49 protein-coding genes are annotated in these 55,929 nt (G+C 68.9%); 22 read left to right on the top strand and 27 right to left on the bottom strand.

The annotated features are described in order from the left end of the window. Nucleotides 1-346, top strand: a 346-nt coding sequence (locus tag LQD00_RS02670) for a transposase (RefSeq protein ID WP_232715558.1), incomplete at its 5' end; no start/stop codon positions are given. A 384-nt stretch (nt 347-730) separates the two neighbouring features. Here LQD00_RS02670 and LQD00_RS02675 read toward each other — a convergent pair. Further along, a complete protein-coding gene (locus LQD00_RS02675; protein ID WP_232715559.1) occupies nt 731-1,894 on the bottom strand; it encodes an acyl-CoA dehydrogenase family protein in 1,164 nt (387 codons plus the stop codon). A gap of 72 nt (nt 1,895-1,966) precedes the next feature. Between LQD00_RS02675 and LQD00_RS02680 the strand changes: the two genes are divergently transcribed. Then, on the top strand, nt 1,967-2,539 hold the full coding sequence (locus tag LQD00_RS02680; protein ID WP_232715560.1) for a TetR/AcrR family transcriptional regulator: 573 nt from the start codon (nt 1,967-1,969) through the stop codon (nt 2,537-2,539). A gap of 3 nt (nt 2,540-2,542) precedes the next feature. On the opposite strand, the gene coaA is transcribed toward LQD00_RS02680, so the two are convergent. Then, nucleotides 2,543-3,484 (bottom strand): type I pantothenate kinase, encoded by a 942-nt coding sequence (gene coaA, locus LQD00_RS02685; RefSeq protein WP_006866043.1) that lies wholly within the window; start codon nt 3,482-3,484, stop codon nt 2,543-2,545. A gap of 126 nt (nt 3,485-3,610) precedes the next feature. Here coaA and LQD00_RS02690 point away from each other — a divergent pair, with 126 nt between their 5' ends. From LQD00_RS02690 to LQD00_RS02710, 5 genes are all read left to right on the top strand, one after another. Then, complete coding sequence (locus LQD00_RS02690; protein ID WP_232715561.1) at nt 3,611-4,831, top strand: DUF2268 domain-containing protein; 1,221 nt, start codon at nt 3,611-3,613, stop codon at nt 4,829-4,831. Nucleotides 4,832-4,864: 33 nt separating this feature from the next. Then, nucleotides 4,865-6,172, top strand: coding sequence for a serine hydroxymethyltransferase (gene glyA, locus LQD00_RS02695; RefSeq protein WP_035750511.1), 1,308 nt, complete (start codon nt 4,865-4,867; stop codon nt 6,170-6,172). Between the two features lie 68 nt (nt 6,173-6,240). Further along, nucleotides 6,241-7,113, top strand: a complete 873-nt coding sequence (locus tag LQD00_RS02700) for an acyl-ACP desaturase (protein ID WP_232715562.1) — start codon at nt 6,241-6,243, stop codon at nt 7,111-7,113. Between the two features lie 344 nt (nt 7,114-7,457). Then, the gene (locus LQD00_RS02705) at nt 7,458-8,765 is read left to right on the top strand and encodes a PhoH family protein (protein WP_005195763.1); all 1,308 of its coding nucleotides are present in this window, start codon (nt 7,458-7,460) and stop codon (nt 8,763-8,765) included. 616 nt (nt 8,766-9,381) lie between these two features. Further along, on the top strand, nt 9,382-10,344 hold the full coding sequence (locus LQD00_RS02710) for a L,D-transpeptidase family protein (RefSeq protein WP_232715563.1): 963 nt from the start codon (nt 9,382-9,384) through the stop codon (nt 10,342-10,344). On the opposite strand, the gene LQD00_RS02715 is transcribed toward LQD00_RS02710, so the two are convergent. From LQD00_RS02715 to LQD00_RS02725, 3 genes are all read right to left on the bottom strand, one after another. Continuing rightward, nucleotides 10,331-10,537, bottom strand: coding sequence for a hypothetical protein (locus LQD00_RS02715; RefSeq protein ID WP_232715564.1), 207 nt, complete (start codon nt 10,535-10,537; stop codon nt 10,331-10,333). The genes LQD00_RS02710 and LQD00_RS02715 overlap by 14 nt on opposite strands. Before the next feature lie 144 nt (nt 10,538-10,681). After that, the gene (locus LQD00_RS02720; protein ID WP_232715565.1) at nt 10,682-11,557 is read right to left on the bottom strand and encodes a universal stress protein; all 876 of its coding nucleotides are present in this window, start codon (nt 11,555-11,557) and stop codon (nt 10,682-10,684) included. A gap of 184 nt (nt 11,558-11,741) precedes the next feature. After that, on the bottom strand, nt 11,742-12,389 hold the full coding sequence (locus tag LQD00_RS02725) for a response regulator (protein ID WP_006357724.1): 648 nt from the start codon (nt 12,387-12,389) through the stop codon (nt 11,742-11,744). A gap of 246 nt (nt 12,390-12,635) precedes the next feature. Between LQD00_RS02725 and LQD00_RS02730 the strand changes: the two genes are divergently transcribed. Beyond that, nucleotides 12,636-14,363 carry a sensor histidine kinase gene (locus tag LQD00_RS02730; RefSeq protein ID WP_232715566.1) on the top strand — a complete coding sequence of 576 codons (1,728 nt, stop codon included), beginning with the start codon at nt 12,636-12,638 and terminating at the stop codon, nt 14,361-14,363. Nucleotides 14,364-14,724: 361 nt separating this feature from the next. Here LQD00_RS02730 and LQD00_RS02735 read toward each other — a convergent pair whose 3' ends face one another. From LQD00_RS02735 to glpX, 4 genes are all read right to left on the bottom strand, one after another. Further along, nucleotides 14,725-15,420: a PIG-L deacetylase family protein gene (locus tag LQD00_RS02735; protein ID WP_232715567.1), complete on the bottom strand. Its 696-nt coding sequence runs from the start codon at nt 15,418-15,420 to the stop codon at nt 14,725-14,727. A 13-nt stretch (nt 15,421-15,433) separates the two neighbouring features. Continuing rightward, on the bottom strand, nt 15,434-16,846 hold the full coding sequence (locus LQD00_RS02740) for a class II fumarate hydratase (protein WP_232715568.1): 1,413 nt from the start codon (nt 16,844-16,846) through the stop codon (nt 15,434-15,436). 7 nt (nt 16,847-16,853) lie between these two features. Further along, the gene (locus tag LQD00_RS02745; protein ID WP_232715569.1) at nt 16,854-18,551 is read right to left on the bottom strand and encodes a fumarate hydratase; all 1,698 of its coding nucleotides are present in this window, start codon (nt 18,549-18,551) and stop codon (nt 16,854-16,856) included. A gap of 108 nt (nt 18,552-18,659) precedes the next feature. Further along, on the bottom strand, nt 18,660-19,655 hold the full coding sequence (glpX, locus tag LQD00_RS02750; protein WP_232715570.1) for a class II fructose-bisphosphatase: 996 nt from the start codon (nt 19,653-19,655) through the stop codon (nt 18,660-18,662). A gap of 144 nt (nt 19,656-19,799) precedes the next feature. On the opposite strand from glpX, the gene LQD00_RS02755 reads away from it, so the two are divergent. Further along, on the top strand, nt 19,800-20,375 hold the full coding sequence (locus LQD00_RS02755; protein ID WP_232715571.1) for a DUF4245 domain-containing protein: 576 nt from the start codon (nt 19,800-19,802) through the stop codon (nt 20,373-20,375). A 27-nt stretch (nt 20,376-20,402) separates the two neighbouring features. On the opposite strand, the gene LQD00_RS02760 is transcribed toward LQD00_RS02755, so the two are convergent. The 3 genes from LQD00_RS02760 to LQD00_RS02770 are packed head-to-tail and all read right to left on the bottom strand — an operon-like array spanning nt 20,403 to nt 22,719. Further along, on the bottom strand, nt 20,403-20,657 hold the full coding sequence (locus LQD00_RS02760; protein WP_006866030.1) for an exodeoxyribonuclease VII small subunit: 255 nt from the start codon (nt 20,655-20,657) through the stop codon (nt 20,403-20,405). Beyond that, entirely contained in the window at nt 20,654-21,919 is a 1,266-nt protein-coding gene (gene xseA / locus LQD00_RS02765; protein ID WP_006866029.1) for an exodeoxyribonuclease VII large subunit, read from the bottom strand. The genes LQD00_RS02760 and xseA overlap by 4 nt, the downstream gene beginning before the upstream one ends. After that, complete coding sequence (locus LQD00_RS02770) at nt 21,916-22,719, bottom strand: lipid droplet-associated protein (RefSeq protein WP_232715572.1); 804 nt, start codon at nt 22,717-22,719, stop codon at nt 21,916-21,918. Before LQD00_RS02770 ends, xseA begins: the two co-directional genes overlap by 4 nt. 53 nt (nt 22,720-22,772) lie before the next feature. Here LQD00_RS02770 and LQD00_RS02775 point away from each other — a divergent pair, with 53 nt between their 5' ends. Continuing rightward, nucleotides 22,773-23,726, top strand: a complete 954-nt coding sequence (locus tag LQD00_RS02775; RefSeq protein WP_143932748.1) for a 4-hydroxy-3-methylbut-2-enyl diphosphate reductase — start codon at nt 22,773-22,775, stop codon at nt 23,724-23,726. A gap of 15 nt (nt 23,727-23,741) precedes the next feature. On the opposite strand, the gene mycP is transcribed toward LQD00_RS02775, so the two are convergent. Both mycP and eccD read right to left on the bottom strand, forming a co-directional pair. After that, entirely contained in the window at nt 23,742-25,139 is a 1,398-nt protein-coding gene (gene mycP, locus LQD00_RS02780) for a type VII secretion-associated serine protease mycosin (protein WP_232715573.1), read from the bottom strand. Then, nucleotides 25,139-26,692: a type VII secretion integral membrane protein EccD gene (gene eccD, locus LQD00_RS02785; RefSeq protein ID WP_232715574.1), complete on the bottom strand. Its 1,554-nt coding sequence runs from the start codon at nt 26,690-26,692 to the stop codon at nt 25,139-25,141. Before eccD ends, mycP begins: the two co-directional genes overlap by 1 nt. Before the next feature lie 100 nt (nt 26,693-26,792). Here eccD and eccCa point away from each other — a divergent pair, with 100 nt between their 5' ends. The 6 genes from eccCa to LQD00_RS02815 all read left to right on the top strand — a co-directional run bounded on the left by eccCa (nt 26,793) and on the right by LQD00_RS02815 (nt 35,430). After that, a complete protein-coding gene (gene eccCa, locus LQD00_RS02790) occupies nt 26,793-30,887 on the top strand; it encodes a type VII secretion protein EccCa (RefSeq protein WP_232715575.1) in 4,095 nt (1,364 codons plus the stop codon). Nucleotides 30,888-30,920: 33 nt separating this feature from the next. Further along, nucleotides 30,921-32,216, top strand: a complete 1,296-nt coding sequence (locus tag LQD00_RS02795; protein WP_232715576.1) for a type VII secretion-associated protein — start codon at nt 30,921-30,923, stop codon at nt 32,214-32,216. Nucleotides 32,217-32,394: 178 nt separating this feature from the next. Next, nucleotides 32,395-32,838: a 50S ribosomal protein L13 gene (gene rplM / locus LQD00_RS02800; protein ID WP_005195808.1), complete on the top strand. Its 444-nt coding sequence runs from the start codon at nt 32,395-32,397 to the stop codon at nt 32,836-32,838. After that, the gene (gene rpsI, locus LQD00_RS02805; protein ID WP_232715577.1) at nt 32,835-33,365 is read left to right on the top strand and encodes a 30S ribosomal protein S9; all 531 of its coding nucleotides are present in this window, start codon (nt 32,835-32,837) and stop codon (nt 33,363-33,365) included. Before rplM ends, rpsI begins: the two co-directional genes overlap by 4 nt. A 2-nt stretch (nt 33,366-33,367) precedes the next feature. Further along, nucleotides 33,368-34,711: a phosphoglucosamine mutase gene (gene glmM / locus LQD00_RS02810; protein ID WP_232715578.1), complete on the top strand. Its 1,344-nt coding sequence runs from the start codon at nt 33,368-33,370 to the stop codon at nt 34,709-34,711. Then, complete coding sequence (locus tag LQD00_RS02815) at nt 34,708-35,430, top strand: HAD family hydrolase (RefSeq protein ID WP_232715579.1); 723 nt, start codon at nt 34,708-34,710, stop codon at nt 35,428-35,430. The genes glmM and LQD00_RS02815 overlap by 4 nt, the downstream gene beginning before the upstream one ends. Nucleotides 35,431-35,437: 7 nt before the next feature. Here LQD00_RS02815 and LQD00_RS02820 read toward each other — a convergent pair whose 3' ends face one another. From LQD00_RS02820 to LQD00_RS02880, 13 genes are all read right to left on the bottom strand, one after another. Next, complete coding sequence (locus tag LQD00_RS02820; protein ID WP_232715580.1) at nt 35,438-36,190, bottom strand: SDR family NAD(P)-dependent oxidoreductase; 753 nt, start codon at nt 36,188-36,190, stop codon at nt 35,438-35,440. Nucleotides 36,191-36,230: 40 nt separating this feature from the next. Next, nucleotides 36,231-37,517 (bottom strand): acyl-CoA dehydrogenase family protein, encoded by a 1,287-nt coding sequence (locus LQD00_RS02825; protein WP_232715581.1) that lies wholly within the window; start codon nt 37,515-37,517, stop codon nt 36,231-36,233. Nucleotides 37,518-37,588: 71 nt separating this feature from the next. After that, a complete protein-coding gene (locus LQD00_RS02830; protein ID WP_406566942.1) occupies nt 37,589-38,677 on the bottom strand; it encodes a phosphotransferase family protein in 1,089 nt (362 codons plus the stop codon). A gap of 86 nt (nt 38,678-38,763) precedes the next feature. Beyond that, nucleotides 38,764-40,620 carry a GAF domain-containing protein gene (locus LQD00_RS02835; RefSeq protein WP_232715582.1) on the bottom strand — a complete coding sequence of 619 codons (1,857 nt, stop codon included), beginning with the start codon at nt 40,618-40,620 and terminating at the stop codon, nt 38,764-38,766. 64 nt (nt 40,621-40,684) lie between these two features. Then, nucleotides 40,685-42,025: a bifunctional 3,4-dihydroxy-2-butanone-4-phosphate synthase/GTP cyclohydrolase II gene (locus LQD00_RS02840; RefSeq protein ID WP_232715583.1), complete on the bottom strand. Its 1,341-nt coding sequence runs from the start codon at nt 42,023-42,025 to the stop codon at nt 40,685-40,687. Next, nucleotides 42,022-42,522, bottom strand: a complete 501-nt coding sequence (locus LQD00_RS02845; RefSeq protein WP_232715584.1) for a flavin reductase family protein — start codon at nt 42,520-42,522, stop codon at nt 42,022-42,024. The genes LQD00_RS02840 and LQD00_RS02845 overlap by 4 nt, the downstream gene beginning before the upstream one ends. Before the next feature lie 83 nt (nt 42,523-42,605). After that, entirely contained in the window at nt 42,606-43,697 is a 1,092-nt protein-coding gene (locus LQD00_RS02850) for an LLM class flavin-dependent oxidoreductase (protein WP_232715585.1), read from the bottom strand. Nucleotides 43,698-43,769: 72 nt separating this feature from the next. Next, a complete protein-coding gene (locus LQD00_RS02855; protein ID WP_006866013.1) occupies nt 43,770-44,192 on the bottom strand; it encodes a nuclear transport factor 2 family protein in 423 nt (140 codons plus the stop codon). A 149-nt stretch (nt 44,193-44,341) separates the two neighbouring features. Next, a complete protein-coding gene (locus tag LQD00_RS02860; RefSeq protein WP_232715586.1) occupies nt 44,342-45,073 on the bottom strand; it encodes an SDR family oxidoreductase in 732 nt (243 codons plus the stop codon). After that, a complete protein-coding gene (locus LQD00_RS02865; RefSeq protein ID WP_232715587.1) occupies nt 45,070-45,870 on the bottom strand; it encodes an alpha/beta fold hydrolase in 801 nt (266 codons plus the stop codon). The genes LQD00_RS02860 and LQD00_RS02865 overlap by 4 nt, the downstream gene beginning before the upstream one ends. Continuing rightward, nucleotides 45,851-47,026: an LLM class flavin-dependent oxidoreductase gene (locus LQD00_RS02870; protein WP_232715588.1), complete on the bottom strand. Its 1,176-nt coding sequence runs from the start codon at nt 47,024-47,026 to the stop codon at nt 45,851-45,853. The genes LQD00_RS02865 and LQD00_RS02870 overlap by 20 nt, the downstream gene beginning before the upstream one ends. Nucleotides 47,027-47,036: 10 nt before the next feature. Next, nucleotides 47,037-48,683, bottom strand: coding sequence for a long-chain fatty acid--CoA ligase (locus LQD00_RS02875; RefSeq protein WP_232715589.1), 1,647 nt, complete (start codon nt 48,681-48,683; stop codon nt 47,037-47,039). Then, nucleotides 48,680-49,714, bottom strand: coding sequence for an LLM class flavin-dependent oxidoreductase (locus LQD00_RS02880; RefSeq protein ID WP_232715590.1), 1,035 nt, complete (start codon nt 49,712-49,714; stop codon nt 48,680-48,682). The genes LQD00_RS02875 and LQD00_RS02880 overlap by 4 nt, the downstream gene beginning before the upstream one ends. 260 nt (nt 49,715-49,974) lie before the next feature. Here LQD00_RS02880 and LQD00_RS02885 point away from each other — a divergent pair, with 260 nt between their 5' ends. The 6 genes from LQD00_RS02885 to LQD00_RS02910 all read left to right on the top strand — a co-directional run. Next, entirely contained in the window at nt 49,975-50,337 is a 363-nt protein-coding gene (locus tag LQD00_RS02885; RefSeq protein WP_232715597.1) for a hypothetical protein, read from the top strand. Further along, nucleotides 50,334-51,374: a hypothetical protein gene (locus LQD00_RS02890; RefSeq protein ID WP_232715591.1), complete on the top strand. Its 1,041-nt coding sequence runs from the start codon at nt 50,334-50,336 to the stop codon at nt 51,372-51,374. The genes LQD00_RS02885 and LQD00_RS02890 overlap by 4 nt, the downstream gene beginning before the upstream one ends. Then, nucleotides 51,371-51,631, top strand: a complete 261-nt coding sequence (locus LQD00_RS02895; protein ID WP_232715592.1) for a hypothetical protein — start codon at nt 51,371-51,373, stop codon at nt 51,629-51,631. The genes LQD00_RS02890 and LQD00_RS02895 overlap by 4 nt, the downstream gene beginning before the upstream one ends. Nucleotides 51,632-51,641: 10 nt before the next feature. Then, entirely contained in the window at nt 51,642-52,631 is a 990-nt protein-coding gene (locus tag LQD00_RS02900; RefSeq protein ID WP_232715593.1) for a dienelactone hydrolase family protein, read from the top strand. A gap of 75 nt (nt 52,632-52,706) precedes the next feature. Next, nucleotides 52,707-54,569 (top strand): glutamine--fructose-6-phosphate transaminase (isomerizing), encoded by a 1,863-nt coding sequence (gene glmS, locus LQD00_RS02905; protein ID WP_232715594.1) that lies wholly within the window; start codon nt 52,707-52,709, stop codon nt 54,567-54,569. A gap of 10 nt (nt 54,570-54,579) precedes the next feature. Further along, the coding region (locus tag LQD00_RS02910) for an NAD(P)H-hydrate dehydratase (RefSeq protein WP_232715595.1) at nt 54,580-55,929 on the top strand (1,350 nt) is incomplete at its 3' end.

A 55,929-nucleotide genomic window follows, 5' to 3' on the forward strand; every position in this document is an offset into this window, starting at 1 on the left:
CCGCTTTGATTCCGCACGGGCAGTGGTCAAACACGCCGGCCTGTGCCCGCGTGAGAACTCCTCGGGCAGCTACCAGGGCACAACCACCATCAGCGGACGCGGGCGGCCCCGCCTACGAACCGCCGCCTGGCGCGCGGCGTTCGGCGCGCTGCGACACAACCCGGTCTACGCCGCCCGCTACCAACACCTGACCACCCGCACCCACAACCGACTGCAACCCAACCAGGCCTACGTAGCTATCGCCGCTGCTTTGCTACGCCAGCTGCACGTGGTGATCACCACCGCCACTCCCTGGGACCCGACCCTGGCCGGCGCACCCCAGCCCGCGGAGGTGAGCGCCGCCTGAACCCAGACCCCACCGACCGGGACAAGCTCGCCGCACCTAGGGCACAACCCGCGCCTGAGCCTGAGCAGTCCCACCCGGCGCGACCCGAGCTCGGATGAAGGCTGTTGGGTAGCAACCCGTTTGACCGCTAGGTAGAGCCCGCGCCAGGCACGACCCCGGCCGCCCAACCACCACCAGCACCCGCACCCGGACCGCCCACCCAGGCCGCCCGGCAACACCCACACGCCCACACCCCACCACAGGACCCATTGACACAAACCCTCATAGGCTGCTCAGGCAGCAAGGCCGGCTGTCGCTTGCGCTCCTCACACCTCGGGCATCGGGCCTGGGTGCGTCGCGCTCTGTCGGATCAGCCGGCAGAGGGGTGCCACGGGCATAGCCGCGCTACACCATGGCGAACGGGGAGATCTCCATGCCGATCTCGAGAGATCCGGCGATTTCCCTGATCTCGTCGTAGTCGAAGACCACGTGGCCGGACAGGACGTCGATGTCGCGGCGCGCACGCTGCACCGGATGGTCGAGGAAGTGCACACTGGCGCCCGACGCCTCGAGCAGCGTGCCGATCACGGCTCTCGACTCGTTCACGATGCGGGCCGCGGCAAGACGTGCCTGGGCCCGCGTACGGACGTCGACCGTCGCGCCGCCAGCCAGGCTCCCCTCGATGGTCGCCGTGGTCTCCGCGAGCAGACCGCGGAGAGCCTGGAGTCGTATTCGGGCGTCGCCCAATCGAATCCGCGCCGCGGGCTTGTCCTTCTGTTTGACCATCTGGTACGCCAGGACGCGTTCGGAGAGCCGTGCCGCGTACAGGTCGGCGACCCGCTCGGCCGTGCCCAGGGCGGGCATGGCGGCCAGCAGGGCAAGGGCGGGGACCATCGGCCAGCGATACGAGTGGTTGTCGTGCAACGCCGCGCCAGGTGTCCTGCCCGCGTAGAGATCTCGAACCCGGACCGTGCGGTGGGCCGGTACGAAGGCGTCCTCGATGACGACATCGTTGGATCCGGTCGCCCGCATGCCGTCGGTGTGCCAGACGTCCTCCACCCGCGCGTCGTCGATCGGCAGGAGCGCCAGGATGGCGTCGGGGCGATCGCCGGTGACGACGGCGCCCACCATCACCCAGTTGGCGGCCATGATGCCGGTCGCCCAGGACCAGCGACCGGACACGGCGAAACCGCCCTCGCGCGGCTCCGCGGTCCCGGTCGGTGCCAGGGGTGCCGGTGCGAGGTACGGACGATCCGCGAACGCTTCTTCCTGCGCCGCCTCGCTGAACAGTGCGGTGATCCAGCCGTGCAGGGTGTAGAAACCCAGCGTCCAGGCGCTCGACGTGCAGCCATGGGCCAGGCGTCGGACATGGTCGAGGATCTCGGGGAAGGGTGCTTCGAGTCCGCCGAACCTGCTGGGGATCAACAGATCCAGAAGACCTGAGTCGGTCGCGTCGCGGATGGTCTCGGCCGGCAGTTGCCGTAGTTCTTCTGCCCGGCCGGCGCGCTCGGCCAGGGCGGCGATGAATTCGTCGGTGATCTGCACCGTTCCGGATGTCGGGGTGTCCACGGATCGGAACGTAACATACAAAAAGGTATGGGATACCCGCTTCGAGCCGGAAAGCGCAGTTAGGGTGAGCGAATGGGGCGAGCGCAGCAGCGAGGTGGCGGCCATCTGTCGGCCGACGACTGGATCGAGCTCGGGTACGCGATCCTGGCCGAGGAGGGGTTCAAGCAGATCAAGATCGACACAGTCTGCAAGCGCATGGGCGTCACCAAGGGCAGTTTCTACTGGCACTTCACCGACATCGCGGCCTACCGCGCGGCGCTGGTCGCACGGTGGGGCGAGTGGAGCGACGAGGAGCACCAGAACTTCGCGGCGCTGGCCGACCTACCCCCACGCGATCGTCTGCTGGGTCTGATCGCCCAGCTCACGAGTCCGCGTCACTGGATGATCGAACGGGCGATGCGGGAATGGGCGCGCTCGGATCCGGATGCCGAGGCGAGCATCCGCACCTCGGATCGTCGTGCGCGAGAAGCGGTGCGCCGGTGTCTCCTCGACCACGGGCTGGATCCGGGGACCGCGTCCGTGCGGGCCAACTGGATCTTCGCGATGGGCATCGGGGCGCTGCACCTGTCCTACTCCGAGGAGGATCGGGCGGCGGCGGGCCGCCACAGCGCGGAACTGGTGGATCTGATGCTCACACCGGCGTGATGTTCAGAGCTTGCGCAGGCGCACCCGGTTGATGGCGTGGTCGACGTCCTTGCGGAGCACCAGCGAGGCGCGCGGGCGGGTGGGCAGGATGTTCTCGATGAGGTTCGGCCGGTTGATCGAGGTCCACAGGTCCCGGGCCGCAGCCGTGGCCTGTTCGTCGGTGAGCGAGGCGTACGCGTGGAAGTGGGAGTCCGGGTTGGCGAACGACGTGGTCCGCATCTGCAGGAAGCGCGAGATGTACCACTCCTCGATGTCCTCGATCTTGGCGTCGACGTAGATCGAGAAGTCGAAGAGATCCGACACCATCAGCGTCGGCCCGGTCTGCAAGACGTTCAAGCCCTCGAGGATGAGGATGTCGGGTTGCCGCACGTAGTGATAGACGTTCGGCACGATGTCGTAGGCGAGGTGTGAATAGACCGGCGCCGCGACCTCACGCGCACCCGACTTCACCTCGGTCACGAAGCGCAGCAGCGCGCGCCGGTCATACGATTCGGGAAAACCCTTGCGGTGCAAGATCCCCCGACGCTGCATCTCTGCTGTCGGCAGCAGGAATCCGTCGGTGGTGATCAGGTCGACCTTCGGGTGCGATTCCCACCGGGCGAGCAACGCCGCGAGCACGCGCGCCGTCGTCGACTTACCGACGGCCACACTGCCCGCGATGCCGATGACGAACGGGACCTGCCGATTGATCTGACGCTCGCCGAGGAAGGTCGAGGTGGCCGCGAACAGTCGTTGGCGCGCAGCGACTTGCAGATGGATCAGACGCGACAGGGGCAGGTAGACGTCGGCGACCTCCTCGAGGTCGATCTGCTCACCGAGGCCCACGAGCTCGGAGAGCTCGGACTCGTTCAGCACGAGGGGCATGGACTCACGCAGTTCACGCCACTGCCGGCGGTCGAGCTCCAGGTACAGACTGGGGTCCCGATCACTGGCATTGCGAGCCATCAGCGCAGCTCCGGGGTAGTGGTGAGCGCGGCTGCCCGGGTCATCATGCGTAACAGCTTAGGGCCCATCGCTCGCCGCGACGCGGTGGGTCCACGCGGCGCCTCCGCTCGCGGTAACGTGCCCGGTATGCCGGCCGACCACGCGACCCCCGACCTCGTCACCGACTACCTGCGGTTGGGGCTGGCGTTCGATCGGCTCGAAGAAGGATTCGTCGACGCGTTCACAGGCGACCCGGCACTGCGTGCCGAGATCGCAAACGGGCCCGCGCCCGATCCGGCGCAGCTGGCCGCACAGGCCCGGGCGTTGCGCGCCGACCTCCCCGGAGATCTGCCCGCCGACCGCGCGGAGTTCATCGGCTCCCATCTGCGGGCGCTCGAGTGCTCGGCCCGCAAATTCGCCGGCGACGAGATCTCCTTCGTCGACGAGGTCAGCGCCTACTTCGACGTCGACATCGCCCTCGCCGACGCCGACCGCTACCGGCAGGCCCACACCGACCTCGCGGAGGCGCTCGGCATCGCCGACGCCACCAGCGACGAACTGCGCGACGCGTACTCCGCACATCGTCGGGCCGACGAGATCCCCGCCGACAAGGTCGACGAGTGCGTTCGGGCGTTCAGCGGTGCCCTCCGCGAACGCGTCCGGGCGCAGTACCCGTTGCCGGACAACGAGATCGTCGACTTCGAGGTCGTCACCGACAAACCGTGGTCGGGGTTCAACTACTACCTCGGCGACTACCGGTCACGGGTCGCGATCAACGCCGACCTCACGCAGTACATGTCGTCGCTCCCGCACCTGATCGCCCACGAGGCCTACCCCGGCCACCACACCGAGCACTGCCGCAAGGAACAACTGCTCGTCGGCGCCGGCCAGCACGAGCAGTCGATCTTCCTCGTCAACACCCCGCAGTGCCTGATGGCCGAGGGGCTCGCCGACCACGCCCTGACCGCGATCATGGGCAAGGAGTGGGGCGTCTGGGCGCAGGAGGTCTACGCCGACCTCGGCCTGCGCTTCGACGCCGACCGGGCGATGCGCATCGGACGCGCGACCTCCGGACTGTTGACCGTCCGCCAGGACGCGGCCCTGATGCTGCACGACCAGCACGCCGATGCCGACACCGTCGCCGACTTCCTCCAGACCTGGTTGCTCGCGCCGCCCGAGCGTGCCCGGCAGATGCTGCGCTTCCTCACCTCACCGCTGTGGCGGGCCTACATCAGCACCTACGTCGAGGGTTACCAACTGCTCGAGAGGTGGCTCGATGCCGCCGACGACCGCGCCGCGGCCTTCGGACGGCTGCTCGACGAACCGCTCATCCCGGCGAGCCTGCGCCGTGAGCTGGTAGCGGGTTAGGGGATCGCGGCGCAGGTCCCTAGACTTGTCGCCATGACCGCGAACTCGTCATCCGTGAACTCGATGTCCCTGGCGGAGCTCGACCCCGACGTCGCCGCCGCCATGAACGGCGAACTCAGCCGTCAGCGGGACACTCTCGAGATGATCGCCTCGGAGAACTTCGTGCCGCGTGCGGTCCTGCAGGCGCAGGGCAGCGTGCTCACCAACAAGTACGCCGAGGGTTACCCGGGACGTCGTTACTACGGCGGCTGCGAATACGTCGACGTGGTCGAGGACATCGCCCGCAACCGCGCCAAGGAACTGTTCGGCGCCGACTTCGCCAACGTCCAGCCGCATTCGGGCGCGCAGGCCAACGCGGCCGTGCTGCAGGCCCTGATGGAGCCGGGGGAGACCATGCTCGGTCTCGACCTCGCCCACGGCGGTCACCTCACGCACGGCATGCGCCTCAACTTCTCCGGCAAGCTCTACGAGAACGCCTTCTACGGCGTGAGCAAGGAAGACTTCCGGATCGACATGGACGAGGTGCGCAAGATCGCCCTCGACGTGAAGCCCAAGGTCATCGTCGCCGGCTGGTCGGCTTACCCGCGCACGCTCGACTTCGAGGCGTTCCGCTCCATCGCCGACGAGGTGGGCGCCCACCTGTGGGTCGACATGGCGCACTTCGCCGGACTCGTCGCCGCCGGCCTGCACCCGTCGCCGGTGCCGCACGCCGATGTCGTCAGCTCGACCGTGCACAAGACCCTCGGCGGACCCCGCTCCGGCATCATCCTGGCCAAGCAGGAATGGGCCAAGAAGCTCAACTCGGCCGTGTTCCCCGGCCAGCAGGGCGGACCGCTCATGCACGCGATCGCCGGCAAGGCCGTCGCACTGAAGATCGCCGGCACCGAGGAGTTCGCCGAGCGTCAGCGCCGCACCCTGTCGGGCGCGAGCATCCTCGCCGAACGCCTCAACGGTGAGGATGTCGCCAAGGCCGGCGTCTCGGTCCTGACCGGCGGCACCGACGTCCACCTCGTGCTCGTCGACCTGCGCAACAGCGACCTCGACGGCCAGCAGGCCGAGGATCTGCTCCACCAGGTCGGGATCACGGTCAACCGCAACGCGGTGCCGTTCGACCCGCGCCCGCCGATGGTCACCTCGGGTCTGCGCATCGGCACCCCCGCGCTGGCCACCCGTGGCTTCGGCGACGAGGAGTTCACCGAGGTCGCCGACATCATCGCGACGGCGCTCGCCGCGGGCTCGTCGGCCGACGTCTCGGCCCTGCGCGGCCGGGTGTCCAAGCTCGCCCTCGACTTCCCGCTCTACGAGGGGCTCGAGGAGTGGGGACTGATGAGCCGCATCTGAGCCGCGGCCGGCCGCTCGGATGTGACCTGAATTGCCCCGCGCCGAGCGGCGTCCGTATCCTTGCAGCGATGAACGCACTCACTGAAGACGACCTGATCATCGCGCTCGAGAAGGCTCTTCCCGAGATCGCGGAAGACCACCAGTCGGCCGCCACTCCGTGGAACCCGCACGACTGGGTGCCGTGGGACGAGGGACGCAACTTCGCCTTCCTCGGCGGCGCCGACTTCGACCCGTCGCAGGCGACGCTGTCCGACGAGGCGCGTGCCGGTCTGCTGGCGCTGCTCCTCACCAAGGACAACCTGCCGTCGTACCACCGTGTGCTCGCGAAGCACTTCCCGGCCTTCTCCGAGTGGCGTCAGCTCATCGGTGTATGGACCGCGGAGGACAACCGGCACTCGATCGTCCTGCGCGACTACCTCGTCGTGCGTCGCGCGATCGATCCGGTGGACGCCGAGAACCGTCGACTCGTCCACGTCACCAAGGGCTACCGGCAGACCCCCGAGCAGGTCGACCAGCTCGGCCCGCTCGACGTGCTCGCGCTGATGGCCGTCCACGAGAACCAGTGCGTCAGCTTCATCAAGCGACTCGGTGCGATCGCCGCCGACGACGTCCTGGAACAGATCCTGACCAAGATCGCCGCCGACGACCAGCAGCAGGCGAACACCTTCGGTGCGTTCCTCAATGCCGGCATCATCGCCGACCAGGACGCCACGGTCATCGCGATCGACTCGGCCCTGGCGCTGGGCCGGGCCGAGGCCATCGGCCACGACATCGACGACTTCGATGCCGAGCGGGCTCTCCTGGCCGATTACGAGAACTCCGACACCTGGCGCGAGATCGCCGCGACCCTCGCCGACGCGGTCAAGCTCGACTCCATCGAGGGTCTGGGCGAAGAGGCCGAGGCCGCGCGTCAGCGCATCCTCTCCCGCGCCCGCGGTTAGAACACCGCCACCCCGTAAGACGCGCGCACGGCGCCATCAGGACGACGAACATCCTGGTGGCGCCGTTTGCGTCCCTGGGTCAGACGATACTGCGGTTAACGCGAAATTCACGCCGACACACCTGATTCCGGCGCGCCGCCCGCGGAGTCTGCGCGTACGTTGACGGTACGGATCGCGGGGAAGCGGTTCGTCCGGGAGGTTCGATTCGTGTATTGCAACAGCAGCGCGAGAGGGCCGGCCCCGGTCCTCGTCCACCTCGGCTGACGCCGAGGGCAACGGACTTCGACCGGCCGGTCACCTGAGAACTGGTTTGTGCGGGCGCCGCATGAACGTAGGAGCCCGACGTGACCACACGCACCTACGTCCTCGACACTTCCGTGCTGCTGTCCGACCCCTGGGCGGTCATGCGCTTCGCGGAGCACTCAGTGGTGTTGCCACTGGTGGTCATCAGCGAACTCGAGGGCAAACGTCACCATCACGAGCTCGGCTGGTTCGCGCGTGAGGCGTTGCGCATGCTCGACGACCTGCGGCTCGCGCACGGTCGGCTCGACCTTCCGATCGAGATCGGTGAGGAGGGCGGCACCCTCCAGGTGGAGCTCAACCACACCGATCCGTCCGTCCTGCCGGCCGGTTTCCGCACCGACAGCAACGATTCCCGGATTCTGGCCTGTGCGCTGAACCTGCGTGCCGAGGGCAAGGACGTGACCCTGGTGTCCAAGGACACCCCGCTGCGTGTGAAGGCCGGTGCGGTCGGTTTGGCCGCCGACGAGTACCACGCGCAGGACGTGGTGGTGTCCGGGTGGTCGGGGATGACCGAGCTCGATGTCGAGACGTCGATGATCGACGCACTGTTCGCCGACGGTGTCATCGACCTGGACGAGGCCAGGGAGCTGCCGTGTCACACCGGCATCCGCCTGCTCAGTCCGTCGTCGAGCGCCCTCGGTCGCGTCAACGCGGAGAAGCGCGTGCAGCTGGTGCGGGGGGACCGCGAGGCCTTCGGCCTGCACGGGCGTTCCGCGGAACAGCGGGTCGCTCTCGACCTGCTGCTCGACGACAGCGTCGGCATCGTCTCGCTGGGCGGCAAGGCGGGCACCGGTAAGTCGGCGCTGGCTCTGTGTGCGGGTCTCGAGGCGGTTCTGGAACGCCGGACCCAGCGCAAGGTCGTCGTGTTCCGGCCGCTGTACGCGGTCGGGGGTCAGCAGCTCGGCTACCTCCCCGGGGGCGAGGCCGAGAAGATGGGCCCGTGGGCACAAGCGGTGTTCGACACCCTCGAGGGGCTCGCCTCGCCGGAGGTCATCGAGGAGGTGCTGAGCCGCGGGATGCTCGAGGTGTTGCCGCTGACGCACATCCGTGGCCGGTCGCTGCACGACTCGTTCGTGATCGTCGACGAGGCGCAGTCGCTGGAACGCAACGTCCTGCTGACGGTGCTGTCGCGCCTCGGTTCGGGATCTCGTGTGGTGCTCACCCACGACGTCGCACAGCGCGACAACCTCCGCGTCGGCCGGCACGACGGTGTCGCCGCGGTCATCGAGAAGTTGAAGGGGCATCCGCTCTTCGCACACATCACGCTCACCCGCAGTGAGCGGTCGCCGATCGCGGCGTTGGTGACGGAGATGCTGGAGGAGTTCGGGCCTTCCGCGCCGGGAGCGTAGTGAGCGGGCGGGGTGTGACCGCGCCGGGAGCGTAACGGGCGGGCGTTTGGAGGGGAAGGCCGCGACGATTCGCTGAGGGGAGCGAACCGTCGCGGCCTTCCGTCACTGGGGCCCGCCGAGATTGTCGCTGTCGCAACGATTCCCGCGATGGTGGGCCCGACTCGGGGGAGGGGTCAGGCCGCGCTGCCGCCGAGGTCGCTGAGTGCGTTGAGGAGCTCGACGAATGCGGTGAGGGCTTCGATGTTCTCCAGGGAACCCAATTTCTCTCCTTTGTCGGTGAATTTCCGTCCGGCGAGGTCGCTGTGCGATCAACGCCGTTGCCGACGCTAACGATTATATTTAGTTCCCGCAAAGAAAAGGCCGACGAATTCTGCATGGCCTCGACGGGATGACTTCTTTCCGGCGCTTTGTCCTGCACGTCGAATAATGGATCATTTCCGATTTTCCATCGGCAATCGACCGCCGAGTCGACACCCGGTGGTTGATCCGGCGATCGAGGGCGGCCGAATCCGCCGGGGTGCTTGATCCGATCCTCACTGCACCGTGACCATCACGTGACTCATGGGGTCTTGCGCGCTGTCACACTGTTGTGGTGCTGAAGTTACTGATGAGGCGAATGAGACTGCTGGGACTATTGGTGATTGCGGTGTTGGCCGCGTGCGCCGGTGGTGCGGGTCAGGCTCTCGCCGATCCGGAAACGACGACACCGATCACGCCGACGACACCGACCACGCCGGGCGGCCCGTCGCTGCCGGGAATGGGCGAGGGCCTCGGTATCCCGATGCTCGACGAGGTGCTCAACCAACTGTCCGGCGGCAGCGGTTCCGACGAGGCGCCCGGTGGCCTCGAGGGGTCCGGGGGCCCGACCAGCCAGATGATCGTCGTGACCGCCCCCAAGGCGTCGGACACGACCGCCACACTCACCGCCTTCGAGAAGGGAGCCGACGGCAGCTGGAAGCCGGTCCCCGGCCTCGGCCCGGCCAAGGCATACCTCGGCTCCCTGGGGATGGGCGAACCGCAGGACAACGTGCCGCGTACCCCGGAGGGGACGTTCCCGCTCGACCAGGCCTTCGGTCGTCAGGAGAATCCGGGCACCAAGATGCCCTACCTCAAGGTCGACACCCAGGACTGGTGGGATTCCGATCCCAAGTCGCCGACCTACAACACCCACGTACGTCAGCCCCAGAGTCCCGGTGGTGACAGTGAGAACCTGTACAACTCGGGTCCGGTCTACGACTACGCCGTCAACATCGCGCACAACCCGGAGCGCACCCCCGGCAAGGCGACGGCGATGTTCCTGCATGTGACCAACGACCAGCCGACGCTGGGCTGCGTCGCCGTCGAGCGTGAACTGATGAAGAAGATCCTCGTCTGGCTCGACCCCGCGAAGAGCCCGAAGATCACGATCGGCGTGAACAAGGGTGCGCCGACCGGCGAGGCGCCCGGAGCAACCCCTCAGACAACTCCGGGTGCCACGCCGTCGACTCCCGACGTGCCGGCCTCCGACATGCTGACCGGCCTGCTCTCGCAACTGGTCGGTGCGATTCCCGCCCTGTTCGGGCAGTTCACGGGTCGCTGATCTCGGAGCGTGCGTGCCGGCAGGCGGGGCAGAAGGTCTCCTCCACCCCGACGTGCCAGCCGTTGACCCTGGCCCAGCGATCCCGTTCGGGTTCGGCCAGTGGTCGTCGTGGGACGAAGCTGCGTCCGCAGCTGTCGCAGTACCGGTCGGCCGAACCCTCGGTTTCGGCGAACAACGGGGAAATGACTGTCATGGGTGGACCTCTGGTGCTGGCTGTGTCGAGTCGGTCCTGTCGGTTCGTCGACGGACTCGGACGATCGACCACCTCAGTTTCACCGGATGTGATGTAGGTCTCATAGGGCCGAATGGCACATGGTTCGGCGGATCGGGGCGCAGGTCAGCGGTCGTGGGGTACGACCATCACCGGGCCACGGGCCGACCGCAGGACCGAGAGGCTCGTCGAACCCAGTCGCATGGCCGCGAAACCGCCGCGACCGCGCGCACCCACGACTAGCAATTGCGCGGCCTGAGCGTGGTCGAGCAGGGCGCGGGCGGGTCGGTCTCTGGTCACGGCGTGGCGGACGGTGACGCGCGGGTACCGGCGTCGCACCTCGTCGAGTTCGGCCTCGAGCCAGGCGTCGGCGCGGCTGCGATGGCTCGGCCACTCGGACATCGTGCACGGCACGGCCATGTCGGCGACATCGGTGTCGCACCAGGCGTGGACGACCGTGACCGGGACGCCGCGTAGGTCGGCCGCTGCGAACGCGGCGTCGACGGCGGCTCGCCCGCCCGGGGAGCCGTCGGTGCCGACCACGATCCCCGCCTGGGACCAGTGGGACGTGGAGTCGCGGACGACCGTCAGCGGACACCTGCAGTGCTCGGCGAGTGCGGTGGTGACCGTCCCGAGCGCGACGCGATGACCGGCCATGTGCCCCCGGTTGCCGACGACGAGGAGACGGGCTCGATCGGATGCCTCGAGCAGGGCGGTGACCGGCGGTGAGTCGACGACCTGGGTCGTGATCTTCAGCGGGTCGGGCGAGTCGCCCGAGTCCTCGGCCGCGCGGCGGGCCTCGGCGAGGGCGCGTTCGCATCGGGCGCGCAGGGGTTCGAGGACGCGTGGATCGTCCGCCGCGAGATTCGCCGAGGCGATCAGCTCGAGCTCCGACCGGTGGAGAGCGGCGTCGCGCGCGGCCCAGCGGGCGGCGGCGCGGGCGGTGGCGGACCCGTCGACGCCGACGACGACAGGTCCGTTGGTGAATCCGGATGCGGTCACACGGCAGTCCCCCTGGAGGTCCACACACCGCGTGCCGGGGTGCCCGGCATCGCTTGTGTATCCAGTACATGCCCCCGGTGAGGGTCGAGTCACCGGGTAAAGAGTCCCGTTGGATGGGGACCAATGACACGTGTCGTGCTCTAACCCGCAGGATATGGTACGCGAATCGCTCGCGAGCCTCGACTCAGTGCGCGTGACCCCGTCGCGCCGCTTTGGTGGCGTACACCGCCGCCTGCGTACGGCGCTCCATGCCGAGTTTGCCCAGCAGCCGGGACACGTAGTTCTTCACGGTCTTCTCCGCGAGATGCATCCGGGCGGCGATCTGCCGATTGGTCAGGCCCTCGCCGAGGAGGGCGAGCAGGGTGCTCTCCTGCTCGCTCAATCCGTCGCCGGGCTTTTCCTCTTTCTCGCGTTGGGTGCGCAACCGGTCCATCAGGGCTGCGGCCGCGCGGTTGTCGAGCAACGACCGTCCGGCGCCGACATCGGTGATGGCGCGGGCGAGTTCCATGCCGGTGATGTCCTTGATGACGTACCCGCTGGCGCCGGCGAGGATCGCGTCCATCATGGCCTCGTCGTCGGTCATCGAGGTCAGGATCAGGCAGCGCAACCCGTCGACTCGGCTGAGCAAGTCGCGGCACAGTTCGATCCCGTTGCCGTCGGGTAGGCGGACGTCGAGGACCGCGACGTCCGGTTGCACGGTCGGTATGCGGGCGAGGGCCTGCGCGCAGGTCGCGGCCTCGCCGACGACCCGGACGTTGTCATCGTGGTCCAGGAGTTCGACGAGACCCCGCCGGACGATCTCGTGGTCATCGACGAGGAAAACCGAGAACATCGGCCACACCTCCCTCCGGCGCAGGTGCCGTGAGACGAATTGTAGGTCGACCCCCGACGTGTTTCACCCAGATTGCCCGGACTGGCGGATTTCCACCTATACCCGAAATGTCCGATTCAACGGGGAAAACGAGGTCACGGAAATCCGAATTGCTTTGCGGGGAGGATGATTCGAGGGCTTTCAGACTATCTGGCGAGAATTGGTCAACCCAATACTTAACGAAGCGGAGGGTATATCATTCGAAATATGGTCCGCGAATCCCGGGAACGCGGTGTGGGGTCTTTTGAGGTGCAGAATGAGTTGTCGCAGATGCGATTACGTGAGCTCCTCGATGAGGTCCGCGACCGGATAACGCAGATCGCCGATGTTCGTGACCGCATCGACGGTCTGCTCGAGGCCATGCTGATGGTCAGTTCCGATCTCGATCTGGAAACCACGCTCGAGGCCATCGTGTCTGCGGGCACACGATTGGTCGACGCCGAGTACGGGGCGGTCGGCGTCCTCGGCAGCGGACACGACCTGTCGGCCTTTCTGGCGCAGGGCATCGGCGAGGACGTCCGCGCCGAGATAGGGCACCTGCCGACAGGCCGCGGCGTGCTGGGGCAGCTCATCGACGCCCCCCGGGTGTTACGGCTCACCGACCTGTCCGAGCATCCCGCGTCGGTGGGATTCCCGCCGAACCACCCGCCGATGACGAGCTTCCTGGGCGCCCCGATCCGGGTGCGCGACGAGATCTTCGGAAACCTGTACCTCACGGAGAAGAAGAACGGTGCCCTGTTCACCGAGGACGACGAACTCGTCATCCAGGCACTGGCGTCGGCGGCAGGTATCGCGATCGAGAACGCCCGGCTGTACGAACAGGCGCAGACCCAGCTCGCCTGGATCGAGGCGAATCGCGACGTGATCGCGGAGCTGTTGACCGGGGCCGATCAGCAGGACGTCCTCGAATCGATCGCCCGCAAGGTCCTCACGCTGGCCGACGCCGACCTGGTCTGCATCGCTGAACCCCACGACCACGAGGTGCCGCCGGAATCGGTCGACGAACTCGTCGTCACGGTCGCCGAAGGGGTCGACGCCGAGTTCTTCCGCGGACGATCCGTGCCCATCAAGGGGTCGACCTCGGGTGACGCCTTCGTCCGACGGAGGCCGGTGCTCCGCGAGCAGCTCGAATACGACATCTCCGGGGATTCGTCCAGTCGCGGCGGCCCGGTGATGGTGGCGCCGCTGCGGACGGCGGAATCGACCCGCGGCGTGCTGATCGCGGTGCGGTCCAAGGGTCGCGACGGGTTCGCGGAGGACCTGCTGAGCTTGAGCGCGAACTTCGCCGACCAGGGGGCCCTGGCGCTGCAATTGGCCGGCGCGACCATCCAGGCTCACGAGTTGCGGGTCCTGGAGGACCGAGAACGGATCGCACGCGATCTGCACGACCATGTGATCCAGCGGATCTTCGCCGAGGGACTCACCCTGCAGGCGACGCTGCAACGCACCCAGTCACCCGAGATCAGGGCGCGGCTGACCCGGTCCATCAACAACCTGCAGGACATCGTGCAGGACGTGCGGACGACGATCTTCGACCTGCAGGCAGACGATACCGAGACGACCCGACTCCGCCAGAGGGTGCAGGAGGCGATCGACGAGCAGGTCGACGACCTGCCTCTCCAGACCCATGTGCGGATGGCGGGCCCGCTGTCGATCGTCTCGCCGCGCCTCTCCGACCAGGTGGTCGCGGTGGTGCGCGAGGCCCTGAGCAACGCGGTCCGATACGCGGACGCGACGACGGTGACGGTGGCGATCTCGGTCGGCGATGAGCTGGCCGTGGAGGTCACCGACGACGGCATCGGTCTCCCCGAGGACGTGACGCCCAGCGGGCTGAAGAACCTACGAGACCGCGCGGAACGTCTGGGCGGGACCTTCGCGTTGAGCACGCCCGCCTCGGGCCGGGGACTGTCCGTGCGGTGGTCGGTGCCGCTCTAGCGGGACGCCGCGTCGAGATGGGACAGGTTCACCGACCGGTGTCGGGTTCGGCCGGCAGTCGCCAGGCCGAGGTCTGCTCGGTCACCCATGCCACGGCCTGCACTCCCGACAGGAGGCCGAAAAGCACGATGAGCCAGATGGACAGCCCGATGAGGGCGCAGACCGCGAAGGCTGCGAGGAATACGACGAGTACACCGGTGAGCGTGATGACCGGTCACCTCCCGACTTTCTCGGAGGGACTCTCCCGGGTGGTGCGAGAGACTGACCCCCACACCTTCTCGTGTCGAGAGCGTGTCCGGGAGGGGCCGAAGGTCACAAATCGACGGGGCCAACGTCGGGACCTCTCCGGTGTCGCGGCCGGTCAGCGAGTCCGTTTGAGCTCGAACCCGGCGACCCGCACGCCGTCGGCGCCGTCTCGAGGTGCGGTCGCCCGGTCGATCTGGGCGCGGGCCTGATCGAGGACGGGCGTGTCCGGGTCGAGGACCGACAGGTAGCGATCGTGCGCGGCGAGGGAGCGGACGGCCACCTCGAACTGTGCGTCGACGTCGACCGCGTGAGTGGCGGCGGGCCCGTTCTCGAACAGCCATGCCGGAACCTCGCCGGAACCCGACCGGGACAAGGCGTCATAGGCCTCGAGTACTGCGGCGGCGAACTCCATGTGGTCGCGTTGGTTCGGCTGGCCCGGCGCCCACTCAGGCCCGCCGTAGAGCGACAGGATGACCTGTGGCGCAATGCGTTCGACGGTTTCGGTGATCTTCGCGCGCAGTTCGGGGGTGTTGCGGATGTCGCTGTCTGGGAAGCCCCAGAACTCCACCTCGTCGACGCCGACGATCTTCGCCGAGGCGCGCTGTTCGGCCTCTCGGAGGGGACCGCACTCGGCCGGGGTCATGCCCTCGATCCCGCGTTCGCCGCTGGAGGCGAGCGCGTAGACGACACGCCTGCCCTCGCCGGTCCACCGCGCGACCGCGGCGGCCATGCCGTACTCCGGGTCGTCGGGATGGGCGACGAGGACGAGTGCTGTCTGCCAGTCCGTGGGGAAGGGCTCCAGTGAGGTCATGACCAGACGGTACTCAGCGTTCGCGGTCGAGGTTGGCCATCTTGAGCACATCGAGACGCGCGTCGAGCTCGTCCTCACTGAGCTTGTCGCCCACGAGGCCGCGATCGATGACCGTCTGCCGGATCGTCTTGCCCTCCTTGAGGGCCTGCTTGGCGACGGAGGCGGCCTCTTCATAACCGATCGCGCTGTTGAGCGGCGTGACGATCGACGGGGAGCTCTCGGCGAGGGTCCGCAGACGGTCGACGTTGGCCTGCAGGCCGGAGATGCAGCGGTCGGCGAACAGACGGGACACGTTGGCCAGCAACTTGAGTGACTCGAGCACGTTGCGGGCCATCATCGGGATGTAGACGTTGAGCTCGAAGGCGCCGTTGCCGCCGCCCCACGTGACCGCCGCATCGTTGCCGACGACCTGCGCGGCGACCTGCGTGACCGCTTCGGGCAGAACGGGATTGACCTTGCCCGGCATGATCGAGCTGCCCGGCTGGAGGTCGGGGAGCAGGATCTCGCCCAGGCCGGTCAGCGGTCCCGAACCCATCCACCGGACGTCGTTGGCGATCTTGGTGAGCGACACCGCGATCGTCTTCAGCTGCCCGGACAGTTCGACGAGGCCGTCGCGTGCGGCCTGCGCCTCGAAGTTGTCCTTGGCGAGGGAGAGTTCGTCGACGCCGGTGCGGCGCACCAGTTCGGCGACCACCTTGGTGCCGAACCCGTCGGGGGCGTTGAGCCCGGTGCCCACCGCGGTGCCGCCGATCGGCAGCTCGCCGACCCGCGGCAGGGTCGCGGTGACCCGCTCGATGCCCGCCTCGACCTGCCGTGCATACCCCGCGAATTCCTGGCCGAGGGTCACCGGCACCGCGTCCATCAGGTGCGTACGGCCGCTCTTGACGACCTCACGCCACTCGGTTGCCTTGTCCGCCAAGGCTTCCCGGAGATGGTCGAGAGCCGGGACCAGATCGGTGACGACTGCCTCCGTCGCCGCGACATGGGTGGCGGTGGGGAAGGTGTCGTTCGACGACTGCGACATGTTGACGTGGTCGTTGGGATGCACGTCGATGCCGTTGGCCTTGGCGATCGAGGCGATGACCTCGTTGGTGTTCATGTTCGAACTCGTGCCCGACCCGGTCTGGAAGACGTCGATCGGGAACTGGTCGTCGTGCTTGCCGTCGGCGATCTCGGTGGCCGCCGCGATGATCGCGTCGGCCCGCTCGGCGTCGAGGAGCCCCAGTTCCTTGTTGACCGTGGCACAGGCCGCCTTCAGCAGGCCCATCGCGCGGATCTGCGTCCGTTCCAGCGGGCGGTGGCTGATGGGGAAGTTCTCCACCGCTCGCTGGGTCTGGGCGCGCCACAGAGCATCGATGGGGACCTGCACCTCGCCCATCGTGTCGTGCTCGGTGCGGTATTCCTGCTTGCCCTGTGCCTGGGTCATAGGTGTACTACTCCTTCGATCGGATCCTTATGCCGCTCAGCGGGACGTTGACGGCCCCACTCGGGTCGGTGAAAAAGTCGTTGCCCTTGTCGTCAACAACGATGAAGGCCGGGAAATTCTCGACCTCGATCTTCCACACCGCTTCCATACCCAATTCGGGGTACTCGATAATCTCCTGGCTCTTGATGCAGTCGAGCGCGAGGCGGGCTGCCGGGCCGCCGATCGAGCCCAGGTAGAAGCCGCCGTGAGAGTTGCAGGCCTCGGTGACCTGCTTGGACCGGTTGCCCTTCGCGAGCATGACCATCGAGCCGCCCGCGGCCTGGAACTGCTCGACGTAGGAGTCCATGCGGCCCGCGGTGGTGGGACCGAACGAACCCGACGCCATGCCCTCCGGGGTCTTGGCCGGGCCGGCGTAATAGACCGGGTGATCGCGCAGGTAATCGGGCATCGGCTCGCCGGCGTCGAGGCGTTCCTTGATCTTGGCGTGCGCGATGTCGCGGGCCACCACCAACGGGCCGGTCAGCGACAGGCGAGTCTTCACGGGGTACTGCGACAGTTGGGCCAGGATCTCCGACATCGGGCGGTTGAGATCGACCTCGACCACCTCGCCGCCCGAGATGTCCTCGGCCACGCCGGCAGCCGGCATGTACTTGGCCGGGTCGGTCTCGAGCTGCTCGAGGAACACGCCGTCGGCGGTGATCTTGCCGAGGGCCTGGCGGTCGGCCGAGCACGACACCGCGATGGCCACCGGGCACGACGCGCCGTGACGCGGCAGACGGACGACGCGGACGTCGTGGCAGAAGTACTTGCCGCCGAACTGGGCGCCGATGCCGAAGGACTGGGTCAGCTTGAAGACCTCGTCCTCGAGTTCGAGGTCGCGGAAACCGTGGGCCGACATCGAACCCTGCGTCGGGAGGTTGTCGAGGTAGTGCGCCGAGGCGTACTTGGCGGTCTTCAGGGCGAACTCGGCCGAGGTGCCACCGATCACGACGGCGAGGTGGTACGGCGGGCACGCCGCGGTACCCAGCGAGCGGATCTTCTCGTCGAGGAACTTGAGGATCGACTTCGGGTTCAGGATGGCCTTGGTCTCCTGGAACAGGAAGGACTTGTTGGCCGAACCGCCGCCCTTGGCCATGAACAGGAACTTGTACTCCGGCCCCTTGGGCCCCTGCTCGGTGGCGTAGATCTCCACCTGGGCAGGCAGGTTGGAGCCGGTGTTCTTCTCCTCGTACGTCGTCAGCGGCGCCAGTTGCGAGTAGCGCAGGTTGAGCTGGGTGTAGGCGTCGTAGACACCCTTCGAGATCGCCTCGGCGTCGTCGGTGCCGGTCAGCACGCCCTCGCTCTTCTTGCCCATCACGATCGCGGTGCCGGTGTCCTGGCACATCGGCAGCACGCCGCCGGCGGAGATGTTGACGTTCTTGAGCAGGTCGAGTGCGACGAAGCGGTCGTTGCCCGACGCCTCGGGGTCGTCGATGATCTTGCGGAGCTGCGCGAGGTGGGCGGGGCGCAGGTAGTGGCTGATGTCGTGCATCGCCTCCGCGGTGAGTTTGCGGATCGCCTCCGGCTCCACCTTGAGGAAGGTCTGTCCGCCGGCTTCGAACGTCGAGACGCCCTCGGTGGTGATCAGTCGGTACGGGGTCTCGTCGGCGCCGATGGGGAGCAGATCAGAGTAGAGAAACTCGGGGGCTGAGGCAGGTTTACTCACGCACCGGATCGTATCGCCCCAGTAGAACGGCCCCACGCCAGAGGTGACCGGACTCGTGAGGTGCATCACGGTCATGGTCCCGGCGTGGGGCCGCGCTGCTCGGGTGGATCAGAGGTCGATGTTGGCGTACTCGCGGAGCTTGGCCGGCTTGTGGACGGCCTCGATGCGGCGGACGGTGCCGGACTTCGAGCGCATCACCAGCGAACGGGTCGTCGCGCCGTTGGGGCGGTAGGTGACGCCGCGCAGCATGTCGCCGTTGGTGACGCCGGTCGCGCAGAAGAAGGCGTTCTCGCCGCTGACCAGGATGTCGTTGGTGAGGACCCGGTCGAGGTCGTGACCGGCGTCGAGCGCCTTCTGACGCTCTTCCTCGTTGCGGGGCCACAGCTTGCCCTGGATCTCGCCGCCCATGCACTTCATCGCGACGGCGGTGATGATGCCCTCGGGGGTGCCACCGACACCCATCAGCATGTCGACGGTCGAGTAGTCGTCGGCGGCCGCCACGGCGCCGGCGACGTCGCCGTCGGAGATGAGGCGGATCTTGGCGCCGGCTTTGCGGATGTCGGCGATGAGGTCGGCGTGACGGGGCCGGTCGAGGACGATGACGGTCAGGTCGGCGACGTCGATGCCCTTGGCCTTGGCGACCGAGTTGATGTTCCACTCGACCGACTCGTTGATGTTGATGGCGCCCTTGGCATCGGGGCCGACGGCGATCTTGTCCATGTAGAACACGGCCGACGGGTCGTACATGGTGCCGCGCTCGCTGACCGCGATCACAGAGATCGAGTTGGGGCGGCCCTCGGCCATCAGGGTGGTGCCGTCGATGGGGTCGACCGCGACGTCGCAGTCGGGTCCTTGCCCGTTGCCGACCTCTTCGCCGTTGTACAGCATCGGGGCTTCGTCCTTCTCGCCCTCGCCGATGACGACGACGCCGCGCATCGACACCGTGGAGAGGAGCTGACGCATCGCGTCGACCGCCGCGCCGTCGCCGCCGTTCTTGTCGCCGCGACCAACCCAGCGTCCGGCAGCGAGTGCAGCCGACTCGGTCACGCGGACCAGTTCCATCGCGAGGTTGCGATCGGGTGCTTGGTGGCTGCTGGCTGTCATCGTCTTCGGCTCCTCAGGTGTGGCCCGGAACCCGGTGGGTCGCAGCCCGTGGGATCCGTGGGTGTGGCGGTGATCTCAGGGACCATCCTTGCATGTCACACCGGCCGTTCGGTGACTGACCCTGGTGGTGGGATACTCGCCCTCATGGCAGACAAACCGCGCATTCTCATCAACGGCAAGGACATGTTCTGGTCGTTGGTGCCGCTGCTCGCGCTGATTGCGTTGGTGGCGATCGCGTCGGGGAATTGCTCGGTCGGACTGAATCAGGACCCGGCGGACAGCAAGGTGCCCGCGTTCGACGTGGTCACCGCATTGGACGCCGACGCCCGACAGATGCCGTTCCCGATCCGCCGCCCGCCGACCCCGGAGGGATGGAAGCCGAACTCCGGCTCGTCGGACGCGATCGAGGGGCATCGGGTCAGCACCGTCGGCTGGCTCAGCGCGAGCGGCGCCTACGTGCAGCTGAGTCAGACCGACGCGTCGGAGGACCTGCTGGTCCCGTACCTCGGTGGCGGCGAGACGAAGTACGGCGACATCGGCGCGACCGGTACCCGCGAGGCGGGCGGCCGGCAGTGGGTGACCTACGAGACCGCCGAGGGCAAGAAGTTCTGGATCACCGACTTCGGCAACGTGCGTGTGGGTGTGCTGTCGCGCGGACCCGACGCCGACATCGAGACGATCGCGGCGTCGGTGGCGAGGCAGCAGCCGCTCGACGCCTGAACGCTGGAAAGGGCCCTCGGGAAGCGGCTAGTCGTCGTCCTCGTCGGCCGAGTTCTTCTGCGCGATCACGGTCTCGATGCGTTCGCGCGCTCCGCGGAGGTGTTCCTCGCAGCGCGTCGCGAGTGCCTCGCCTCGCTCCCACAGGGCCAGCGAGGTGTCGAGATCGAGGCCGCCGTGCTCGAGCGTGCTGACGATGTCGGCGAGCTCGTCGCGCGCCTCCTCGTAGCCGAGTTCGGCAACCGGCGTGTACTCCTCGCCGGTGTCGTCACTGTCGGTGCTCACGAATCTCCTTCGTCCTCAGGGGAAGTGGTGGGTGCCTCGGTCGCGGTGACGGTGGCGCGCGCCGCGCCGTCGGCGACCCGGATACGTAGTTCGGCCCCCACGGGCAGGTCGTCGAGTGTGTTCACGACGTGGGTCACGTCGGTGTCGGTGCGTTGCACCACGGCGTAACCGCGCGCAAGGGTCTGGGCCGGGCCCAGCGTCGACAGCCGGGCCGCGAGATGCTCGTGACGGCGGTCCTCGGTGTCGACGTGGCGCCGGACGTCGCGCCGCAGCGCGCGCACCAGCTCGGCCACGTTCGCGGACTCCTGGTCGACGATCACACCGGGCCGGGCGAGGACCGGGCGTCGTCGCAGTCCTTCGATGACCCCGGTCTCGCGACGGACCCAGTTGCGCAATGCCTGTGCACTGCGCCGGCGGAGGTCGTCGATCCCGGCGAGTTCGGCCTCGACGTCGGGCACCACCCGTTTGGCGGCGTCGGTCGGGGTCGCCGCGCGCAGATCGGCGACGAGGTCGAGCAGCGGGTTGTCGGGCTCGTGACCGATGGCGCTGACCACCGGTGTGCGACAACGGGACACCGCGCGCAACAACGCCTCGTCGGAGAACGGCAGCAGATCCTCGACGCTGCCTCCGCCGCGGGCGATGATGATCACCTCGATGTCGGGATGCGCGTCGAGGTCGGCGAGGTGGGTGAGGATGCGTGCCACCGCCGTGGGGCCCTGGACGGGGGCCTCTCGGACGTCGAAGCGGACCGCCGACCACCGATCGGTCGCGACGCTGACGACGTCGCGCTGCGCGGCGCTGGCCCGCCCGCTGATCAGCCCGATCGAGCGCGGCAGGAACGGCAGCGGACGTTTCAGCCGGGGGTCGAACAGTCCCTCGGCGGCGAGCAACTGCCGGAGGCGTTCGATCCGCAGCAGCAGTTCGCCGACGCCGACGGGCCGGATGTCGCTGACCCGCAGCGACACCGTGCCCCGGCCGGTGAAGTAGCTCGGCCGGCCCAGGACGACGACCTGACTGCCGTCGGTCAGCGGAACCTCGGTGCGCGCCAACAGATCCGGGCTACACGTCACCGAGATGGAGATGTCGGCGGCCGGGTCCCGCAGGGTGAGGAACGCCGTGCGGGTACCGGGGCGCCGGTTGATCTGGGTGACCTGACCCTCCACCCAGATCTGACCCAACCGGTGAATCCAGTCGGCGATCTTGGTGTTGACCGTGCGTACCGGCCACGGATTCTCGGCCGAGTTCGGCGAGGTCCCGCTCACGCCTCGGTGGAGCGCTTGTTCTGCGAGGCGATCCGGTTCTCGAGCATCGTCACGAACGGTGCGCGGCCACGGTTGGCCTTCTCGTAGTCGACGAGGGTCTCGAGGTCCTCGGTGCCGACCGTCCGCAGACGCGCGCGCAGCTGTGCCAGCGTCAGCGTGTCGTAGTCGATGAGGACGACGATCTCGGGTGTGGCCCCGTTCTTCGGCTTGGCCTTGGGTGCCGTCGGCTTCTTCTCCGCGGCGTCCACGACCTCCTCGGGTGCGGAGCTGTACAGCGCGAAGCGGCCGGCGTCGGCGCGCGGCGGCGCGGCCAGGTCGGCGTCGGAGGCCTCCGCGTCGACCTCCGTGGCCCCGCTTGTCGCGGTCGACTTGGTGGCCCCGCTCGTCTTCGTGGCGTTGGTCACCGTCGCGGTCGTGGTGGACTTCACGGCCTCGCCGGGCTGGTCACCAGGATCGTTGCCGGCGGCGGCTGCTTCGACCTCGTCGACGATGCTGGTGGGCTTCTCGATCGGTACGTCACCGGCGTGGGCGTCGTAGCCGGGTTCCGGGGTCTCGTCGTCCTCGTCGAAGCGGGCCCATTCGGGCTGCTCGCTGGGCTTGTCGAAGAGCATCCCCAGGGCGGCGTCGCCCTTGATGGCGAGTTCGGCGATGTTCTGCTGCGCCCGCATGCCTGCCTGCAGGGTCTGGCTGACCGCTGTCATCGGGAGGGTGACGAGCAGCGCGGGAAGCTTGCGCGTCTCCTCGAGGGCGGTGACGATCAGACCTGCGGCGATACGGGCCGGGTAGGGTGCGCGATCCATGCCAACACTCTGCCATCAATGGGCACCCGTCTGTAACCCGTACCCTGGGAGACATGTCTGAGACGAAGCGTGTCCTGCTCGCCGAACCCCGCGGTTACTGCGCGGGTGTCGACCGCGCGGTGGAGACGGTCGAGCGCGCCCTCGACAAGCACGGCGCTCCCGTCTACGTCCGCAAGGAGATCGTGCACAACCGGCACGTGGTCGAGACCCTGGCCGATCGCGGCGCGATCTTCGTGGGGGAGACCGACGAGGTGCCCGAGGGCGCGATCGTCGTGTTCTCCGCCCACGGTGTGTCGCCGCAGGTCCACGCGTCCGCCGCGGAACGGAAGCTGCGGACCATCGACGCGACCTGCCCGCTGGTCACGAAGGTGCACCAGGAGGCCAAGCGGTTCGCACGGGACGACTACGACATCCTGCTGATCGGTCACGAGGGCCACGAAGAGGTCGAGGGGACGGCCGGTGAGGCGCCTCGGCACATCCAACTCGTCGACGGCCCGGACAGCGTCGACTCGGTGACCGTGCGTGACGAGTCCAAGTTGGTCTGGCTGTCGCAGACCACGCTGTCGGTCGACGAGACCATGGAGACGGTGCGTCGCCTGCGGGAGAAGTTCCCGCTGCTCAACGATCCGCCCAGCGACGACATCTGCTATGCCACCCAGAACCGTCAGGTCGCCGTGAAGGCGATGGCGCCCGAATGCGACCTGGTCATCGTGGTCGGCTCGCAGAACTCGTCGAACTCGGTCCGTCTGGTCGAGGTCGCCCTGCAGGCCGGCGCCCGGGCGGGTCACCTGGTCGACTACGCCCGTGAGATCGACGAGACCTGGCTCGAGGGTGTGAACACCGTCGGCGTCACCTCCGGTGCATCGGTGCCCGAGGTCCTTGTCCGCGGTGTGCTCGACTACCTCGCCGAGCGTGGCTACGGCACGGTGGAGACGGTCAACACCGCCAACGAGACCCTGACCTTCGCGCTGCCGCGCGAGCTGCGTCCCGCACGCTCCAGCAGCTGACCTGATCGTCGCCGGTCAGAACTCGTCGGGATCGAGTTTGCGGACCCGGCGGTGGGGAAGTGCGATGGCCAGGACCGCGGCGATGACCGCGGCACTGATCCCTGCTCCGGCGATCGCGACGTTGCGTGCGGTGTGATCCGGCGGCGTCGGCGGCGCGGGGGCGGCGATCGGGGCCGATTGCGGCCGGGCCTTCTCCGCTGCGGGTAGCTCCGCGGTGAGTGCCGCGACCGGGTCGACGACGCCGTGGCCGATCCGCTGGTCGTGACCGGTCCCCGGGGCGTGGGCGGTCGCGACGATCCGATCCATCACCTCCCGGGCGCTCAGTTCGGGGAACCGTGCCCGGACGAGCGCTGCGGTGCCGGCGACGTAGGGCGCGGCGAAACTCGTCCCGATCAGCGGCAGTGGACCTTCCTCGCTGCGCTGTGCCGACACCAGTCGGCCCGATCCCTTGGCGCTGTCGAGACTCACGATGTCGGTTCCTGGCGCGGCGACCCCGACCCACGGCCCGTGCAGGCTGAAATCGCTCGGCGCGCCGCTCGCGGCGTCGACCGAGCCGACGGTGAGGACATAGGGCGAGTACCACGCGGGACTCGCGATGGTGGTGACCGAACCCCAGTCCGCGGGATCGCCCGCTGCCGGCGCCGGGTTCTGTGATCGGCAGGCGCCGTCCCGGGTGACGTTGCCGGCCGCCGCCACCACGACGACGTCGCGCTCGTAGGCGTACCGGATCGCGGCCCCGAGAGCGCGGTCGTCGACCTTGGCGGCCGACGACGCGCACGCGACCTCGGAGATGTTGATGACCGTGGCGCGCAGGTCGACCGCGCGGACGATCGCGTGTGCCAGTGTGCGAACGGATCCGAATCCGGAGCCCACGGACGGCGCGGAATCGTCATCGCGACGGTTGTTCTTCGCCTTGAATGCACTGCTGGACTGGCGGATTCCGATGATCGACGCCGCGGGTGCGACTCCGGCGAAGGCGTCGGTGCTGCTCGGGCGTGCGGCGATGATCCCGGCGACGAGCGTGCCGTGGGCGTCGCAGTCCTCGAGCCCGGTGCCGCCGGAGACATAGTCGCCGCCCGCGGTGACGCGGCCCAGTCGTGGGTGTGGCGTGACGCCGGTGTCGATGACGGCCACCCGCTGCCCGGCGCCGCGGCTGAAGCGCCAAGCCTCTTCGAGGTTCATCATCGATTGTGCGGCAGTGGGTTTCGCGGTGGTGCGGGTCAGGATTGCGGTATTGCAGAGATGGCTCTGCTCGGTCGGTTCCGGCGGTGCGACCGGCGCCGAACGGATCAGTGCCGAGGAGTCGACGCGCGGCGGGGTCACCGCGGCGGCGGGGGAGGAGGTCAGCCCGAGCAGGGTCGCGGTCAGCGTCAGCGCGATGGGCATCGCCACCCGGAGTGTGGCCCGGGACATCAGATGTCCCGGACGATCCGGTACAGATCGAGCAACCACAGCAGCAGCGGGACGATGAGCGCGACGAGGATGTACTCGCCGATCTCCGCCCAGCGGCGCATCACCGGGGAGAAGTCCTGATGTGGCGCAACGACTCCGAAGACGAGTGCGGCGACGAGGACGACGCCACCCAGCGCGAAGGAGATGATCGGCCACCGGCCGTCCCCGAACGCCAGGCCCACCAGCAGCGTGAGCACCACGAGCGAACCGCCGATGATGAGGATCGCCGCCTGGAAGAGGTCGCTGTGGGAGCGGCCGCGCAGGCAGAGGACCACGCCAATGATCGCGGCGTAGGCGGCGTTCTTCCACTCGAAGCCGGCGAGGGGAGCGGCGGTGAGCACCGCCGCGATCGCCACGACGGCGGTGAGGCCGCCGACGATGCCCGTCAGGTACGCGTTGGCGATGTACGAGCGTCGTTCCAGCGCATCGGCCTTCGGTAGTGCCGTGGCCCCGATCGCGCCGATGCCCTCGATGGACGGCTGCGGCTCGATGTCCTTGACGTCGATTGCCGCTCCGGCGGTGGGCACCGGCGGCAGCGGAAGTTTGGCGAGCAGGATCGTCAGTCGCGGGGAGAGGCCGATCAGCAGCAGTCCCACCGCCGCCACCACGGCCGCGACATCGGAGATGTCGGCGTCGAGGAGCAGACGCGCACCGCAGCCGAGCGCGCCGACGAGGGCGGCGCTGGTCACCGCGCTGTGGGCGGTCGCGCCGACCGCGGTCATCCGGTAGGTGATGACGGCGGTGACCAGGGTGAGGGCGAATCCGAGTGTCAGATGCGCGGCACCGTAGGAACCGGGGGTGAGGATCATGCCGGTCACGAACGCCATCGGCGCCGCACAGACGGACAGGATCGTCGAGGTGAGTTGGTCGCGGTAGTAGCGCGCGACGATCGTCGCCGCGGTGACGAGTCCGATCACCGCGAGCCCGGACCCTCCCGCGAGCCACAGTGCGCCGCTGTCGATCCGGCTCGCGGCCAGCCCCGCCCCGGCAGCGACCGCCGCGAGGAGGGCCAGCGCGTATCCCACGTATCGCGCCGAGGCCGCGGTCCAGCCCACGAACTGCGATTCGTTCAGCCGCGCAACGGCATCGACCACGTCGTCGAAGAGGACGGGTGACTCGCCGGTGCGGGTGGAGGTCAGGAGGAGGAGATCACCGTCACGGATGCCCGACTCCGACAGCGAACGGTGCAGGGGGAGCGGTTCCTGGCCGACCAGGGCCAGCGTCCAGCGGTTCTGCCGGTCGTGCGGACGGCCGCGGCCGCGGGAATCGGCGTCGGGATCGTCCGGGTCGTGTCGGTTGGGGTTGCGCGACTCGATCTGTGCGACGAGATCGCCGATGAGCCCGGCGATCGGGATGCCGGCGGGCAGGCCGACGTCGAGCTGGGTGTTGCCGCCCAGCACCGACACGCGTACGAGCTGTGGCTCGACCGAGATGTCCGAGCGCTGCCGGTCACCGCCGGTGCCGTCCGCGGTGGTCGTCGGGTGTCCCGGTGCGAATCCGTCCACAGGTGACATACAGGTCAATCCTCCCCCAGGGTTCAGCAGCTAACATAGCCAACTTCAGCGGGTTCGCCCGCGAGGGGATGCACAGCTCGAAGGTGTCAGGGGGGATCGAGTGGTCACGACCACCGAGGGGTTCGTGCGTCGTCCACGCATCACGCCGCCGCGCATGCCCGGGGGCGAGGTCAACATCCAGGCGCCGCCTGACGTGCCTCGCGTGGTGCCCGGCAATCTGCTCGTCAAGCTGCTGCCCGTGGTCATGATCGTCGCCGTCGTCGGCATGATCGCGCTGATGATGGTCACCGGCGGCCGCAACATCCTGACCAATCCGCTGTTCATGATGTTCCCGCTGATGATGCTCATGTCGATGTTCGGCATGTTTGCCGCCGGCGGACGCAGCGGCGGCAAGCGCGCCGCGGAACTCAACGAGGAGCGCAAGGACTACTTCCGTTACCTCGGTCAGCTGCGCGGCCAGGTCTTCGACACCGTCGAGAACCAGCGCGCCGCCCGCACCTGGAGCCATCCCGACCCGCACGCCCTGCTCGACGTCGTCGGCAGCCGGCGCATGTGGGAGCGGCGCCCCGCCGACAACGATTTCGCCCACGTGCGGGTGGGCGTCGGCGTCCAGCGCCTGGCCACCCGTCTGATGCCGCCGGAGACCGGCCCCCTCGAGGACATCGAACCGGTGTCGATGGTCGCGCTGCGCCGGTTCGTACGCACCCATTCCGCGGTCTACAGCCTGCCCCGGTCCATCTCGCTGCGCGGCTTCCCGGCGATCAACATCGAGGGCGCACGGCAGGAGACCCGCGAGCTCGTCCGCTCGATGATCCTCGAGCTGTGCGCCTTCCACGGTCCCGACCATCTCCACATCGGCATCGTCACCGGCGACCCGGCCGGCGAGGCCTGGGACTGGGCGAAATGGCTTCCGCACGTGGGGCATCCGACGCTGCGCGACGGGATCGGCCCGATGCGGATGATCTATCCGACGCTGGCCGATCTCGAGAACGCGCTGGCCGCAGACCTTCTCGAGCGCGGCCGGTTCAGCCGGTCCGCCCCGCCGAGCGGGAACCGTGCCCACCTGGTCGTGATCATCGACGACGGCTACGTGGCCGGCGACGAACGCGTCCTCAGCTCGGCCGGTATGGAGGGGGTCACGGTCCTCGACCTGACCGCACCGCCGGACGGCCTCGCGGTCCGGCGCGGCCTGCAGCTCGTGGTGCGCGGCGGCAAGGTGTCGGCGCGGAGTGCCGCGGGCGTCGAGGAGTTCGCCGACATGGACTCGCTGACCATCGCCGAGGCGGAGGCGATCGCCCGCCGCATGGCCCGGTACCGCCTGGCGACCGCGGCGACCCTGGCCAACCTGGAGTCCGAGGCGACGTCCACCGACCCGGGCCTGCCCGCACTCCTCGGCATCGACGACGCCGCCCGGTTCGACCCGGCCACCGCCTGGCGCGGACGCACCGGACGCGAACGGCTGCGGGTGCCGATCGGCTACACGCCGAGCGGTGCGCCCGTCGAACTCGACATCAAGGAGAGCGCGCACGGCGGCATGGGACCGCACGGTCTGTGTATCGGTGCGACCGGTTCGGGCAAGTCCGAGTTCCTGCGAACCCTCGTCCTCGCCATGCTGGCGACGCATTCGCCGACCGAGCTGAACCTGGTCCTCGTCGACTTCAAGGGTGGCGCGACGTTCCTCGGCCTCGAGTCCGCACCGCACGTCGCGGCGATCATCACCAACCTCGAGCAGGAACTGTCGATGGTCGACCGCATGAAGGATGCGCTGTCGGGTGAGATGCACCGTCGCCAGGAGGTCCTGCGGGCGGCGGGCAACTACGCCAACGTTGCCGACTACGAGCGTGCCCGGGCCTCGGGTGTGCGTCTCGAGCCGCTGCCCGCGCTGTTCATCGTCGTCGACGAGTTCTCCGAACTCCTGTCGCAGAAGCCGGATTTCGCCGAGCTGTTCGTGGCGATCGGCCGTCTGGGCCGTTCGTTGCACATCCACCTGTTGCTGGCCTCGCAGCGTCTGGAGGAGGGCAAGCTCCGCGGCCTCGACTCCCATCTGTCGTATCGCATCGGTCTGAAGACCTTCTCCGCCAACGAGTCCCGGTCGGTGCTCGGTGTCCCCGACGCCTACCACCTGCCCAGCGTGCCCGGCTCGGCGTACCTGAAGTGTGACTCGGATGATCCGGTCCGCTTCAACACCTCCTACGTCTCCGGCCCGTACTACTCGCCGACCGTGGCCGAGGACGCCGCGGATTCCGTGGCGCCGGGCTCCCCGCGACTGGGAAACCTCAAGGTCTTCACCGCACTTCCGGTTCCGCTCGACGAGGGTTCGCCGCGGTCGCTGTTGGATCAGGCGGCGAGCCTGCTCGACGAGGAGCCCCCGGCGCTCGACGCGGCGGCTCCCGACGACCCGGCCGACTTCGAACCGACCTCGGTGTCGGTGCCGACGCTGATGCAGACCATCATCGGCCGCATGGAGGACGCCGGTCCGCCGGCGCACCGGGTGTGGCTGGACCCGCTGGAGGATTCGCCGACGGTGGAAACGCTGGTCGGTGCGCGTGACTGGACCAAGCCGGCGGTCCCCGGCAACCTCGTGTTGCCGATCGGCTGGGTGGACCGTCCCTACGACCAGCGGCGCGACCCGCTCGTCATCGACCTGTCCGGCGCGGCCGGCAGCGTCGCCGTGGTCGGCGGACCTCAGTCGGGTAAGTCGACGACCCTGCGCACGATCATCATGACCGCGGCCGCCACGCACACCCCGGAACAGGTGCAGTTCTACTGCCTGGACTTCGGTGGCGGCAGCCTCGCCGGTCTCGCCGGACTCCCGCACGTGGGTTCGGTGGCATCCCGCGGCGACATGGACGCCGTCCGTCGTACCGTGGCCGAGGTCGGGGCGATCATCCGGGCGCGCGAGCTGTTGTTCGCCCGCCTGGGCGTCGAGTCGATGCGCGACTACCGGGCCCGGCGGGCGGCCTGGTTCGCCACCGGGACCGTCGCGCCCGACGATCCGCTGGCCGGCGAGCGCTTCGGCGACGTCTTCTTCGTGCTCGACGGGATCGGTGTGCTGCGTTCCGAACTGGAGTCGCTGGAGGAGCAGATCACCACGATCGTCTCCCAGGGTCTGTCCTTCGGCGTCCACGTCATCGTCAGTGCGTCGCGGTGGGCCGAGATCCGTCCGGCGGTCCGCGACCTTCTGGGCACGCGCATCGAACTGCGCCTCGGCGACCCGACGGATTCGGAGATGGGCCGTCGCGCCGCTGCGGGTGTCCCGCAGAACCGTCCCGGCCGCGGTCTCACCGCGGAGGAACTGCACATGCTCATCGCGCTGCCGCGGCTGGACGCGGTCAGCAGCGCGGAGTCGTTGCCCGCCGGCGTCGCGGCCTCGGCGGAGAAGCTGGCCGCCGCGTACCGGGGCCGATCGGCGATGCCGGTGCGCAAGCTCAGCACCGAGATCGAGATGGCGGCGGTCCGGAACGGGCTCGCCGCGGCCGGGGTCTCGTTGTCGCTCAACCAGGTCGCGATCGGTGTCGGCGAACTCGAGCTGGCACCGGTGGTCCTCGATTTCAACGCCCAGCCGCACTTCATGGTCTTCGCCGACGTCGAACACGGCAAGACCAACGTGCTTCGTGCGATCGTTCGTGGACTCGTCGCCGGCGGCACCCCGGAGCAGGTGAAGATCGCCTTCATCGACTACCGCCGCACGATGCTCGGCATCGTCGACGGCGATCACCTCGCGGGCTACGCGAGTTCGCACGACAACGCGATGACACTGATGAACCAGCTGGCGGTGTACCTGAAGGACTGCATGCCCCCGGACGACGTGACCGTCCAGCAGCTGCGGGAGCGGTCGTGGCTGGAGGGCAAACCGGAGGTCTACCTCGTCGTCGACGACTACGACATGGTGTCCACCTCGGCGGGCAATCCGCTGCTGCCGGTCATCGAGTACGCGTCGCATGCGCGGGACATCGGGTTCCACATCATCCTGGCCCGCCGCTCCGGCGGCCTCGGCCGGGCGATGTTCGATCCGGTGATCGCACGGCTGAAGGACCTGTCGTCGGACATGCTGCTCATGAGCGGCGACCGGGACGAGGGCTTCATCACCGGGCGCAGCCGCATGCAGCGGCTCGTCCCCGGTCGCGGTGAGCTGGTCTCCCGGGTGCGTCCGCAGGAGATGATCCAGGTCGCGCTCGTGCCGGCCGAGGACTGACGACGAGCTGGGCCGGATGAGGCAGGTGCGGGCGTGAGCGGGGTGAGCCGGGGCCGTCCCGTGGTCGTCGACCTCGCGTACGGCCGACCCCGGATCTTCGAACCCGCGACCGGCGCACGGGAGTCCGGACTCGACCTGCGCCCGCTCCTCGACGCCGTCGACGTGATGACGGCCGTGGCCGACGGCCGCCGGCTCCACTTGCGGCAGGCTTGGCGGACGGCCTTCGCCGACCTGGGGATCGCGCCCGACCCCGAAAATCCGCTCGTCGTCGGTCATCCGAGCACCTGGGGGCCGCGGCGCGCGTCGTCGTTGGCCGACGTGGGAGGCGGTGCCCCGCTCACGCTCCTCCCGCGCGCGGTCCTCGTCGCGCGCAGCCACGCCGACATCACGGTGCAGCGCTGTGCCGTCGTGGAGACCACCCACATCCCGACCCCGCCCGCCGATCCGGCCCGTCCGCGACCGGCGGCGTGGGACGTCCAGATCGTGCGGCGGCACCCCGAGGGTTGGCTCCTCGAACGTTCCGGGCTGATCGAGCCGGCGGAGCAGGGGGCCGTGGGCCTCTCGATCATCGACGACGCGGTCGAGGCGGTCTTCGTCGACGGCGACGACCCCGCGGAGGTGTCGGCGGCGGTCGACCTGATCGCCGAGCACGCGATCGCCGGCCGCGTCGTGCCGGTGGACCGCGACCTCGTCGTCCGCCTGGGCCGGCGGACCGGAGGTGCTGCCGACGAACCCGTGCCGGTGGCCGGCGACCCCGCGGAGCCGGCGACGGACATGTCGATCCGACGCAGTCGCCGGGTGCTGGCCGGTGCGGCGGCCGCGGCGGTGATGGTTGTCGCCGGCGCGTTCGCGGTCGGCTGGTGGCAGCGGGACGACCCGGCCCCGGTGACCTCCGAGGTCGCGGTCGGGCGCGCCACGCTGTCGGTCCCCGGGGACTGGCGGCAGAGCGGACAGGACACACCCGGGGACACCACCGACGACCCGACCACGCGGCGCGCGGTGTTCGTCTCCGAGGCCGACGGCCGCCGGATCATCGCGGTGCTGACCGAACTGCGCGACGGCTCGACCCCGCAGTCGGTCGCCACCAGTCTCCGCAACCGGATCGAGCAGCGGGGCGACGACGTCGTCACGGAGTTCTCCGCCGACACCCGGTACGCCGGCCGCGACGTCATCAGCTACCGGGAGGCGCCGGCCTCGGGCAGCCCCATCCGCTGGTATGTCATCGTCGACGACGGGCTGCAGGTGTCCATCGGCTGTCAGGCGGGGACGGCCGCCGAGTCGCTCGACGACGAATGCGCCCGGGCCGTCCGCTCGGTCCGGGTGGAGTGAGCTCCGTGGGCGTTTTGACCCTGACCTGCACGGTCGCGTAACCTGGATCGCTGGTGCTCGGCGCCTGTCGCACACGCGTGTGTACAGGCAGAAGAGGCCCGGGTCCCCACTGGTCGCCGGGAACATCCTCCGCCGCGCACCCGACCAGCACCCTAAAGACAAGAGTTGAGGACCAACTGTGCCTACCTACACCCCGAAGGCCGGTGACATCACGCGTACGTGGCACGTCATCGACGCCACCGACGTGGTGCTCGGCCGGCTGGCCGTGCAGACCGCGAACCTGCTCCGCGGCAAGCACAAGCCGACCTACGCCCCGCACATGGACGGTGGTGACTTCGTCATCATCATCAACGCGGAGAAGGTTGCGCTGACCAGCAACAAGGCCGAGCGCAAGCTGAACTACACCCACTCGGGGCATCCCGGTGGCCTGAAGTCCCGCACCACCGCCGAGCTGCTCGAGACCTTCCCCGAGCGCGTCATCGAAAAGGCCGTCAAGGGCATGCTGCCCTCGAACAAGCTCGGTCGCGCCATGGCCTCGAAGCTGAAGGTCTACGCAGGCCCGAATCATCCGCACGCGGCCCAGCGCCCCGTCCCCTTCGAGATCAAGCAGGTGGCCCAGTGACCAACGAGAACATCAACGAGGCCGTCGAGGCCGTCGAAGAAGCTGTCGAGGTCGTCGAGGCCGTGGAAGCCGTCGAGGCTGCTGCTGATGACTACGACGCCGCTCCGGCCGTCGAGGAGACCCGCGAGCCGATCGTGATCGACCGCCCGATCCAGACCGTCGGCCGCCGCAAGGAAGCCGTCGTCCGCGTTCGCCTGATGCCGGGCACCGGTGAGTTCAAGCTCAACGGCCGCTCCTTGGAGGAGTACTTCCCCAACAAGGTGCACCAGCAGCTGATCAAGGCTCCGCTGGTTCTCGTCGAGCGCACCGAGTCGTTCGACATCTTCGCCAAGCTCGTCGGTGGCGGCCCCTCGGGCCAGGCCGGCGCGCTGCGTCTCGCCATCGCCCGTGCCCTCATCGAGGTCACCCCGGAGGATCGTCCCGCCCTCAAGAAGGCCGGCTACCTCACCCGTGACCCGCGTGCGGTCGAGCGCAAGAAGTACGGCCTGAAGAAGGCCCGCAAGGCGTCGCAGTACTCCAAGCGCTGATCTTGGCACGCCTTTTCGGTACCGACGGCGTCCGAGGCCTGGCCAACGCCGAGCTCACTCCCGAGCTCGCGTTGCGCCTGGCCTCGGCCGCCGCGGTCGTTTTCGAAGAAATTTCCGACGATTCGACCCGCCGTCCGCGCGCGGTGGTCGGTCGTGATCCGCGTGCTTCCGGCGAGATGCTGGAAGCCGCCGTGTGCGCGGGACTCGCCGCGACCGGCGTCGACGCCATCCGGGTCGGCACCGTGCCCACCCCGGCGGTCGCGTTCCTGACCGCGGACTACCGCGCCGACTTCGGCGTGATGATCTCCGCGTCGCACAATCCCATGCCCGACAACGGCATCAAGTTCTTCTCCGCCGGCGGGCACAAGCTCGACGACGAGATCGAGGACCGCATCGAAGCGGCGATGGGCGAGGAGTTCATCCGGCCCATCGGTGCCGCGGTCGGTCGTGTCCTCGACGCACCGGACGCCGGGGACCGCTACCGCCGTCATCTGGCGCAGGCCATCGACGAGCGTCTCGACGGTCTGACGGTCGTCGTCGACTGCGCACACGGTGCCGCGTCGGAGCTCGCGCCGCTGGCCTACGCCGACGCCGGTGCCACCGTCATCACGATCCACGCCGATCCCGACGGCCTGAACATCAACGCCGACTGCGGTTCGACCCACATGGACAAGCTGCAGGCGGCCGTTCTCGAGCACGGCGCCGATCTCGGGCTCGCCCACGACGGCGACGCCGACCGTTGTCTGGCAGTGGATTCCACTGGTGAGATCGTCGACGGCGACGCCATCATGGCGATCCTGGCGACGTCGCTCGCCGACAAGGGCCGTCTGCACGAGAACGTCCTGGTTGCCACCGTCATGAGCAACCTCGGTCTGCACATCGCGATGCGCGAGGCGGGGATCACGGTGCGCACCACCGCAGTCGGCGACCGCTACGTGGTCGAGGAGTTGCGTCGCGGTGGGTACTCCCTCGGCGGCGAGCAATCCGGTCACATCGTGGTCCCGGGTTCGGGAACCACCGGTGACGGCATCCTCACCGGCCTGATGATCATGGCCCGCATGGCGGCCACCTCGGCGCGGCTGGCCGACCTGGCCGGCATCGTGACGGTGCTGCCGCAGGAACTCATCAACGTCCGCGTCGCCGACAAGCATGCGGTCGCGGAGTCGCCGGCGGTCAAGCAGGCCGTGGCCGACGCCGAGGCCGAACTGGGTGACTCCGGTCGAGTTCTGTTGCGCCCCTCCGGAACCGAGCAACTCGTGCGCGTCATGGTGGAGGCCGGCACGGCGGATCAGGCGGGCTCGGTCGCCCGCGGTCTCGCCGACGTCGTCGCGGCTGCCGGCGCATGACCGCGGGTCAGGCGAACACGGCGAACGCGGCGCGGGCGGTCCTCTTCGACTTCTCCGGCACGTTGTTCCGCTTCGAGGCGCGCGACGACTGGTTCGTCGATCTCCTCGACGACGCGGGCGAGTCGTTCACCCCGGCACGTCAGGCGGACATCATCCGCCGCATGGTCGCGCCGGTCGGTCTGCCCGACGGGATCGAGGGTGACGACCGGACTGCTTGGGAGCGAAGGGATCTCGATCCGGAACTGCATCGGGTCGGGTATCTCGCGCTGCTGCGTACGGTCGGCTTGAGCGATGCCGGTCACGCCAACGCGCTCTACGACCGGGTCCTCGACCCGGACTCGTGGGTGCCGTTCGCCGACACCGTCGAGGTGCTGACGCGTCTGGCCGACGCCGGGGTGCCGATCGGCATCGTCAGCAACATCGCCTTCGACCTGCGCAAAGTCCTTGCCCTGCACGGCGTCGACCACGTCGTCGACGCCTATGCACTTTCCTATGAGGTCGGCGCCATCAAACCCGACCCGCGCATCTTCCGCGCCGCACTCGGCCCGATCGGCGTGCCGGCCGGCGACGTGCTCATGGTCGGGGACAGCGAGAAGGCCGACGGCGGTGCACGCGCGCTCGGATGTTCCTTTGCGCTGGTGCACGATGTGCCGCCGGCCGATCGCCCGACCGCGCTGCTCGACGCCGTGACGGCTCACGGCATCGAACTGCGCGCCTGAGCTCCTCTCAGAAGTTGCCCTTGGCGGCCCAGCCGCCGTCGACCGGGTAGATCTCGCCGGTCAGGAAGTCGCCCTCACGCATGAGGTAGGCGACCATCGAGGCGATCTCCGACGGACGCCCGAGCCGACGCACGATGTGCGCGTTGGCATTCGCCTGCCGCATCTCCTCGGTGATGTCGGCCAGGATCGGGGTGTCGATGGTGCCCGGTGCGATGGCGTTGATGAGGATGTTCTGCGGTCCGTACTCGTAGGCCGCCTGCTTCGTCAGACCCACGACGCCGCCCTTGGCCGCCGAGTACGACGCCAGGTTCGGCAGACCCCGCAGCGCGGCCATCGACGAGATGTTCACGATGCGGCCGCCGCCGTTCTCGATCATGCCCGGGATGACCGCCCGCATGCCGAGCCACACACCCTTGAGGTCGGTGCCGACGACGAGGTCCCACGCTTCCTCGGTGAGACCGACGACGGTGTCCTCGCTGATCATGTTGACCACGCCGGCCACGTTGGCCAGGCAGTCGATCGAGCCGCGGGAGGCGGTGATCTGCTCCACCGCCGCCGACCAGTCGTCGGCGACGCGGACGTCGAGACGGACCGCTTCCGCGGAGCCGCCCGCCTCGGCGATTTCCTTGAGGGTGACCTCGCAGTCCTGGATGTCGGCGGCGACGACATGGGCGCCGTCGGCGGCGAGACGGATCGCCGTGGCCTGACCGATGCCTTGTGCCGCGCCGGTGACGATCGCTGTTTTTCCGTTGAGTGACATACGTGTTCGCTTTCTGGTCGGGGTCAGTGCAGGGGTGGGGTCAGGGTTGTTCGGCGAGCAGGTCGGCGAAGCGGCGCTGGGCGGCCTCGCGGCGGGTGGGGATGTGCTCGGTCGGACGGTCGTCGGCCGGACGGGTGTAACCCTTCAGGTACTGGCGGGCGACGCTGTCGCGGTGCACCTCGTCGGGGCCGTCGTAGAGGCGGGCGGCGCGGGCTGCCCGGTACATCGACTCCAGCGGCAGGTCCGCGCTGTAACCGAGTGAGCCGTGCACCTGGAGGGCGCGGTCGATGACGTCGTGCAGGATCTTGGCGCCGAAGAACTTGATGAGCGCGATGTCCTTGCGGGCGGCGGCCGTGCCCTCCTCGTCGATGCGCCACGCCGCGTGCAGCGTCATGAGGCGCAGGGCCTGGATCTCGGCGGCGGAGTCGGCGATGAAGTTGCGGACCGTCTGCTTGTCGGCGAGGACCGATCCGTGGGCGTACCGGTAGGTGGCGCGTTCACACATCATGTCGAAGGCGCGGCTCGCCTGGCCGATCCAGCGCATGCAGTGATGGATTCGGCCTGGGCCCAGGCGCTTCTGGGCGATGAGGAAGCCGTCGCCGCGGTTGCCGAGCAGGGCCGAGTCGTCGACGCGGACGTCGCGCAGCACGACCTCGCAGTGCGAGCCGTAGGTGTACGGCCGCGGCCGGGGGTTCTCCACCGAGCCGATGTCGCGGACCACGTCGAGACCCGGGGCGTCGATGGGGATGATGAACTGGGACGTCCGACGGTGGCGTTCGGCGTCGGGATCGGTGACGGCGACGACGATCATGAAGTCGGCGGTGGCCGCGTTGCTGATGAACCATTTGTGGCCGTTGAGAACCCACTGGTCCCCGTCCCGGACCGCGGTGGTCGTGAGGTTGGTCGGATCGGCGCCGGCGTTGTCGGGTTCGGTCAGCGCGAACGACGAGTAGTACTCACCGGCGAGCAGCGGCTCGAGCCACCGCTTCTTCTGCTCCTCGGTGCCGACCGCGGCGAGGATCTCACAGTTCCCGGAATCCGGTGCCTGGCAACCGAACACGAGCGGACCGAACGGAGTGGAACCCAGGATCTCCTGCATCAGGCCGAGTTTCACCTGGCCGTAACCCTGTCCGCCGAGCTCGGGGTCGAGGTGGGCGGCCCACAGATCGTTGGCCTTGACCTCTTCCTGCAGCGGGGCGATCGCCTTACGCAACTGATCCCAGTCGAGGTCGAGGGTCTCGAGCGGGAAGACCTCGGTGCGGACGAAATCCCGCATCCAGTCGAGCTTCTTCTGGAAGTCGGGTTCCGTGGAGAAATCCCAGGCCATGGTGGTGTGCTCCGTTTCTGTGGGGGTCGTACGAGGTGGGGATCGCGGTTCGATCCGAAGGAGAGGCGGTGTCAGGGGCCGGCGATGATCTCGCGGGCGCGGACGAAGAGGCCGTCGGCGTAGCGGTGCAGTCGTTCGCCGACCTTTCGGGGTGCCTTGCCGTCGCAGGAGCGGGCGTAGGTGCCCTCGAGGATGATGCCGAGCTTGAAGCTCGCGAGAACGGTGTACCAGTCCAGGGCGTCGAGGTTCCTCTCGGAGCGCTCGGCGTAGCGGGCGATGATCGCGGATCGGTTCGGCAGGTCGCCGGCCTGGCCGAGCGCGCTCTCGTAGAGATCCGGCTGCCGCGGGTCGTCGGGCCAGATGGCCAGCAGCACACCGAGATCGAGCAGGGGGTCACCGACCGTGGCCATTTCCCAGTCGACGATGGCCGCGACCTCGGGGGTGCGGTGGTCGTAGAGGACGTTGGCCACGTGGTAGTCGCCGTGCAGCAGGCCGGGCCGGAACCCGTCGGGGCGGTTGTCGTCGAGCCAGCCGGCGATCCGGTCGAGGTCGGGGAACGTCCCGCCCGGGTATCCCGGTGTGCCCGCGTACCGTTCGTGTTCGGCGAGCCACCGCGGCACCTGCCGTTCGAGGAACCCGTCCGGTTTGCCGAAACCGTCGAGGCCGATCGCGGAGTGGTCGACGGCCGCCAGACCCGCGAGCGCGTCGACGAGTGCGTACCCCATCGCCTCGCGTCCCTCGGCGGTGGCGGCGTACGCGGCCGGGAGGCTGTCGGCCGCGTTGAACCCCTCCACGGGCTCCATCAGGAAGAAGGTGGCCCCGAGGACGTCGGTGTCGGTGGTGCCGGCGACGAACCTGGGGTGCGCGACATCGGTGGAGCTCAGCGCGGACAGCAGCGTCATCTCACGTGCGATGGCCGCGTTCGACTGCGGGCGCAGGTGCCGGGGACCGCGGCGGAGCACGTAGTCCCGTCCGCCGCGGCTGACGATCACCATGATGTTCTGGGTTCCGCCGTGCAATGGCCGGAGGTCGAGGTCCCCGCCTGGCAGGCCCGTCTCGTCCATCCACGCCGCGAGTGCGGCGGTGTCCACCGGGATCTCGTCGGAGTCGACCCGGATCTGATCGGGGGCGGAACGGTCGGGGATCGTGCTGCGGGCCATGGAATGAACCTATGGCGTATCCGCCCCGGGGAGAACCATCGTCCTGCGGGCCTGTTGGAGGAATCTCCAATGGGTGTCGTCGCAGGTCATTGGCCTGCGAGGTCGAGGACCTGGAAGGCCATCTTCGCCGACAGCAGGCAGTCCAGCGACGTCGGATCGCGTCGTGCGATCTCCTTGATCCGACCGAGGCGGTACCGGATGGTGTTCTCGTGGACGTCCAGTGCCGTCGCGGTGGCCTGGACCTTGCCGTCGGCGGCCACGAAGGCCCGCCAGGTGGCGAGGAGCGTGCCGTCGTCGTGTTGTCGGACGGGTGCGACGAAGGAGTGCGCGAAGTGCAGGGCCTCCTTCACGTGACCGCTGGACACGATCACCCGGAACAGGCCGAGTTCGTCGAGCGTCATCACCCGCTCGTCCCAACCGAACGACTTTGCCACCGAACCCATCTCGCGTAGGTCGCGGTGGGCGTGCGGATAGTCGACGGGGGTACGGCAGATGCCGGAGATGAGGGTCGCGCCGAGTGAGAGATCGCCGGACAGGCGCTCGCGGATCGTCGACACGTGGTCGCGGACCCGCCCGACCTCGTCGAGGTCGTCGGACTCCAGACGGACCATGACGATGACCGCGCCGGGCAGCCGGACGGCCGGCGGCGGGGAGATGGACATCACCGAGGCGAAGGTGCGGGTGACCAGCGACTGGATCGCCGACGCCGTCAGCCGGTCGGTCGCATCGTCGACGGTGAAGCGAACCAGCACATGGGGATTGGTGAGGTCGATGCCGAACTGCGGGCCGCGCCGGACCAGATGTTCCTTGTCGCGGCTGTTGCGCAGCAGGTCCGACAGGTAGTCGTCGCGCGCCTGACCCTCGGTCTCGATCTGCCGCCGCTCGGAGAGCATCTGCAGCGCCAGGACGGTGGCGCCGCGTTCGGCGATGTTCGCGTCGAGGGCCTCGAGGCTGCGGCCCACCTCGACGATGCCGAGGAAACCGGTCTGCCTGCCCTCGATCACCAAGCGGCACATCAGATGTCGCCGGCCGAGCCCGACCGCGAGCTGCGCCGGGACGATGGCCGACGGCGTGCTGACCGACAGTTCGGCGAGAGCCTGCCGCACCGAGGCGGTGGCCCGCACCTTCTCGCTCATCACCGGGGGAGCGGTCAGCTTCAGCGCCTCCGGTGCGGCCCAGGCGAGCACGTCGAACGAGTTGTTGTAGAGAACCACAGGCTTGGCCGACAGCTCCGACAGGAGTTCGACGACGCGGTGGATGTTGGCGCCCTCGAGCACCGCGCTGGTCAGGCGGTGGTGGACGTCGGCGAGGTAGGCCAGGGTGGCGTTGTTCCGCGCGATCTCGGCGGCCTGACCGCGCAGGCGGGTGTTGAGCATCGCCTGGCTGATGAACAGGGCGGACAGGCGCGCGAACAGTTCGGCGACCTCGATGTCCTCGGGGGTGAACTCGTGTTCGCGGCCGCGGCTGTCGACGAAGATCAGGCCGATCACCGCGTCGTCGAAGGTGAGCGGGACGCCGAGCATCGCGCGGACGTCCCAGTGGGTCATCGTCCGGCGGTGGGGGCGCGGGTCGTTGAGGGCGTCGGCGATGACGACGGGCGCGCGGGTGTTGATGACCTCTTGGCTGAACAGGTCGCCGTCGAAGCCGGAGACCTGTCGCTTCACGGCCTCGGTGATGTCGCCGGCGTCCTCGCAGAAGCCCGCGGCTCCGCGATAGCTGCCGTTGGCGTGCCGCAGGTAGACCGAGCAACGGGTGACGCCGAGGAGTGCGCAGAGCTTCTGGCCGACCAGGCTGAGGAGGTCCTCGAGCTTGGTGTCGGTGATGGCCTCGGTGGTGATCTCGGCGAAGGCCGCGATGACGTCGCGTTCGCGGCCGGTGGCACGTGCCGACCCGCCCTCGGAGTCGATACCGGTATCGCCTCCGCGCTCCGCGATGGACGTCATCCGCACGGCCTCCTCACCGACAGCTCATGATGAACCTCACAGTAGCAACGTCGTGTGAGTCGGTTCATGCACCCGTCGTCCCGGTCATGGCCTCTCCGAGACGGACCTCACCGGCGCCGGCCTCCCCGAACGCGGGGTCACCGGACAGGACATGGCCCATCCGCTCCTTCTTGGTGCGGAGGTACCGGACGTTGTGCGGGGTGGAGACGGTCGGCAGGCCGACGCGCCCGACGATGTCGAGGTCGTGGCCGCCGAGTCCGCCGTACTTCGCGGGGTTGTTGGTGATCAGGCGGACACGGCGGATACCCAGGTCTTTCAGGATCGCCGCGCCGGTGCCGTAGGTGCGCGAATCCACCGGGAGCCCGAGTGCGGTGTTGGCGTCGACGGTGTCGAGGCCCTGCTCCTGCAGGGCGTACGCACGGATCTTGTGACCGAGTCCGATCCCGCGGCCCTCGTGGCCGCGCAGGTAGACGACCGCTCCGCAGCCCTCCGCCGCGATGGCCGACAGCGCCTGCTCGAGCTGCGCACCGCAGTCGCACCGCAGCGAGCCGACGATGTCGCCGGTCAGGCATTCGCTGTGCACACGCACCAGCGCACCCTCGGCGGTGGCGCCGGCGGCGGCCACGTCGCCCATGACGAGGGCCAGGTGTTCGGTGTCGTCGATGTCCGAGCGGTAGGCGACCGCGCGGAAGTCGCCGAAGAGGGTCGGCATCGCCGCGGTGGCCATCTGGTGGACGAACGAACCGGCGGCGGTCCGGTGGGCCACGAGGTCGGCGATGCGCAGCACCGGCAGGCCGTGATGATCAGCGAACTCGAGGAGGTCGTCGCCGCGCCGCATCGTCCCGTCGTCGGCGATGATCTCGCCGATGACCCCGACCTCGCCGGCCCCGGCCATGGTGACCAGGTCTACGGCGGCCTCGGTGTGTCCGGCGCGGGTGAGGACCCCGCCGTCGCGGGCCTGCAGCGGGAAGACGTGTCCGGGGCGGCGCAGTTCGCCGGCCGCAGTGCTGTCGGAGGCGAGCGCCCGGACGGTCAGGGCGCGGTCGTGCGCCGAGACCCCGGTGCCGGCGTCCTTGTGGTCCACGGTGACGGTGAAGGCGGTGCCGTGCGCGTCCCGGTTGTCCTCGACCATCTGCGGCAGTTCGAGCCGGCGGGCACGGTCGGCGGTCATCGGGGCACAGATGATGCCGGTGGTGTGGCGGATCAGGAACGCCATCTGCTCGTCGCTGATCGACGACGCCGAGCAGATGAGGTCGCCCTCGTTCTCACGGTCGTCGTCGTCGACCACGACGACGAAACCGCCTGCCGCCACGGCTGCGACCGCGCGGGCGACGGCCTGGGTCGACGCCTCGGTCGCGATGGGGGTCGGGGCGTCGGGGTCCTGGGGGAGGGTGGGCGTGTTCATCGGGCGACCTCGAATGCTCGGTGGGTGCCGAACACCCGGTCGTGGTAGGTGAGGGGGGCGGTGGAGGCGACGCCGGTCTCGACGATGTTGCCCAGTGCGACAACATGATCGCCGCCGTCGACCAGGGATGCGGTGGTACAGCCCAGCCAGCCGGCGGCACCGTCGAGGCGGGGGAGTTCCGCGGAGTCCGACCAGTCGACACCGTCGAACTTGTCGGCGCCCTTGCGGGCGAACCGCATCGCGACGTCGACCTGGTCGTGGGCGAGCACGTTGACGCCGAATCGTCCGGTGCGGCGGATGATCGCGAGGAGGTCGGAGCCGCGGTCGAGGGAGACCAGGATCATCGGCGGGCCCATCGACAGCGACGTGAACGCGCTGACCGTGGTGCCGTGCGGCCGCCGGTCGTCGAAGGCCGTGATGACCGCGACGGGCGTGCAGACCTTGGCCATGACCTCTCGGAACCCGAGGGCCACCTGGTCGAGAACGGTTTCGTTCACCGATCCTCCTGCGTGATGTGAGGGTTGGAGTCGCTGCGGCGCCGGGGAAGGGGCCGGCGCCGCAGCGATGTTCGGTCGGCGGGTCAGACCGCCGCGGGTGTCTTGGCCTTCATCTTGTGGACCTCGGGGACGACCTTCTCGCCGAAGAGCTTCAGGCTCTTCTCGGCCTCGTCGAAGGGCAGACCGCCGAAGGCGAAGGCCGCGTTGGGGAGGAAGTCACCGATGAGCTCGTGGCGGTAGGCGTACTTCTCGACACACTGTTCGGGCGTGCCGTAGATGTTCGCCTCGACGTAGGCGTCGGCCGCGGCCTCCATGCCGGCCTCACGGATCATGTCCGCACCCGCCTGGTAGGTCTCGTAGCCCTTGGTCTCACGCCAGTGCTTCCCGGCGAAGTCGTAGTGCTTGATGACCGACAGGAAGTAGCGGTTGATGTGCTCGTAGGCCAGTCGGCGGGCTTCCTCTTCGTCCTCGTGGCAGATGACGAAGTCCTGGATGACCGGCGGGCCGGGCTCGACGCCCTGGGCGTCGCGGAACATCTGCTTCCAGCCGTTGATGGCCTCGGCATGCTTCTCGAACGGGAACTGCATGAAGGTCATCATCTGGACGCCGAGGTCGGCGACCACCGGAACCGAGTCGGGCGACATCGCCGCGGCGAAAAGACGTCCGTCCCAAGAGGTGTTCGGATTCGGGGCCGGCCGCAGCGCGATCTCCTTCTGCGGGTACATCGGGCCGTCGCCGGAGACGACGCCCGTGCGGAGTCCGCGCAGCACCATCTCGGCGGCCTCGTTGAAGCGGGCGCGGGCCTCGTCCATCGGGATGCCGAAGGCCTCGTACTCCATCTTCGCCAGGCCGCGACCCATGCCGAGAAGCACACGGCCACCGGACATCTGGTCCAGCATGATGGCCTTCTCCACCACGCGCAGCGGATCGTTCCACGGCAGGATGGTCGCACCGATGCCGAGCTTGACCTTCGAGGTGCGGCCGGCGAGGTAGGACAGGATCGCGAAGTTGTCCGGGCACATCGAGTAGTCGTCGAAGTGGTGTTCCGCCGACCAGACCGAGTCGAAACCGGCCTTCTCCGCCAGTACGCCGAGCTCGAGGTCGCGCAGGAAGACCTCTTCGTCGCTCACGTTCTCGTGGTAGTTCTGGAAGACGAGAAGTACGCCGACATCCATTGCATTGACTCCTTGGTTCAAAAGGGTTGGAGAATCTGGGGGTTGGGGTGTTGCGAATGCGGAGGGGAGTTCTCAGCCGAGGAAGACCGCGCGGGTGTGCTCGGTGTCCAGGAACTCCTTGACCTCGTGGATCTTTCCGTCGCGGACCACGAAGACGAAGTGGTAGAGGTTGTTGTAGACCTTGCCGTTGTTCATCTCCGAGTACGACTCGGTCTCGACCGCCACGCGTTCTCCCTCGGCGGTGAAGGCGAGCGGGGTGAGGGCGATGGCGCCGGTCTTGGTGGTGGCGGAGAGGCCGGCCAGCATTGCGCCGAATTCCTCTTTGTTCTTGGTTCCGGAGATGCCGTCGATCTCCCCGCCCACCCACCAGGTGGCCGTCGGCGCCAGGTAGGACAGGATGGCGTCCACGTCGCCGCGGGAGAACACCTCCATGAATTCCGCGACCAGAGCCTTGTTCTGCTGCTCCGTGCTGACGCTTGCTGTACTGGTTGACACCGATTGGCCTCCTTTTGACCGTCACCCTCCGGGGAAGGCGAGAAACTGTGTGCAACAACGACGTTATGAGTCGATGTGGCCTGAGTCACCCTCGCGTTTCGCGCCTCTTGTGGGTTGTCACAACCGGGCCGAGGCGGCCCGACCCCGTGTCATCGGCCACCGCCGCTGAAGGTGTTCATCAATCCGCCGTCGACGGGCACGATGGCGCCGTACATGTAGGTGGACAGCGCGACATCGACGATGACCTGCGCGATCTCCTCCGGGCGGCCGGTACGACCGGCGGGGATGGACGAGACGATGCGTGCCCGTGCCCGATCGCTGAGTCCGGAGGTCATGTCGGTATCCACAAAACCCGGGATGACCAGGTTGACGCGGATGTCGCGCGGGGCGAGCTCCGCGGCGAGGACCTGGGTCAGGCCGCTGAGACCGGCCTTCGCCGAGCCGTAGGCGACATCGCCCGGGAATCCCCGGAAGCCCACCACCGCACCGACATTCACGATCGACGAACCGGGTTCGAGAATCGGGACCGTGGCCTTGCACATCTCGAAGGCGCCGGTGAGGTTGGTGGTCAACACAAGATCCCAGTCCTCCCGACTCAGGTCGTCGACCCGTCCACCGCGGTGCACGCCGGCGACGTTGATCAGGCCGTGGGCGCCGCCGTGCTCCTCCTTGACGGTGGCCAATGCGCGGGCCACCGACGAGGAATCGGTGATGTCGGTCTTCAGCTCCAGGACCTGCGCCGGCCTGGTGAACGGTGTGGTCGCCACGCCGCGCGCCAGGGAAACAACGTAATCGCCTCGGGTCGTGAGGTTCTCGACGACCGCCCGGCCGATGCCGCGCGACCCGCCGGTGACGATCCAGACCCGGGAACCGGCGCTCATGACTTCAGGAAACCGGTCAGTTCGGCGAGGTAGCGGTCCCGGTCCTCGAGGAACGGGGCGTGACCGCAAGCGTCGAACGGGACGAGCCGAGCACGGGAGTTGAGCTCGAGGACGGCCTCGGCACCGGCGAAGGGGACGAAGGCGTCGTCCCGGCCGTGCAGGAGCAGGATCGGGATGTCGAGCCCGCCGAGCTCCTTGCGCAGGTCGGTGCGGGCGAGGTCGCGAAGCGAGTCGTCCCCGGCCGGGCCCATCTCCAGGAACATTCCCCAGATCCAGTCCAGGACATCGGAACTCGGGGGAGTCGCGCACACCGCGCCGGCCACACCGCGGAAGGTGTCGGCGCGGTTGGCGGCGGCACCTGCCAGGACTCCCTCGACGTCCTCGGTGGAGCCGCCGTAGGGCCAGTCGTCGGTCGCGGTGTAGCGCGGCGACGCACCGCCGGTGAGGACCAGGCCGCCGGCTCGCGAGCCGAGAGCGGCCGCGGCGGCGGTCGCGACGGCCCCGCCGAGAGACCAGCCGTTGATGACGGGGGAATCCAGGCCGAGATGGTCGACCACCTTCACCACATCGTCGGCCATGGTCGCGATCGAGACATCCTCGAAGTCCTTGTCGGAGCGTCCACATGCCCGCAGATCGACGAGCACGACCTCGTGACCCGCGGCCTTGAGCGCGGGGGCGGTGGTGTCCCAGCAGCGGGTGTTGGCGCCCCAGCCGTGGATCAACACGATGGGACGTGCGTCCCCACGGTGGTGCTCGAAGTAGATCCGGCGATCGTTCTCAACCGCGAGATAGCTCATGGACTTCTCCTTCATCGTCGAACTCGATTTCGAAAAACTTGTCGGTCTTGGTGGGTTCCTCGTGCCGCAGGGCACGGGGGACGAGTGGCGGGGCGTCGGCGAAATGGGGGATGACGTGCTCGGCGAGGAGCTCCATCGACCGCACGACGTCGTCGTGGGGCATACCGCCGAACCGCATCCAGCAGATGAGATGGTCGAGACCTGTTTCCTCGCGCAGGATCTCGATCTCGCGGATGAGCCCGTCGGGGTCGCCGACGTAGCAGATGCCGCCTTCGCGCAGGCCGGTCAACGACATCGCGCCCTCCGCCGCGGCCTCCGCCAGGGCCGCGTAGCGTTCGTAGCCCGCCGGCGTCGCGGCACCCTGCGGCACCGCGGACATGACGTTGTCGAAGTACCACTCGAGACTCGGCCGGGCCCGGCGGACGGCCTCCTCGTCGTTCTCGGCGAGGTGGATCTGCCAGTTCATCGGGAAGTCGAGGGACAGCGGGTCGCGACCGCGGTGCATCAGTGTGCGTTTGGCGTTGACGACGAACCCGTTCAGCTCGGGCAGGGTCATCAGGGTCGGCGTCACGAGCATGTTGTGTCCGTGGTCGGCGACCAGGTCGAAGGTCTCGGGACTGATCGACGCCACGTAGATCGGAGGCGTCGGCTGCTGGAGGGGTGCGGGCCGGCAGTCCACGGCGTCGATGTGGAAGTGCTTGCCGTGGAACGTGTACGGCTCGCCGACCGCCTTGGTCCACAGTCCGGTGACGATCTGGAACGCCTCGTCGAAGACCTCCCGGCTGACGTCCTGTTTGTCGGCGACCCCCATCGCACGGAACTCGTGGGGCTGGTAGCCGCGTCCGACGCCGAAGTCGAGCCGGCCGCCGGAGATGACGTCGACCATCGCGAAGTCCTCGGCGATGCGGACCGGCCAGGCGAGTGTCAGGTTGCTGACCGCGATACCGATGCGCATCCGGGAGGTGCGGGCGGCGATGGCCGCCGCCGCGACCTGCGGCGACGGCATCGACCCGTAGGCGCTGCCGTGGTGTTCGGCGAGCCAGACCCCGTCGAACCCGAGGCGCTCGGCGATCTCGACCTGCGAGAGCATCTCCTCGTAGGCCCGCCGAAAGTCCCGGTCCGGACTCTCCAACACGTAGAACAGGCTGAACTTCACACTGTTGACGTTAGGAATCGGCGTGCGTCACGGGAACGGGAGAATCCGCGGCGGTTGTGGGTTCCCACAAGTCGGGGGTCCCGGCCGCCTGTTCGCGGAGTCGCCGTTTGTCGAGTTTTCCGACACTGGTCCGCGGGAGGGTGTCGACGGCGACGATCCGTTCGGGCACCCACCAGCGCGGGACACGCTCGGCGAGCTCGGCCCCCACCGCCTCCACGTCGATACCCTCGTCGCCGACCACATAGGCGACGGGACGCTCCTGCCAGCGCGGATGCGGAACGGAGACCACCGCAGCCTCGTGGACGGCCGGGTGTTCGATCAGGGCCTCCTCCAGCGCGACGGAGCTGATCCACTCGCCGCCGCTCTTGATGAGGTCCTTGGTGCGATCGACGATCGTGAGGTAGCCGTCTTCGTCGATGACACCGATGTCGCCCGTGCGCAACCAGCCGTCGTCGAACTTGTCCGGATGATCGGCACCGTAGTAACCGGTGGCGACCCACGGTCCGCGGATCAGGATCTCCCCGCGGCTGATCCCGTCGTGGGGCATGACCCGGCCGTCGTCGTCGACGAGTTTCCACTGGAGCCCCGGGAGGAGCCGTCCCTGTTTCCGGATGTACGCCCAGCGGCGTTCCGGGTCGTCGTCGGTGGATGCCGGCGGACGGGAGAACGTCGCCATCGGCGAGATCTCGGTCATGCCCCAGCCCTGGAACACCGGGATGCCGAGTGCCTCGAGGTCGCGGATGAGGCCCAGGGTCGGCGTCGAGCCGCCCAGGACCAGCGCGCGGAGGCTGCTCAGGTCGGTTCCCGCGGCCTGCGCATGGGCGAGCAGGTCCACCGCGACTGTCGGCACCATCCCGGTGTAGGTCACCCGCTCGGCGGCGATGATGCCGGCGATGTGTGCGGGTGTGGGATGGGGTCCGGGCAGGATCTGCGACGCCCCGGACATCAGCGCCGCGAACGGGACTCCCCACGCGTTGGCGTGGAACATCGGGACCACCAGCAGGACGCGGTCGCGTTCGGAGATCGCATGTCCGTCGGCCAGGCAGGCCGCCATCGTGTGCAGATACAGGGACTTGTGGGAATATCCAACACCCTTCGGCGCCCCGGTCGTACCCGATGTGTAGCAGAGCACGGCCAGCTCGTCGTCCGCGCGGGCGACGGGTGCCGCGATCGGTTCCGCGGAAGCGACCATCGAGTCCAGAGTCGTTCCCGCCGAGACTCTCTCGTCGTCGGCGTCGATCGGGATCACCGGCATGTCCGGACGCCGTTCGCGAGCGACGGAGAGCAGGTGGTCCAGCGACGGATCGGCGAAGACCATCGCATCGTCGGCATGGTCGACGATGTAGGCGATCTCGTCGGGGGAGAGCCGGATGTTGATGGTGTGCAACACGGCCCCGGCGAGCGGGACCGCGAGGTACAGCTCCAGGTGCCGCCGGTGGTTCCAGGCCAGCGTGCCGACCCGGTCGCCCGGCCGCACACCGCTCGCGACGAGGGCCGACGCGAGCCGCAGGACCCGGTCGGCATAGTCCCGATACGTGTACCGGAAGACCTCGGCGCCGTAGACGTGATCGACGATCTCCTTGTCGCCGAACATGTCTCGTGCCCGGTACAGGAAGTCGGTGATCAACAGCGGGTGCGCCGCCGGAGAGTGGTTCATGCAGGGACCTCCACCGACGATCGTGCGGCCAGGCGGGCCCGGACCTCGGGAACGACCTTGCCGGCCAGTAGTTCGATGCGGGCGCTGCCGCTGTCGATCGACTCGCCGGGCAGCTGCGCCCAGAAGTGCACGTCCTCGATCTGCGGGGTGGCGGTCAGCAACGCGGTGAGCTCGTCGACCGCGGTGGCCGGATCCCAGAGGGTGAACGAGCCCGCGTCGACGAGCTGTCCGGGGTCGGTGAACTGCGGGATGGGACCGAAGGCGCCCATCTCGATGTACTTGTTGATCTGGTAGAGCGCGTGGGTGCCGATGCGCGACCACTCCCGCTCGGGATCGTCGGCGATGATCGTCCACTGACCGGCGAAGATCCGACCCTCGTCACGGGACCGGCCGAGTCGCTCGAGTGCATCCAGGTACGACGCATGATGGACGTTCTGGGTGCTGAGGAATCCGTCGCCGATGCGGGCGGCCCGCTCGATCGCCGGATCGGCCATCGCACCGACCAGGAGATCGGGCGTCGTCTCGGGGGTGGGCGTGACGGGCAGGGCGGGCTTGCGCAGACGTTTGCCGTCGAACGGTTCGGCCGATCCGGACCAGCAGCGGCGCACGATCTCCACGCCTTCCTCGAGCAGGCTCGGGCGGTTGATCAGGCGCCGGTCGAAGGCCTCGAACTCCGGTTCCCAGTAACCCTGTCCGACGCCGAGCGAGAACCGTCCGCCGGTCAGCAGGGACAGCGTGGCCGAGTCCTCGGCGAGTCGGATCGGGTTGTGCAGCGGCGACACGACGAGGTTGGTGCCGATCTTCATCGTCGTCGTCCGGTCGCCGATCGCGGAGGCGAGCAGGAACGGCGACGGGGTGTAACCGTCCTCCATGAAGTGGTGCTCGGTCAGCCAGACCGAGTCGATCCCGATCGACTCCGCCCAGGTGATCTGGTCGAGCGTCGCGCGGTAGAAGTCACCGAAACCGCGCGAGTTCCCGGGCGGATTGCGGAAGTCGTACCAGAGTCCGAAGTTGACGTCCGACGTACTCATTGCATGGTCCTTTCACCGACGGTGTGGTCGGTGTCACTCTCGGTCAAGAATGTGACGACGGGAAGGTACCGGGAAGTCGGTCGTTGTCGGAAATCCCAAGGACCCCGCTGCCTGTTCGCGGACGGATGGAACCGAGTGCCGCTCGTGCGCGTCCAAGTTGGCAGGTCGCCGGGCCCGACGGCGGCGTCCGAGGTGGGTACGATCACCGCATCGTCCGCGACCGGGAGGATCGTGGGCGGGAGATGGACGGGGGTGAGCAGATGGGCGGTATCGAGCCGAACCGCATCGCGATGGACGTCGAGCAGGTATCTGCGGTCGCGGCCTACTACCGGCGTTCGTCGCTGGTGCTCGATGCCGTCGCCGACGACCTCGCCGCTCACGACTTCGGCCGGTGGGCGCGCACCGATGCCGGTCCCGACGCGGCGTCGTCGATCAGGCCGTCCGCCGCGACCTACGCCGAGCTGAGCGCGTCGCTGTCGGCCCGTCTCCGCTCGCAGTCACGGGCCGCGGCCGTGCTCGCACAGAACCTGCGCGACTCCGCGAACGGCATGGCCGACGGTGATGCGCAGGCGGCTGAGGAGATCGCACGTGCGACACCGGGGTCCGGGGCGGGCGCGCAGTGAGGCGGGGCCAGGACTCCCTGACCGCCCTGCGGACGGACGCGCAGGACGGCGTCGCCGCACTCACCGAGCTGCTGGCAGCCGGGCGGCTGATGGGCGTACCCGTCCCCGACGACGCCTCGGTCCGGGCCGGCCTCCGGGCGGTCGACGACTTCGACATCACCGCGCTGTCGGCGGACAGCCGGGTTCTGATCTCGGCTCACCGGGCCGTCGCCGAACAGCTGCACCACCTGCCCGAACAGCGGGTGCGGCTCGACGGTTGGCACGGCAGGTCCGCGTCACTCGCGATCGACGCGGCCGTCGACCACCAGCGGCGTGCGGAATCCGACCTCTACCTGCTGCACACGATCACCGACGCCACCTCGGCGGCCGCATCGGGGATCGACCGGTTGCTCCGTACCTTCTACCTGGCGGTCGCCCGGCTGACGGCGCCGAGCACTGCGGCGACACCACCGGCCGAGCTACCTCAGGCCGTGGTGACCGGACGCGTCCCGCTCGACGTCGCGGTCGAGGACATCCGGTCACGGGTCGAGCTGTTCACGACCTCGGTCGACGCCACGCTGCGCGGGATCGCCGGCATCCTCGACATCCTCAACCGGTCCCTCGACGGGATGGACGACGATCCCTACCCCGTCGAGTCCGAGACCGGGCAGCCGAAAGACGGTGACTCCGTCACCCCACCCGGGGCGCAGCCGGTCGAATCGGTCCGTCCGCAACCGGTTCCGGCCGAGCCGCCGGTCGCGCCGACCGAGACGGTGGGTGCGGCGCGGGAGTCCGACGAGCACCGGGAAGGCCAGGACATCCCGTTCCGGCTGAGCGGCGCGCCGTCCGCGGAACCCGATGTCGCGCACACTGTTCCGGGAGTGGAGGCGGCCGGTGCCGTCGAGGGTAGACCGGCGGCCGGTCCCGACGGGGGATCGCCGACGCCGACCCACGTCGTCGTCGACACCCGCGAGGGTGACACCCCATCGACCGATCCCGACACCGACACGACGCCCGAGCGGTCCGCGGGCGACCTGGCCCTGGCCGGTGACCAGTGAGCCTCGCCGACCAGATCGAGGCCCTCGCGCGCTCGGCCACCGCGGAGGTGGCAGACGCCGCGCACCGTTTCTCCGCTGCTCAGCGAGATCTCGACCGTTCGATGGCCGAACACCGGCGCACCGCCGCCGCATCGGAGACCGAACGGTTGCGGGCCGAACTCGAGCACGAGGCCGACGCCGCCGACGCGCTGCCCGGCATCATGCTGCCCGCCGACAAGGCCGACGCCAGTCCGCATCTACCGCCGCCGAACGCATAGGCTGTCTGCTGTGCCAGGCAAGAAGCGTTCGAAACCATCGCAGCCGCCCGCAAAGCTGATGGCCGCGCTCGGCCGTCGGGGACCACACCGGGTCCTGCGCGGCGACCTCGGGATCGTCGGTACACGCGGTGAGGTGTTCACCCCCGCCGGCGGGGAGAGGCTGCCCGCCATCGCCTTCGGGCACGGCTGGCTGTCCCCGCCGAGTCGCTACCGCGACCTGTGCAAGCATCTGGCGTCCTGGGGCATCGTGGTCGCTGTCCCGGCCGACCAGCAGGGCGTTCTGGTCTCCGACGATGCGATGGCCGCGCAGCTGCGCTCGGCGCTGTCGATCGTGACCCGGGTCCGGCTGGGCTTCGGCGAGATCACCGTCGACCCGGCCAAGGTGGGTTTCGCCGGTCACGGATTCGGGGCGTCGGCCGCCGTCATCGCCGCGTCAGGGGGCGTCCTGCACGGTCAGCCGCAGCCCGAGGTCCGGGGAGTGGCCGCGCTGTTCCCGGCGCCGACCACCGCCGGACTCCTGCCCGCTGCGCGCAGCGTCCGTGCGCCCGGTCTGATCGTCTCCTCGATCGGCGAACTCGACACCATCGACGGCAACGCACTCCCGCTCGCGCAGGCGTACGGCGCCGACCACGCCTCCGACGATGAACATCGTGCGGTCCTCCGTACCCCGCCCGGCGCGACGTCGCGCGGCCTCCTCGAACACCGGACGATCGGGGCGCTGTGGGGGAGCAACGGCGCGGACAAGAAGACGCACACCGCCGTGCGCGCCCTGGCCACCGGTTTCCTGCTGCACACGCTTACGCAGGACGCCGAGTACCAGGCGTTCTCCGATCCCGACACCGTTCTCGGCAAGGTGCCGGCCGTCGACCTCGACGACCCGCCGGAGGTGCAGGACCGCATCGCCAAACTGCTCGGCACCAAGGAGCGCAAGCGTCGCCGGGCGGCGTCTCCGGTACCTGCCGCGGCACCGAACGTCGTGGTCCCCAAGACCCTGGAGTGACGCCCCGCACGGTGGCGCGTCGTTCTCCCCGCGCGGGCGCGTTGTTCTCACCGCACGCAGGTACGCTGACTAGCTATGTGTGGAATCGTCGGATACGTGGGGCGGCGCGATGCCCTGGACATCGTCGTCGAGGCTTTGCGACGGATGGAGTACCGCGGGTACGACTCGGCGGGCGTCGCCATCCTCGACGGCGCCGGTAACACCGCGATCCAGAAAAAGGCCCTCCGGATGGAGAACCTGGAGAAGCAGATCGCGACCGTCGGCCGTGAGTCGTTGTCGGGAACCACGGGCATCGGCCACACGCGGTGGGCCACCCACGGCAAGCCGACCGACCGCAATGCGCACCCGCATGCCAGCGACGACGGCAAGATCGCGGTCGTCCACAACGGCATCATCGAGAACTACGCCGAGCTGCGGGCCGAGCTCGAAGAGGACGGCGTCGAGTTCGGGTCGGAGACAGACACCGAGACCGCCGTCCACCTGGTCTCCAAGTACTACGCCTTCGGACCCACCGCCGGTGACTTCGTCTCCAGTGCATATGCGGCACTGCAGCGCCTCGAGGGCGCGTTCACCCTCGTGTTCACCCACGCCGATCACCCGGACACCATCGTCGCCGCCCGCCGGTCGACCCCGCTCGTGGTCGGCGTCGGCCAGGGCGAGATGTTCGTCGGTTCCGACGTGACCGCGTTCATCGAGCACACGCGCGAGGCCGTCGAGCTGGGGCAGGACGAGGTCGTCGTCATCACCGCCGACACCTACACGATCACCGACTTCGACCGGAACGAGCGCGCGGGCAAGCCCTTCCACATCGACTGGGATCTCGCCGCGGCAGAGAAGGGCGGCTACGACTTCTTCATGCTGAAGGAGATCGCCGAGCAGCCCCGTGCGATCGCCGACACCCTCCTCGGTCATCTGCAGAACGGGCGCATCGTGCTCGACGAGCAGCGGCTGACCGACGACGACCTGCGCGATGTCGACAAGGTCTTCGTCGTCGCCTGTGGCACGGCCTACCACGCCGGTCTGCTGGCGAAGTACGCAATCGAGCACTGGACGCGTCTGCCCGTCGAGATCGAGCTGGCCAGCGAGTTCCGGTACCGCGACCCGGTCCTCGACCGGTCGACGCTGGTCGTGGCGATCTCCCAGTCGGGTGAGACCGCCGACACCCTCGAGGCCGTCCGGCACGCCAAGGACCAGAAGGCCCGCGTGCTGGCGATCTGCAACACCAACGGTGCGCAGATCCCGCGCGAATCCGATGCCGTGCTCTACACCCACGCCGGTCCGGAGATCGGTGTCGCGTCCACCAAGTGCTTCCTCGCGCAGATCGTGGCGGCCTACCTGGTCGGACTGGCGCTGGCACAGGCGCGAGGCACCAAGTACGCCGACGAGGTGGCCCGCGAGTTCGCCGCGATCGAGGCCATGGCCGATTCGGTCGCCGAGGTCCTCGGGACCATGGAGCCGGTCCGCGACCTCGCCCGGTCGCTGTCCCACCACAACACTGTGCTGTTCATCGGTCGTCATGTCGGCTACCCGGTGGCGCTCGAAGGTGCGTTGAAGCTCAAGGAGCTCGCCTACATGCACGCCGAGGGCTTCGCCGCCGGTGAGCTCAAGCACGGCCCCATCGCCCTCATCGAGGACGGCCTGCCGGTCATCACCGTGATGCCGTCCCCTGACGGTCGCGCGGTGCTGCACTCGAAGATGGTCAGCAATATCCGGGAGATCCAGGCCCGCGGTGCGCGCACCATCGTCATCGCCGAAGCCGACGACGTCGCCGCCCGCGCCGTCGCCGACGAGTTCATCCCGATCCCGAAGACGCCGACGCTGCTGCAGCCGCTGGTCTCCACGGTGCCGCTGCAGGTGTTCGCCGCCAGCGTCGCCCAGGCCCGCGGTTACGACGTCGACAAGCCGCGCAACCTGGCCAAGTCGGTGACCGTCGAATAGACCGGCACCCATGCCGACCCGGTACCTGACCGCCGACGAGGTCCGCGACGCCGAGCGGGCGTCGGGAGACCTGCTCGCCGACGGGACGCTGATGCGCCGCGCCGCGCACGGCGTCGCGCAGGCCGTCGTCGGCGCGCTGAAGCGGACCGGCGGCTGCTACGGCCGGTCGGTGGGTGTCGTCGTCGGTGCCGGTGACAACGGTGGCGACGCGCTCTTCGCCGCCGCCGAACTCGCCCGCCGCGGAGTCGCCGCGCATGCAGTGTTACTCGCCCCCGACAAGGCGCACCCGGCCGGACTGCGGGCGTTCCGGACGGCCGGCGGCCGGGTCGACGACGCTCTGCCCGCCGGGCTCGACGCCGTCATCGACGGGGTCGTGGGCATCGGCGGCAGGGGACCGTTGCGCCCCGCGGCCGCGGCGGTCTTCGCCGGTCTCGATCCCGAAACCGTCGTCGTCGCAGTCGATCTGCCGTCGGGTGTCGACGCCGACACCGGCGAGGTGCACACCCCGTCGGTCCGGGCCGACGTCACCGTCACCTTCGGTTTCCCGCGTCGTGCGCATCTTCTGGCGGCGCCACGGTGCGGCCGGGTGATCGTCGTCGACATCGGCATCGGTGATCCCGTCGAACCCGATGCGCGGCAAGTCATCTCGTACTCGGATGCCGAGATCGACTGGCCCGTACCGGGTCCCGCGGACGACAAGTACACCCAGGGCGTGGTCGGGGTCATCGCCGGCTCACACCGCTACCCGGGTGCGGCCATCCTGGCCGCCGGGGCCGCGGTCACCGCGACCTCGGGTATGACGCGATACGTCGGTTCGGCGCACGCCGAGGTGGTGTCGCACTTCCCCGAGGTGGTCGCCGCGCCGGACCTCGCCGACGCCGGCCGGGTCCAGGCCTGGGTCGTGGGCCCCGGCATGGGCACCGACGCCGCTGCGACGGCGCTGCTGCGTACCGTCCTCGACTCCGATCTGCCGGTGCTCGTCGACGCCGACGCGCTCACCATCGTGTCGAACGAACCCGGGCTCGTCGCCGGTCGTGCGGCACCGACGCTCCTGACCCCGCACGCCGGTGAATTCGCGCGGTTGACCGGGTCCGAGGTGGGAGCCGATCGGGTGTCCGCGGTCGCCGACCTCGCCGCCCGATGGGGCGTCACAGTTCTCTTGAAGGGCCGGATCACGCTGGTCGCCGATTCGTCGGGGAGAGTCGTCGGCAATGACGCCGGATCGTCGTGGGCCGCGACCGCCGGCGCCGGTGACGTCCTGGCCGGCATCGCCGGCTCACTGCTCGCCGCCGGCCGGTCGCCGCAGGAGGCGGGGGCCTGGGCGGCCCGCGTCCACGCCCGCGCCGCACTGCTGGCGAGC

Origin of the sequence: Gordonia metallireducens (assembly GCF_021245825.1) — a bacterium.
In the GTDB taxonomy this organism is placed as follows: Bacteria; Actinomycetota; Actinomycetes; order Mycobacteriales; family Mycobacteriaceae; genus Gordonia; species Gordonia namibiensis.

What these genes read in the sequence shown, in the direction of transcription:
- coaA (WP_006866043.1), bottom strand. Translation starts at nt 3,484, where the DNA reads ATGGCTCGCAATGCCAGTGATCGGGACCCCAGTCTGTACCTGGAGCTC.
- LQD00_RS02825 (WP_232715581.1), bottom strand. Translation starts at nt 37,517, where the DNA reads ATGGCCTGGGATTTCTCCACGGAACCCGACTTCCAGAAGAAGCTCGAC.
- LQD00_RS02740 (WP_232715568.1), bottom strand. Translation starts at nt 16,846, where the DNA reads ATGACCCAGGCACAGGGCAAGCAGGAATACCGCACCGAGCACGACACG.
- glmS (WP_232715594.1), top strand. Translation starts at nt 52,707, where the DNA reads ATGTGTGGAATCGTCGGATACGTGGGGCGGCGCGATGCCCTGGACATC.
- LQD00_RS02860 (WP_232715586.1), bottom strand. Translation starts at nt 45,073, where the DNA reads ATGAGCGCCGGTTCCCGGGTCTGGATCGTCACCGGCGGGTCGCGCGGC.
- LQD00_RS02735 (WP_232715567.1), bottom strand. Translation starts at nt 15,420, where the DNA reads ATGACCTCACTGGAGCCCTTCCCCACGGACTGGCAGACAGCACTCGTC.
- LQD00_RS02700 (WP_232715562.1), top strand. Translation starts at nt 6,241, where the DNA reads ATGAACGCACTCACTGAAGACGACCTGATCATCGCGCTCGAGAAGGCT.
- LQD00_RS02820 (WP_232715580.1), bottom strand. Translation starts at nt 36,190, where the DNA reads ATGTCACTCAACGGAAAAACAGCGATCGTCACCGGCGCGGCACAAGGC.
- LQD00_RS02850 (WP_232715585.1), bottom strand. Translation starts at nt 43,697, where the DNA reads ATGGATGTCGGCGTACTTCTCGTCTTCCAGAACTACCACGAGAACGTG.
- LQD00_RS02815 (WP_232715579.1), top strand. Translation starts at nt 34,708, where the DNA reads ATGACCGCGGGTCAGGCGAACACGGCGAACGCGGCGCGGGCGGTCCTC.
- LQD00_RS02755 (WP_232715571.1), top strand. Translation starts at nt 19,800, where the DNA reads ATGGCAGACAAACCGCGCATTCTCATCAACGGCAAGGACATGTTCTGG.
- LQD00_RS02680 (WP_232715560.1), top strand. Translation starts at nt 1,967, where the DNA reads ATGGGGCGAGCGCAGCAGCGAGGTGGCGGCCATCTGTCGGCCGACGAC.
- LQD00_RS02885 (WP_232715597.1), top strand. Translation starts at nt 49,975, where the DNA reads ATGGGCGGTATCGAGCCGAACCGCATCGCGATGGACGTCGAGCAGGTA.
- LQD00_RS02775 (WP_143932748.1), top strand. Translation starts at nt 22,773, where the DNA reads ATGTCTGAGACGAAGCGTGTCCTGCTCGCCGAACCCCGCGGTTACTGC.
- glpX (WP_232715570.1), bottom strand. Translation starts at nt 19,655, where the DNA reads ATGACAGCCAGCAGCCACCAAGCACCCGATCGCAACCTCGCGATGGAA.
- LQD00_RS02880 (WP_232715590.1), bottom strand. Translation starts at nt 49,714, where the DNA reads ATGAGTACGTCGGACGTCAACTTCGGACTCTGGTACGACTTCCGCAAT.
- LQD00_RS02730 (WP_232715566.1), top strand. Translation starts at nt 12,636, where the DNA reads ATGGTCCGCGAATCCCGGGAACGCGGTGTGGGGTCTTTTGAGGTGCAG.
- glyA (WP_035750511.1), top strand. Translation starts at nt 4,865, where the DNA reads ATGACCGCGAACTCGTCATCCGTGAACTCGATGTCCCTGGCGGAGCTC.
- eccD (WP_232715574.1), bottom strand. Translation starts at nt 26,692, where the DNA reads ATGTCACCTGTGGACGGATTCGCACCGGGACACCCGACGACCACCGCG.
- LQD00_RS02840 (WP_232715583.1), bottom strand. Translation starts at nt 42,025, where the DNA reads ATGAACACGCCCACCCTCCCCCAGGACCCCGACGCCCCGACCCCCATC.
- LQD00_RS02725 (WP_006357724.1), bottom strand. Translation starts at nt 12,389, where the DNA reads ATGTTCTCGGTTTTCCTCGTCGATGACCACGAGATCGTCCGGCGGGGT.
- LQD00_RS02865 (WP_232715587.1), bottom strand. Translation starts at nt 45,870, where the DNA reads ATGAGCTATCTCGCGGTTGAGAACGATCGCCGGATCTACTTCGAGCAC.
- LQD00_RS02690 (WP_232715561.1), top strand. Translation starts at nt 3,611, where the DNA reads ATGCCGGCCGACCACGCGACCCCCGACCTCGTCACCGACTACCTGCGG.
- LQD00_RS02830 (WP_406566942.1), bottom strand. Translation starts at nt 38,677, where the DNA reads ATGGCCCGCAGCACGATCCCCGACCGTTCCGCCCCCGATCAGATCCGG.
- LQD00_RS02715 (WP_232715564.1), bottom strand. Translation starts at nt 10,537, where the DNA reads ATGACAGTCATTTCCCCGTTGTTCGCCGAAACCGAGGGTTCGGCCGAC.
- LQD00_RS02835 (WP_232715582.1), bottom strand. Translation starts at nt 40,620, where the DNA reads ATGACGTCCATCGCGGAGCGCGGAGGCGATACCGGTATCGACTCCGAG.
- LQD00_RS02710 (WP_232715563.1), top strand. Translation starts at nt 9,382, where the DNA reads ATGAGACTGCTGGGACTATTGGTGATTGCGGTGTTGGCCGCGTGCGCC.
- LQD00_RS02875 (WP_232715589.1), bottom strand. Translation starts at nt 48,683, where the DNA reads ATGAACCACTCTCCGGCGGCGCACCCGCTGTTGATCACCGACTTCCTG.
- LQD00_RS02770 (WP_232715572.1), bottom strand. Translation starts at nt 22,719, where the DNA reads ATGGATCGCGCACCCTACCCGGCCCGTATCGCCGCAGGTCTGATCGTC.
- mycP (WP_232715573.1), bottom strand. Translation starts at nt 25,139, where the DNA reads ATGTCCCGGGCCACACTCCGGGTGGCGATGCCCATCGCGCTGACGCTG.